This is a genomic window from Psychrobacter sp. CoH-33_TS_01 (genome assembly GCF_058189395.1).
In genome coordinates, this window is sequence record NZ_JBVGQI010000005.1 from 115344 (window position 1) to 173014 (window position 57671).

At 46.9% G+C, this 57671-nt stretch carries 43 protein-coding genes (2 of these 43 cut by a window edge); 20 read left to right on the top strand and 23 right to left on the bottom strand.

Annotated features, from left to right (window positions below; translation table 11 throughout):
- The 4 genes in view from ACZ2XM_RS09870 to ACZ2XM_RS09885 are tightly spaced (each overlapping or abutting the next) and all read left to right on the top strand, a layout consistent with a single transcriptional unit that may run on beyond the window.
- Positions 1 to 2267 carry the 3' portion of a coiled-coil domain-containing protein gene (locus ACZ2XM_RS09870; protein WP_490588633.1) on the top strand. It extends 844 nt beyond the left edge of the window, so the window shows 2267 of its 3111 coding nt (coding positions 845-3111); its start codon lies beyond the left edge, outside the window; the stop codon is at positions 2265 to 2267.
- Complete coding sequence (locus ACZ2XM_RS09875) at positions 2257 to 3636, top strand: hypothetical protein (protein ID WP_490588634.1); 1380 nt, start codon at positions 2257 to 2259, stop codon at positions 3634 to 3636. Before ACZ2XM_RS09870 ends, ACZ2XM_RS09875 begins: the two co-directional genes overlap by 11 nt.
- Positions 3629 to 4180, top strand: coding sequence for a condensin complex protein MksE (locus ACZ2XM_RS09880; protein ID WP_490588635.1), 552 nt, complete (start codon positions 3629 to 3631; stop codon positions 4178 to 4180). The genes ACZ2XM_RS09875 and ACZ2XM_RS09880 overlap by 8 nt, the downstream gene beginning before the upstream one ends.
- The gene (locus ACZ2XM_RS09885; RefSeq protein ID WP_490588636.1) at positions 4143 to 4454 is read left to right on the top strand and encodes an amidohydrolase family protein; all 312 of its coding nucleotides are present in this window, start codon (positions 4143 to 4145) and stop codon (positions 4452 to 4454) included. Before ACZ2XM_RS09880 ends, ACZ2XM_RS09885 begins: the two co-directional genes overlap by 38 nt.
- A gap of 133 nt (positions 4455 to 4587) precedes the next feature.
- Here the strand turns inward: ACZ2XM_RS09885 and ACZ2XM_RS09890 are convergent, their stop codons facing one another.
- A complete protein-coding gene (locus ACZ2XM_RS09890) occupies positions 4588 to 6393 on the bottom strand; it encodes an anti-phage dCTP deaminase (protein WP_490588637.1) in 1806 nt (601 codons plus the stop codon).
- Positions 6394 to 6727: 334 nt separating this feature from the next.
- Here ACZ2XM_RS09890 and ACZ2XM_RS09895 point away from each other — a divergent pair, with 334 nt between their 5' ends.
- Positions 6728 to 7393, top strand: a complete 666-nt coding sequence (locus ACZ2XM_RS09895; RefSeq protein WP_490588638.1) for a histidine phosphatase family protein — start codon at positions 6728 to 6730, stop codon at positions 7391 to 7393.
- A 49-nt stretch (positions 7394 to 7442) separates the two neighbouring features.
- On the opposite strand, the gene ACZ2XM_RS09900 is transcribed toward ACZ2XM_RS09895, so the two are convergent.
- From ACZ2XM_RS09900 to ACZ2XM_RS09920, 5 genes are all read right to left on the bottom strand, one after another.
- The gene (locus ACZ2XM_RS09900; RefSeq protein WP_490588639.1) at positions 7443 to 8135 is read right to left on the bottom strand and encodes a nucleotidyltransferase family protein; all 693 of its coding nucleotides are present in this window, start codon (positions 8133 to 8135) and stop codon (positions 7443 to 7445) included.
- Between the two features lie 128 nt (positions 8136 to 8263).
- Positions 8264 to 9646 (bottom strand): XdhC family protein, encoded by a 1383-nt coding sequence (locus tag ACZ2XM_RS09905; RefSeq protein ID WP_490588640.1) that lies wholly within the window; start codon positions 9644 to 9646, stop codon positions 8264 to 8266.
- Positions 9643 to 12138 carry a xanthine dehydrogenase family protein molybdopterin-binding subunit gene (locus ACZ2XM_RS09910; protein WP_490588641.1) on the bottom strand — a complete coding sequence of 832 codons (2496 nt, stop codon included), beginning with the start codon at positions 12136 to 12138 and terminating at the stop codon, positions 9643 to 9645. The genes ACZ2XM_RS09905 and ACZ2XM_RS09910 overlap by 4 nt, the downstream gene beginning before the upstream one ends.
- A 2-nt stretch (positions 12139 to 12140) precedes the next feature.
- Positions 12141 to 13166, bottom strand: coding sequence for an FAD binding domain-containing protein (locus tag ACZ2XM_RS09915; RefSeq protein ID WP_490588642.1), 1026 nt, complete (start codon positions 13164 to 13166; stop codon positions 12141 to 12143).
- A complete protein-coding gene (locus ACZ2XM_RS09920; protein WP_490588643.1) occupies positions 13163 to 13885 on the bottom strand; it encodes a 2Fe-2S iron-sulfur cluster-binding protein in 723 nt (240 codons plus the stop codon). Before ACZ2XM_RS09920 ends, ACZ2XM_RS09915 begins: the two co-directional genes overlap by 4 nt.
- Before the next feature lie 678 nt (positions 13886 to 14563).
- On the opposite strand from ACZ2XM_RS09920, the gene ACZ2XM_RS09925 reads away from it, so the two are divergent.
- Complete coding sequence (locus ACZ2XM_RS09925; RefSeq protein ID WP_490588644.1) at positions 14564 to 15766, top strand: energy transducer TonB; 1203 nt, start codon at positions 14564 to 14566, stop codon at positions 15764 to 15766.
- A gap of 110 nt (positions 15767 to 15876) precedes the next feature.
- Here the strand turns inward: ACZ2XM_RS09925 and ACZ2XM_RS09930 are convergent, their stop codons facing one another.
- Entirely contained in the window at positions 15877 to 16896 is a 1020-nt protein-coding gene (locus ACZ2XM_RS09930) for a TonB family protein (protein WP_490588645.1), read from the bottom strand.
- Between the two features lie 337 nt (positions 16897 to 17233).
- On the bottom strand, positions 17234 to 19462 hold the full coding sequence (locus ACZ2XM_RS09935) for a TonB-dependent siderophore receptor (protein WP_490588646.1): 2229 nt from the start codon (positions 19460 to 19462) through the stop codon (positions 17234 to 17236).
- 391 nt (positions 19463 to 19853) lie between these two features.
- On the opposite strand from ACZ2XM_RS09935, the gene ACZ2XM_RS09940 reads away from it, so the two are divergent.
- From ACZ2XM_RS09940 to ACZ2XM_RS09980, 9 genes are all read left to right on the top strand, one after another.
- Entirely contained in the window at positions 19854 to 20831 is a 978-nt protein-coding gene (locus ACZ2XM_RS09940) for a LysR substrate-binding domain-containing protein (RefSeq protein ID WP_490588647.1), read from the top strand.
- A gap of 320 nt (positions 20832 to 21151) precedes the next feature.
- Entirely contained in the window at positions 21152 to 22423 is a 1272-nt protein-coding gene (locus ACZ2XM_RS09945; RefSeq protein WP_490588648.1) for a 2-aminoadipate transaminase, read from the top strand.
- Between the two features lie 232 nt (positions 22424 to 22655).
- Positions 22656 to 24038, top strand: a complete 1383-nt coding sequence (gene hglS / locus ACZ2XM_RS09950) for a 2-oxoadipate dioxygenase/decarboxylase HglS (RefSeq protein WP_490588803.1) — start codon at positions 22656 to 22658, stop codon at positions 24036 to 24038.
- Positions 24039 to 24207: 169 nt separating this feature from the next.
- The gene (gene amaB, locus ACZ2XM_RS09955; RefSeq protein WP_490588649.1) at positions 24208 to 25698 is read left to right on the top strand and encodes an L-piperidine-6-carboxylate dehydrogenase; all 1491 of its coding nucleotides are present in this window, start codon (positions 24208 to 24210) and stop codon (positions 25696 to 25698) included.
- Positions 25699 to 26083: 385 nt separating this feature from the next.
- Complete coding sequence (gene nhaC / locus ACZ2XM_RS09960) at positions 26084 to 27553, top strand: Na+/H+ antiporter NhaC (protein ID WP_490588650.1); 1470 nt, start codon at positions 26084 to 26086, stop codon at positions 27551 to 27553.
- A 17-nt stretch (positions 27554 to 27570) separates the two neighbouring features.
- On the top strand, positions 27571 to 28857 hold the full coding sequence (gene amaA / locus ACZ2XM_RS09965; protein ID WP_490588651.1) for an L-pipecolate oxidase: 1287 nt from the start codon (positions 27571 to 27573) through the stop codon (positions 28855 to 28857).
- 301 nt (positions 28858 to 29158) lie between these two features.
- Positions 29159 to 30580 (top strand): FAD-binding oxidoreductase, encoded by a 1422-nt coding sequence (locus ACZ2XM_RS09970; RefSeq protein WP_490588804.1) that lies wholly within the window; start codon positions 29159 to 29161, stop codon positions 30578 to 30580.
- 309 nt (positions 30581 to 30889) lie between these two features.
- Positions 30890 to 31912 (top strand): ornithine cyclodeaminase family protein, encoded by a 1023-nt coding sequence (locus tag ACZ2XM_RS09975; RefSeq protein ID WP_490588652.1) that lies wholly within the window; start codon positions 30890 to 30892, stop codon positions 31910 to 31912.
- 87 nt (positions 31913 to 31999) lie between these two features.
- Entirely contained in the window at positions 32000 to 33244 is a 1245-nt protein-coding gene (locus tag ACZ2XM_RS09980) for an NAD(P)/FAD-dependent oxidoreductase (protein WP_490588653.1), read from the top strand.
- An 86-nt stretch (positions 33245 to 33330) separates the two neighbouring features.
- On the opposite strand, the gene ACZ2XM_RS09985 is transcribed toward ACZ2XM_RS09980, so the two are convergent.
- From ACZ2XM_RS09985 to ACZ2XM_RS10055, 15 genes are all read right to left on the bottom strand, one after another.
- Positions 33331 to 33795, bottom strand: coding sequence for a hemerythrin domain-containing protein (locus ACZ2XM_RS09985; RefSeq protein WP_490588654.1), 465 nt, complete (start codon positions 33793 to 33795; stop codon positions 33331 to 33333).
- Between the two features lie 42 nt (positions 33796 to 33837).
- Complete coding sequence (locus ACZ2XM_RS09990) at positions 33838 to 34302, bottom strand: molybdopterin synthase catalytic subunit (protein WP_227676815.1); 465 nt, start codon at positions 34300 to 34302, stop codon at positions 33838 to 33840.
- 203 nt (positions 34303 to 34505) lie between these two features.
- Positions 34506 to 34754 (bottom strand): molybdopterin converting factor subunit 1, encoded by a 249-nt coding sequence (gene moaD / locus ACZ2XM_RS09995; RefSeq protein WP_490588655.1) that lies wholly within the window; start codon positions 34752 to 34754, stop codon positions 34506 to 34508.
- Between the two features lie 66 nt (positions 34755 to 34820).
- Entirely contained in the window at positions 34821 to 35357 is a 537-nt protein-coding gene (gene moaC, locus ACZ2XM_RS10000) for a cyclic pyranopterin monophosphate synthase MoaC (protein ID WP_490588656.1), read from the bottom strand.
- 63 nt (positions 35358 to 35420) lie between these two features.
- On the bottom strand, positions 35421 to 36158 hold the full coding sequence (mobA, locus tag ACZ2XM_RS10005; RefSeq protein ID WP_490588657.1) for a molybdenum cofactor guanylyltransferase: 738 nt from the start codon (positions 36156 to 36158) through the stop codon (positions 35421 to 35423).
- A 60-nt stretch (positions 36159 to 36218) separates the two neighbouring features.
- Complete coding sequence (moaB, locus tag ACZ2XM_RS10010; RefSeq protein WP_201498901.1) at positions 36219 to 36746, bottom strand: molybdenum cofactor biosynthesis protein B; 528 nt, start codon at positions 36744 to 36746, stop codon at positions 36219 to 36221.
- A 126-nt stretch (positions 36747 to 36872) separates the two neighbouring features.
- Positions 36873 to 38030: a GTP 3',8-cyclase MoaA gene (gene moaA, locus ACZ2XM_RS10015; protein ID WP_490588658.1), complete on the bottom strand. Its 1158-nt coding sequence runs from the start codon at positions 38028 to 38030 to the stop codon at positions 36873 to 36875.
- 548 nt (positions 38031 to 38578) lie between these two features.
- A complete protein-coding gene (locus ACZ2XM_RS10020) occupies positions 38579 to 39874 on the bottom strand; it encodes a molybdopterin molybdotransferase MoeA (protein ID WP_490588659.1) in 1296 nt (431 codons plus the stop codon).
- Between the two features lie 206 nt (positions 39875 to 40080).
- The gene (locus ACZ2XM_RS10025) at positions 40081 to 40980 is read right to left on the bottom strand and encodes a peptidylprolyl isomerase (protein ID WP_490588805.1); all 900 of its coding nucleotides are present in this window, start codon (positions 40978 to 40980) and stop codon (positions 40081 to 40083) included.
- A 281-nt stretch (positions 40981 to 41261) separates the two neighbouring features.
- Positions 41262 to 42449, bottom strand: a complete 1188-nt coding sequence (locus ACZ2XM_RS10030; RefSeq protein WP_490588660.1) for a globin domain-containing protein — start codon at positions 42447 to 42449, stop codon at positions 41262 to 41264.
- A 271-nt stretch (positions 42450 to 42720) separates the two neighbouring features.
- Complete coding sequence (narI, locus tag ACZ2XM_RS10035; RefSeq protein ID WP_490588661.1) at positions 42721 to 43446, bottom strand: respiratory nitrate reductase subunit gamma; 726 nt, start codon at positions 43444 to 43446, stop codon at positions 42721 to 42723.
- Between the two features lie 11 nt (positions 43447 to 43457).
- Positions 43458 to 44261 (bottom strand): nitrate reductase molybdenum cofactor assembly chaperone, encoded by an 804-nt coding sequence (narJ, locus tag ACZ2XM_RS10040; RefSeq protein WP_490588806.1) that lies wholly within the window; start codon positions 44259 to 44261, stop codon positions 43458 to 43460.
- Between the two features lie 45 nt (positions 44262 to 44306).
- On the bottom strand, positions 44307 to 45845 hold the full coding sequence (narH, locus tag ACZ2XM_RS10045) for a nitrate reductase subunit beta (protein ID WP_490588662.1): 1539 nt from the start codon (positions 45843 to 45845) through the stop codon (positions 44307 to 44309).
- Between the two features lie 61 nt (positions 45846 to 45906).
- Positions 45907 to 49683, bottom strand: coding sequence for a nitrate reductase subunit alpha (locus ACZ2XM_RS10050; RefSeq protein ID WP_490588663.1), 3777 nt, complete (start codon positions 49681 to 49683; stop codon positions 45907 to 45909).
- 320 nt (positions 49684 to 50003) lie between these two features.
- Positions 50004 to 51383, bottom strand: a complete 1380-nt coding sequence (locus ACZ2XM_RS10055) for a NarK family nitrate/nitrite MFS transporter (protein WP_490588664.1) — start codon at positions 51381 to 51383, stop codon at positions 50004 to 50006.
- A 409-nt stretch (positions 51384 to 51792) separates the two neighbouring features.
- Between ACZ2XM_RS10055 and ACZ2XM_RS10060 the strand changes: the two genes are divergently transcribed.
- The 5 genes from ACZ2XM_RS10060 to ACZ2XM_RS10080 form a co-directional block, all read left to right on the top strand.
- Positions 51793 to 53811, top strand: coding sequence for a type IV pili methyl-accepting chemotaxis transducer N-terminal domain-containing protein (locus ACZ2XM_RS10060; protein ID WP_490588665.1), 2019 nt, complete (start codon positions 51793 to 51795; stop codon positions 53809 to 53811).
- A 154-nt stretch (positions 53812 to 53965) separates the two neighbouring features.
- Positions 53966 to 54628 carry a two-component system response regulator NarL gene (gene narL / locus ACZ2XM_RS10065; protein WP_201498911.1) on the top strand — a complete coding sequence of 221 codons (663 nt, stop codon included), beginning with the start codon at positions 53966 to 53968 and terminating at the stop codon, positions 54626 to 54628.
- Between the two features lie 284 nt (positions 54629 to 54912).
- A complete protein-coding gene (locus ACZ2XM_RS10070; RefSeq protein ID WP_490588666.1) occupies positions 54913 to 55518 on the top strand; it encodes a PepSY domain-containing protein in 606 nt (201 codons plus the stop codon).
- 210 nt (positions 55519 to 55728) lie between these two features.
- A complete protein-coding gene (locus ACZ2XM_RS10075; RefSeq protein ID WP_490588667.1) occupies positions 55729 to 56388 on the top strand; it encodes a response regulator in 660 nt (219 codons plus the stop codon).
- A 302-nt stretch (positions 56389 to 56690) separates the two neighbouring features.
- A protein-coding gene (locus ACZ2XM_RS10080; RefSeq protein WP_490588668.1) for a sensor histidine kinase crosses the window boundary here: on the top strand, positions 56691 to 57671 show its 5' portion. 693 nt of this gene lie beyond the right edge of the window; the window shows 981 of its 1674 coding nt (coding positions 1-981); its start codon is at positions 56691 to 56693; the stop codon falls past the right edge of the window.

Here is a 57671-nt window from a genome sequence, read left to right on the forward strand (position 1 = left end):
AAAGCGAGCAGCTGGGCAAGTGCTATGCTATTTTGTCGCATCAGCTGACTGAGCAAAAAAGCAGCTATAGTAGTCAGCACCGCAAAGCTAGTGAAGCGTTCGCAGAGGCGCAGCGTGAGCATAAGCGTTTAAGCGCTCAATATGACGGGTTAAAAGCTCAGCAAAATAAACTTGAAGGTATTATCACAGGGCTGAAAGAGACCATTGATGACACCCATCAGCAAATTCTGACCGCCAAGCAGGTCATGTCAGAGCATAATTATACGGATGCAGATGAGCTGCGCCCCAACTTAGCTGAGACTTTAGCGGAGCTCAAGCAGGAGCAAAGTGCGTTAAGTGATGCAGAAAAGACCGCGCACATGCTGACTGAACTTTTTAGGGTTCATAATCAAAATAAGGCGCAGCTAGCAGCCAATCAGGCAAAATTAGACAATATTGATAGCTTATTACTTAGCCAACTGCCGGCGCAAACAGCGGATATCTTGCTAAGCATAAATCAGGATTTTGGAGATATTGCCGTTGATATTAGCGCTGAGCAACAGCGCACTTTGCAAGCTTTTGCCGATATGTTCACTATCGATAATCAGCAGCTGATATTTCTACAAGCGCTACTACCCACAACGCCGGTCAAGGCTTATAACGCTGAGCAGCAGGCGCAGCAATTGCGGCTACAAAGTGACGGACTCAAGGATAAAATAGCCAAAGCTAAGCAGCAGATTAAAGCGATCAATGTCACCATTACGGATAGCAGCGGCGAGTCACGACGTCAGCGACTTGACGTTATTAACGCTCAAATTGCGACCCTGACTGATCAGATTAATGCGCTAAAACGCTATGACATTGCTCAGGAGGATATAGACAAACATACGCTCAAGCGCGCTGAGCAAACCTCAGCGCAGCAAGATATCATAGATCAGCTGGCGGCTCTTGAAGAGCAAAAGCAGCAAGCCGGTCAACGCCTGCAGATGACGCGGGCGCAAAAAGAGCAGCTAGAGGAGCGCAGCAGTAAGTTTGAGCTTTATGAGACAAATCTTAACAGAATCGCCAAAGCCACTGGCAAGACTTATCACAGTGAGGAGGATATCGTTAAGCTAGCGGCAGAGTATGAGGCTGAAAATGCGGGCGCGAGCTTAAGGCTTGATGACGCCATCATCAATGAGCTAACCCAGCAGGCGGACAGTCTCATTATTGAGCGTACGGATATTAAGGGTCTTATAGAAAGCTTTATTAAAGAGGTGCCTAATGAGCGTATCGATGCCTTTGAGGTGATTCAAAACTTAGCGCAGATGGGCGAGATAGTGGAAGCCTACAATACCAGCTTTAGCACCCTGGACTATCAACAAAATATGCAAATTAAGCAAATCGCTGAGCACAATAATATCATCAGCAATCAACTTAAAGAAATCGCGGATGCGCATCAGCTATTGACTGACAGCATCGCCACTATTAACAAAGAAATCAACGCGCATAAAATATCGAACCTCGATCAAGTGCGCCTAAAGCTGCACCGACATGCTGACTTTAATCATGTGTATAAGCTTTACCAAAGCTATGATGTCACCCAAACCCAGCTGATGGGACGCGAGTTTTATCAATCGCTCATCAGCTACGTCGATAAGCATGCCAATAAGCGCACTGGCCTGCTGAAGATGCGCGATATCATTAGTAAAATTAGCTTTGAGTATCAAAAGCCTGATGGCACGACGACGGACAAATCGCAGTCAGGGGGCACGACCAGTACCATCACCGCTTCTATCATTGCTATCTTACTGGGGCGCATCTTTATGCCTAATAGCTCTTTTAAGATGCCCATTATTATCGATGAGATCGGTGACCTCGATGACAGTAATACTAAGACCATCATTGACTGTATTGGTCAGCATGGCTTCTCGGCATTTTGTGCCACGCCCACCCAGCGTACCTCAGTCTGTCAATCGGTCAAGCGCTGGGTGCATGTCGACTACAATGTCTTGGAGCATGCGCCACAAGTGGCTGACTGTGTGCTTAATATTATGCCTGAGGCCATTAATTACTGGGGCGTGCAGCCGGATATAGAGAGTGAAATTACTATTTCTAATGAGACCGTTGTTAATGACAATGTTGGCAATGACAATGTTGGCAATGATCCTGCTGATAATGAGACAGCTGCTAAAGATACTGATGCTAAAGAAACAGGAGCCAATGAGACCGATAAGACGACTGTAGACAATAAGGACGACGATGAGCTTGGTAATGATGGGCTTATGAGGCAAGCCGATGTTGATTAATCGTGACGTCTTAATTGGAGCGGTACTAAAATTCAAAAATGACTTTTTTAAATTTATTGACTATATCAATAGCCAAGGCGGCGCTCTAGAATTCCCCGAAGCTCATTATGTGCGCTTTTATAATCAGAAAGTCTTAAGCCAAGACGATGCATCTCTTAAGACGATACTGAGCTTGCAAAGCCTACTTGATGGCGGCATATTCTCCCACCGCGATAAACTCAAAGGCACCTTGGTGCTGTCAAAAGTCGTCTACGATTTGCTGATATTTTTAGACGTGTCCCGCAATAAAGAATTGAGCCTCGCTAAGTTTGAGTCCTTGCGATCGCAAATGCTAGATATCACCAATAACATTGGCAGTAGTGAGACCGGCTCAGAGCCTTATCAGGAGCATTTGCAGCTATTTTGGGAGCTCATAAGCCAAGTATTAACCACCATCAAAGAGAATATCAGAGTCCTACATCACAAGGTCGATGAGGTCGCCAAGCAGTATCAGCTCTTAGACAGTGGCGAGCGTAAGCAGAATGTTGATGAGCTGTATCAGTTGGCACAAAAGCTTCACGAGCGCTATGTGCAGCCTTGCTTAGAGTTTATTAATCCTGACCTGCAACTGGTCAACAGTTTAAACTTCGTGCAAGCGGTCGATCACTTGATCAATTATTGCCGTGATGATGGCAACGAGGCGCTAGCTATCTCAATCCAGTATAAGCTGACAGCGATTACCTCGTATTATAAAGATATCCGTGAACTCTCCGATCGTCTGCTGGCGTATTTATACAGTCTCTCTGAGGAGCGGCGCTACTTTATGGCGATTGAGCAGCGCTTTAATGAGCTGATGGAGACTTTTGTGGCTTTCCGTCATGGTGGTCGCAAACATTTGTACTTGACGCCAGAATTAGAAGATATCGCTATGATGCGCTGCTTCGATGGGCTAGGAGCGCATAAGCAAAGCTTCTCGGCGCGCTTTAATCGGCATCCTGATAAGAGTCTGTTACAGTTTAAAAACTACTATGAGCAAATCTGGCGCCAACCGCTTAAGCCAAAAGTAGATATCTCCCAAGCGCCTGAAGTGCCCGATAATGAGCGCAAGCAGCGTAAGAATAAAATTATGCAATTGACCACTTGCTTGCCCAATCGTGAGCATATTGAGGATATTCATGAGTTAATCGACAGCCATTTAAGAACCGCGTTGCCAGATTATTCGCTACTAGACACCTTATACGGATTGGAGTTTTATTTGCCACTGCTGGATAAAAACAGCATTACTCAGAGCCGGCAGCGAGCGCGTTTAGAAGATGAGACGTATTACTTAGAGTATCGAAAATTACAATACCAGCAGGCGGCAGCGGAAAAGGGTAAGCATCATGGTTGATATGCAAAAAAGCGTCGAGATATACAATCATTTAATGAATGGGCGCATCATTAATCGTCAGCGGCTGGGTTCGCATGGCGAGTTTGAGTCTGAGCCTCTATTCTCCGAAATGATGGATAATTTAGGCGACTACAAAAATCAATATGCGATGAGTGGCTTTAGTCTAATCGCTAATGCTGACTATGTGTATATTATTAAGGGTCAGGCGCATGACATCAGCAAAACAGACATTGCTATGAAGGCATATTGTCTGCTGTTATTAATAGGTAAATACCTGACCACGCACAACTATCGATTGGAGAAGTTAAGCACTAGCAGTGGCGGGCTGAGCCAAGCCGAATTTAATAAAATACAGAGCATGCCACAGACCAAAGAGATATTAGAGCGTGCCAATATGGGAGAGGACTTATTTAAAAGTGTGAAGTCGATTTTGATAGAGCGGCATATCATGTTTGAAAATCCCATTACAGGGCATTTCATCTTATCAGATGCTGGGCGAGCGTTTTATGATGAGCTTATGGCGGGGTTTTCTGCTGAGATTTGAGCAGAATAAGCTTGGAGCGCTTTATGAAGCGACTGTAGAAAAATATCCTGTCACGCATCAAGGGCTGTATCAAATTACTCTGGGTAACGCGCAGTCGCTATTATTGGACGAAAAACTGGGTAACTTTACGCCGGGTAAAGAAGCGGACTTCGTGATTATCGATACGGCAGCGACGCCCTTATTAGAGCGGCGCATGGCTAATACGAAGACGTTGGAGGAGCGCTTGTTTGTGCTGATGATGTTGGAGAGTATGGTATGGGTGGAGTCGGAATAAAGTTAAAGGCTTAAAATTATTAGATAAAGAGTATTAACCTTCTCCGTCTGGAGTGCAGTTGTGGTCTTATAATTAGATTACCATTTATGTTCAGAAGTATTGATTTCAAAAATCACAAAACTGCTCTAAAGTATTAAGAGTGATCGTTCCAAATTTGTATGGCATCATTTTCTATCTCTAAATAAGATTTGTTTAGTAGAGGAGTGCGGATAGATGAATCTCCTAACCTCCATTCTAGAGCATAGCCGTCTTTATCCTTTCTTTTTAATTTTGCTCCTCTACCTAAGCTCATTGAAAACAAGTCTAAGAAGCGTCTTGAACCTACACCAATAAACGGTTCGAATATAACCTTTTCAGTTGATTTTTTACTATCTAGTTTTTTTAACTCTATGGAGTCACTATGAAACTCTATTGCTTTACTTTTAGGATATGGTTCTACATAAACAACCCTTTTAATACCACTAGCAATAATATGTTTTGCACAGTTATGACAAGGGAAAGTAGTGCAATACAGCGTTGAATCTAGAGTAGATATACCTTCTCTACCACAAGACAAAATTGCTTCCATTTCAGCATGAACGACTCGACCGAATTCAGTAAGATCGCCTATTTTACTAGACTTTAAAATATTTTTGAGGGCTTTCTCTTGATCACCACTTAACTGAAGAATATCTCCATCAATAATATTTTCTAAAATTTCATCAACTATCTCGCTTTGCATTCTTTTATTAGAGTCTTCGCCAAGTTTACAATCTTTACCATTATCATCATCAATAATTTCACCTGAGCTTATATCTTCCTTTGCCCAATATAAACCACCCCCTGATCTCGGCACATCATTAGCTCCTGTTGCTAGTATTTGTTTATTCCTACTTAAGACTGCACCCACTTGCCGTGATAAGTCGCCAGAACGAACAGAGCTATTAAATGCCATGAACATAGCAAATTCATCAAAAGTTGGGTGCTTGTGTGGATGGGAAAAAATTAATTCTAAGAATCTTTGGATAGTATTTTTGACTTGATCATCATTTTTACCGAGATTTAAAAAGAAGTCTGCTAGATGAAAAGTATCTCTAGTTTTTTGCCCATGTTTTATACTCTCGTTTTCGTCCGTCTTAATTAGCTCTAATGCTAGGATACTATCACACAACATATCCTTAGTGAGGTAATTGAGACGCCTGTCTTCATCAGCATGAATACCAAATAAATAAAAACCATCTCCGTAAACTTTACGCAGCATTTCGACTTCATCTGGGTGTTTTAAAGAATCTATAATATAAGCACGTCTTTGTTCGTTATTATCGCGAATTTCAGTAATTTCTTTAATAGCACCTGCTGCCAAAATTGCATTGTTTTGGCTCTCTTTTCTACGTTTGTCACCCAACTGCATATATCTTTTTATTCTTTCTTCTTCACTGTCAAAAGAGTCCTGACAATCTAGTAGGGCCGAGACTTTAATGACCTGAACAGAGTAACCAAAACCTCTTAATCTATCCTTTAAAGGATTTATTACTCTTTTAGACTCAGTGCCGACAGCACTTACAATACCGATGATGAGCTCACTATCATCAATGCCACCGTTGGGCATAAGATAGTTATTAGGTTTTTTAGTCTTATTAGGTAGTTGGTGTGGCTTAGAACATTTAATAGAAGCATTATCACTTTCATGAGAGTCTTTATTTAATAGTGAAGTGGATTTAGAGTTATTCAGCTGTATTTCTGAAGCTGATCTCTTTATATTTCCATTCGAATCTCTCCATTCATTCGGAATAAAGCTAACTTCGAGATCGGTTCTTAAATCTTCCATACTTAGATTAATAAGGTCATGAGCTTTGAAAGAATAATCAGCATCTAAAGCATTCTCACTATCGTGTTTAATATACCCCCATTTTTTATCTTGAGAAATTACTTTTACTACACTAATAATTCGTCCAGTCATTTTATTATCCTTATTAAAAATTACTAATTAGAGACTACTACTGCATAATAACTTGTGTCAATAGGATTAAGTTATTTCCCTTAACTTAGTTTAATTAGTAAGTTCTCAACGAGCCACCACCAAATTCCTAACCGGAGTGGTATAACAAAAGAGAAGCGTGTTCGATGTAATATATCTATCGCAGGACAATTCTCTCAAGCGTCATTACAACATGGCTTTTACAGCATATTCAGCCGTAAAGTTTTCCAAGGAGAGGTTACTCTTACCCACACGTTTACGGTATGCTAACCCGTGATGTATTTCGCTAAATCCATAAAATAAAAAAAGGGTCACCATGAAGCAAATATACCTCGTTAGACATGGTCAGAGCACTTCTAATGCCGGTGGCAAGGCGCAACCTAATGCTCAGATAGAGCTCACCGAACTGGGCCAACAGCAAGTGGCGGAAGTAGCCGAGTGGTTGGAAGAAACATTGGGCGATAGCGTCGATGAGGTGCACTTCTCCAGATTTATCCGGACGCAACAGACGGCTCAGCCTTATATCGATAAGGTGGGTCTTGAGCCTAAAGTCATTGAAGGGCTGCAGGAATTTGATTATCTAAGCTTTAAAAAGACCAATGGGACGACTTTCGCCACACGTTTGCAGATGGCGGATGAGTACTGGCTAAGACAAGATCCGCGTCAGGCCGATGGTGAAGATGCTGAGAGCTATCATGACTTTTGTGAGCGCGTGGCGGGCGTGCTTGAGCACTTTAAGACGCTGCCGGATGGTAATCATGTGGTCTTCACCCATGGCTTGTGGATGAGTATGCTGATTTGGCAGCTGCTAGGTCAGCCGTGTGAAGATAATGGTCACCTGCAGAAGTTTCGCCAGTTTGAGCTTTCGATTCGTCCGCGTAACTGTGAGGTGTTTTTATTGACGCTATGTGAGGGACATCCGCCAGCTATTACTAAGGTGCGAACTTGCGCGCCTACGTCTTCGGATGTGCATGCGACTTAGGATTTAGGTTAAAACCTCGTCATATTAATACTATAATTTAACCCGATAGTCAGTCTAACCAACCTTGCTGGCGCGCCGCTTTATATTGCTCAGGGGTATCGATATCATGGGCAAGTTCGGGAAAATCGATGGTCGAATAAGACGATTCTGGTAAGGCTCGGATTAATTTGCGTAGGCCTTTATCACCCGTTAATTGCGGTTGCCAAGCTAACAATTGAGACCAACGAATAACTAATGGCAGACCAATAATATCATCGTATTGACTGGCGGTGACTAGCGTATTATCGCAAGCTTGGTATTGGGTTAATAAGTGTTGTAGATGTGCACTCGTCAACCGAATTTGATCCACTCCCATGATAAAGACTGCGGGGTCTGGCGACAAAGCTGCAGAAGTGTTTGTCAGCTTATCTTTCATAGCGTCAATAGCTAGGCTAAGGCTTAAAGCCATGCCGGTCTCTGGAGTAGGGTTTGGGACTAAATCAATGGCTAAACCGTCTACAGATTGACCAATATCAGGATAGGTTTGTGGAACGACAACACTGACATTTGCAGGAGTAGTCGCTAGGGCGAGCTGTGCCATATGGCGCAGTAATGGCTGACCTTGAATCTTAAGCAGTTGTTTGGGTTGACCGAGACGGCGACTTTGCCCTGCTGCTAAGATGATAACGTAATGTTGTGTGTGCATGGGGTCAGAATGATTTGGATGAGGAATTGATTGGTAGGGCTGAGTAAGCGTAGTCATGGATTTGAGTCTCAGCGGCAAGTCGTTATTAACTAATGGGTTTTATTCTACTGACAAATCCCACCCCAACCCTCCCTTTACTAAAGGGAGGGAGTTATTCTTTTAAATGAGTTATTAAAGCCAATAACTTAAGCCGTTACCGATAAAATATCAGTTATTGCGGCCGTGTCTTTCAGTGGCGTTTGCTGATACATCACCGCACTGATTTGCGCAATGATGCCTAAGGCTAACGCTTCAGGACCATCACCGCCCAGTTTATAGCCAATGGGATAATGCAATTGCTCGATACCGGCTTGCAGAATTTTAGGATCATCTAGCATCTGCGCAATTTCTGTCAGTAAGCGCTCGGTACGATAATTTGGACCTAATTGCCCCAGATAGCGCCAAGCTATTTTAGGCTGCGTTAACAGCTCTTTTAGGCGGGCACGGTCTTGAGTTAAGCTATGCGACATCAAAGCTACGGCAGTATTTTGACTAAGTTCATTTAGGGTTTGCGTATCTTCTAACGGTACGACTTGCACCAAATCTGCCGTCATAAACCGTGCCCGCGTCGCATAATGCGCGCGACTATCAATCACGCTGACGCGCCAATCGAGCATCTTGGCCAGTTGCACTAACGGCATAGCATCATTACCCGCACCGCAAATGAGTAGATGAATGGGGGGCAAAAGATATTGCACTAACCACTCATAACAGTAGTGATCATCCTCAAAATAGACATGCTGCCAACGGCCTTTAGCGCCAGACTGTTGGCTTAACGTCGTCACTGCTGCTTGTAATTGCTCACCAATAGGCGCCGCTAAATCAGATAAAGCGTTACCATTATCAAGGTTTATATTTGTGTTTGCTTCTGCAACAGGGATTATAAATCGAGTACCACAGGCGAGGTAAGACTTAGCCAATAAATTACAGTTACGAGATTCTAGCGGCGTGGCTTTAAGTAAAGTAGCTACTCCTAACCCTTGCTGCGATTGCCGCACTTGAGCAATGGTATCGAGTAAGGGTAGAGCATCACTTAAACGCTCAAATAGCACATGCACACTACCATGACAGCCGAGCCCAAAGTTCATACTATCTGCGTCAAACTCATCCTCTAGTTCTGCATAATCCTCGAAGCCCGTTTTATTTATAGAGCTATAAGAATGTGTGGATGCCTCTATATCACTATCATTAACACTTATATCACTAGCGCTAGGCGCATCTAAAAAAAGCGCTTGCAAAGGGTCTGGATTATTTTGCTGACTAATCTTTCTATCATCAGCGCTGCCTGTTTGATAGACCTGCACGCAAGCGCCATCACGAGTCAGCCAAAAAGCGCGTTGAATCAAATGGCGTTCAAGGCAACCGCCACTGACCATACCGACGGAACGACCATCGGCACAGATCAGCATCATCGCCCCAGGTCGTCGATAAGCCGAACCCTCAGTTTTTACCACCGTCGCTAGCACAGCATCGATATTTTGCGACTGAGCTTGCTGAGCTAGGGCTAGGATATCACTGACTTGGTTCATGCCAAATTTGCCCCAGTATTACCAGGCGTACCCGTTGAGCCCACAACTACCGGCTCAATATCAGTCAACTCTGGCAATTGCTCGATGAGTTTATCCAACTTGATAGGGAAGTCGTAAATACGCACGCCGGTCGCGTTATAGACCGCATTGGCAATCGCCGCTGCCGCGCCAGAGATAGCTGTCTCACCAATACCTTTGATATGAATTGGGTTAGTATATTTATCATCTTCATCTAACAACACCACGTCTAATTGCGGCACGTCAGCATTCACAGGTAAATGATATTCGGCTAAGTCATGATTGCATAAACGACCCGTACGTTTATCATGGACAATCTCTTCGGTCAGCGCTGAACCAATACCGAACACCATACCGCCATAACACTGCGAAGTCGCGGTTTTATGATTCAGGATACGCCCTGCGGTAAACACACCCGTCATACGGCGCACGCGAATCTCACCGGTATAAGCATGCACACCGACTTCTACAAAGTTTGCGCCATAGCAAGCTTGACGGTAATCTTTTTGCGTCTTGCCCGGTTTGATTTCACCCAAGGCTTTTAGCTGATCGTCCTGACAGTGAGCTAGGACGCGGTGTAAGGGGCGCTGTTCACCTTTGTCAAACTTAGCCATATCACGATGCTGGATATTCAATCCCGCTTTCTTCGCGACTTTTTCAACCATGTCATTAGCAGCAGATTTTACTTTTTCTTCCACCGTATGCTTAAAGCCTTCAAAGGCACTCATGGCTTCGGTATGGCTGTCTTTTTGCAGTACGATGCCGTTGTCGAGCTGTACAGTATCCGCAGTTAAGCCAACTTGCTCAGCAATCAGTTCGCGCAACTTTTCACAAGCTAAATAGACACTACTGCCTGAGCTGGCCGCACCGAAACTACCACCAGACCCCGCGGCAGCAGGCAAGTCCGTATCGCCTAGATTAACTTGGATATGATCGACAGGTAGGCCTAACATATCGGCAGCAATCTGCGCCAAAACAGTATAAGAGCCGGTACCAATATCGGTCATATCCGTTTCAATCAGAGCCTCGACACCTAATAATTTGGCGTCATTCAATTTTAAGGTAACACGAGCTTGAGAGGGCTGTAAGTTGTTGACCCGGCAAGCAACCGCCATACCCATACCGACCAACCATTCGCCATCACGGACACTGGCAGGACGCGGACGTCGTTTATTCCATCCAAACTCCTCAGCGCCTTTTTTCATACAAGCAACCAGTTGGCGAGTAGAGAAAGGAATCTTTTTGCTGGGGTCTTGCTCAGGCTCATTTAAGATACGCAGCTCGATAGGGTCAATACCGACCTTTTCGGCTAACTCATCCATAGCGCATTCTATGGCAATTTGACCAACGGCTTCACCAGGGGCGCGCATAGAACCGGCTAAGACTTGGTTCATCCGCACCATCTTATATTTAATCTGACGGTTTTCTCCGGCATATAAAAACGGCGTAGACTCGGCAGTAGGCTCAAAAAAGGCTTCTTTAGGTAAATTGGTAATGACACTATCGTGAATAATAGTATGGATTTTACCGTTTTTATCTGCCCCTAAACCAATGCGTTGCAAGGTATTAGAGCGGCGTACCGTAGTTTCCATCACTTGTGGTCGCGACATAACTACTTTGACAGGTGCGCCTAGTTTTTTAGAGGCAACCGCAGCAGCGACTGACTCAGGAGAGATGCCTAGCTTACTGCCGAAACCACCACCGACAAATTTAGAAATCAGTCTTACTTTATCGGGTTTCAACCCTAGAGCGTCCGCCATTTGCTGTTTGCCAGAAGCGAGCATTTGATGCGCAGTATAGATGGTGAGCACATCGTCTTTCCAAGTCGCTAACGAGGCATGCGGCTCAATAGGGGAGTTGCTTTGGCTGGGCGTATGATAGGTTTTATCCACGCTTACGGCGGCATCGGCTAAGGTGTTTTCAGGGTCGCCTTGTTTGGCAATAGGCACGCCATCCATTATCACAGCATTGTCTTGTTCGACCACAAAATCAAAAGCGCCATGGTCACTTTCGTCTTTATAGCGTACTTGGACCGCTTTAGCCGCTTCGGTCGCCGCTTCAAAAGTTTTAGCTACGGCTAGAGCAATAGGCTGACCTAGATAAGTGATTTTATCCGTCCCTTGAGCGGGTGCGGTCTTGCCCCCACCTTGCTGTGGATTGCGAATAAAAGTAGCAAAATCAATCACGATATCGACGACATCTTTCGACTTTAACGCCGCTTTAGTATCAATATCGATGACCTTACCCTTACCAATCGTCGAGCAGATCAAGACGCCATAGAGCTGTCCTTCTAATTGATATTCAGCACTAAAAGTCGCTTGCCCACTGACTTTAAGGTCGCCATGGAGACGACTGATCGGTTGGCCAACCAATTTACTGGCGGTATGGTCTAATAAAGTCGGGGTCGCCTTGTCCATCTTCAATTTATTATGCGGCTCAAGGGTTAAATCAGTAAAAGCAGATAGGGTAGACATGATTATTTATCCTTTGCAGCAAAAGAAGGGGACTGCGGGTCTTGCGCCGCTTTGATAGCACGCTGAATCACTTGAGTGACTAGACGCCGAGTTAGCGTAAGTTTAAAAGCATTTTTTGGGTGCGGATTGGCTTTGATTAACAGTTTGTCTACGGCTTGTTGAATAGCCGCCATCTCACCATGACTGCTCATGAGTAAGGCCTCAACTGCTGTATCGCGCCATGGTCTCGCACCAATACCGCCAAAAGCTAGACGCACGGTATTTAATTTTCCACTGGCATCGACATCGATAATCGCAGCACAAGACACTAGGGCAAACGCATAAGAGGCGCGGTCGCGGACTTTATCGTAAGTCTGCATGCCGGCTAGTGGGGGCGGTAAAATCACATGAGTGATGATTTCACCTTCTTCAAGGTTGGTCTCAATATGCGGGGTCGCGCGTGGTAAGCAATAGAGCTCATCTAAGGTTAAACGGCGCGATTCACCTGTCGGCAATAAGGTCTCAACTTCCGCATCAAGTAAGCGCATCGCTACAGCCATGTCTGAGGGATGCTGCGCGATGCAGGCTTCACTAGTACCCAAAATAGCCAACTCACGATGCTCACCACCAATCGCCGGACACCCTGACCCTGGTTCACGTTTATTACACGGGCTATCAGGCTGATAAAAATAATAACAACGGGTACGCTGTAGGAAATTACCACCAGTAGAGGCTTTATTACGCAGCTGTCCTGAAGCGCCGGCTAAGATAGCGCGGGCGAGTACAGGGTAGTGCTGACGAATCTCAGGATGAGCAGCTAAATCACTATTGCTGACCATAGCGCCAATACGCAAACCACCTTCAGCGGTCGGCTCAATATCGACTAAGTCTAGACGGCTGATATCCACCAAACTAAGGGGCGTTTCTATTTCAAACTTCATCAAATCTAACAGGTTGGTACCGCCCGCAATAAACTTAGTGTTATCCGCTTGGCCCAAACTAGCCGCTTGCGCAGGGGTTGCTGCACGTTCATAAGCAAATGGTTTCATTGGGCATCTCCTACTGAGCTAGGGGCAGTATTGGTAGAATTATTATTAGAATTGCTATTAGAGTTTTGAGCAGCAGGATGATGGATATTGCTCGGCGGTGGTGACCAAATTTGTGGCGTCGACTTATCAATTTGCGCCGTGGTATTAGCTGCAGCGCCCGTCTTAGCGGCTATTTTAGCATCGCCTTGACTCGCTAGTGTATTGCTAAGACCACGACTGTCCATGACTTGTTGAATGGCTTTGATGATATTCGGGTAGGCGGAACAGCGACAAATATTGCCACTCATGCGTTCAGCAATCTCTTGCACGTCAACCAGTTCAGGGTCGGTCAGATTGGTACTAACATGGCTCGGCCAACGCTGCTCAATTTCGTCAAACAGGGCGGTGGCTGAGCAGATTTGACCTGGGGTGCAATAGCCACATTGAAAGGCGTCATTGTCCACAAAGGCTTGTTGAATATCAGATAATGACGACGGCTCACCGATACCTTCGATAGTAGTAATCTCATCGCCTTCGTGCATAATCGCTAGCGATAGGCAGGAATTAATACGGCGACCATTCACAATCATAGTGCAGGCACCGCACTGGCCGTGGTCACAGCCTTTTTTAGATCCGGTTAGGTTAAGGTGATGACGGCAAACGTCTAACAGACTGGTGCGCGCGTCAAGGTCGGTCAGCGTATAGGACTGCTGATTAATAGATAAAGTAATATTTGGCATGCTGGCGGCTCGCTGGCAAGTGGAAAGAATAGGGGCTAACCATAAAAGAAAAATAAAGGTTTAACTAAAATAAGGTTATGTTTTTAATAAGGTTGGTTTTTGTTAGGCAGTAAGAGTGATGTTTAGTTTGATTCTCAACAAGACTTTTAATCCTTTAAAAGCCGTCAATAATCCGAAAAAGACTTTTCTAAAATAGAAAATACTACTAAAAATCCTAAAATTATTAACAAGTGATTTTTTCAGTATAGAGATACAGTCTGTGTAAAACGATAAGCAAATCACAGTAAAAACGTAACAAACGTTAAGCCATTCTCATTAACAGACTGCCAGCTAATCGCTTAACTGTATTTTAAAAACAGTTTAAAATTCTAGAGCTTAAGCCATCATGCGTAATGTTTAAATATTTCATTTTTGCGAGAATAGTAATTAATAGAGCGGATGCTAAAAGGATAGCGGTGTACCAAGAAAGTAGCAGGAAGAATGAGCAGACTAGAGAGTTCCAAAGGTAGCAGCAGATAAAATAGCGGTGAGTCAGTTAACGCTAAAGTCAGTAGCATGAGCTCAATTAAAGGCGGATAGTCAGGCATCTGCCCCCTATTTGACCCCTAATTATGCTATCTTAACGGTCAATATTTTGGCGCAATTAAGCTGAAATTACCCACTAATATTTTGGTTGTTATGCCCTCTAGTGCTTCTAAAAAACGCCCACTAAACCGTGTTTTGTGGCTGGTGGTTATTGCGGTTTTCATCCTACATGGTCTTGCCACGTGGGCTTTGTTGCATCTGCAGATGCCAGACCCCAAGCCTATTGTGCTTAAACCTACGGCCCCTATTGAGATTGAGTTGATAACGCTACCGTCATCATTAATAGCTAGCAATGAGACGGCTAGGACTGAATCAGGGGCAACAGCAGACGCGCAGCCAGCCACTAGCAGCTCAATGTCCGCCGCTAATAACCTTAGTCAAAATCATAGCAGTCAGAATAATAGCAAATCGCCGCAACCACGGCCATCTTCTGCGCAATCAACACGCTCGTCTGTACCATCGGTTACTACGGCGACTAAGCCTTCCTCTAGTCGTTCGCAAACTGAGGCTACTAGCAGTCAAAAGACTAACGCCTCAAATAAAGCAACGGCAACTCCAGCAACGTCCTCCAAGCCGACGGTTACGACCCAACGGGCAACGAACCGCACGACTAAGCCCTCAGCAACTGCCAATACTAAGTCCAGCACCAATACTAAGCCAACCTCCTCATCCCAAGCCACAAGCCAGGCGGCCAATAGCGCCAGTCAGTCCACTGCTGCGGCTACCGCAAAAGTAGAAACCCAAACGAAAATAGTCGCCAAGCCTACGACGAGTAAGCAAGCAACCGACAGTTCGGTTAGTAATAAATCCCCTAGTGGTAAAGCGGCGACTGCTCAAGCAGCTGTGGCGCAAGACGGTCTGGGGCAGCAAGGTGGGCAAACGGCTGCCAACACTGCACAGACGACAGGGCTGAGTGATACCAATAAAGGTAACGGAGCAGGGGCAGACAATAATAGTGCTAAGTCAGATGCAGCAGCCATAAGTGCGGTCGTTACCGGTCCCTTTGTCTTTGCAGAATCTGAGGCGCAGTGGCGCAAAGAGCCCAATTTAAACTCGTTTAAACAAAATTTATTTCGTGAGCACGATGAGCCAACTATTCGCGTTCGCGTCAGTATTGAAGTCAATGAAAAGGGACGACCCACCAAAGTACAGGTAGAATCGGGTCCGCTCAAAGCTAGACTTGCCAACCAACTAAAACGCGACTTACTTAGCGGCGAGTTCGTCCCATTTACTCGGGGTGGTAGAGCGGTTGCCGGCACCGTCAAGTTGCCGCTGCGGTTCGTGCGTGCAGGTTAAAACGCCTGCTAAAAAAACTTGCTCAAAAAAGCCTGCCCTTAATGAAAGGCAGGCTGTAGTTAGAACATAGGCGGTTTTATTGTACGCTAGTGCTCTTTGTGTCGCTTAAGCTAACGACCAGGAATGATGTACTCTACGGGTAAGGTTATGGTGCCAATGACGGGGCTGCCATTTTGAGTAAAGGGATTGAGTTTACTGGCCTTCACTGCTCTGATTACCCCACCATCAATAGCGGCATTGCCCGAAGAGTTGTTTTTAGCCACATTGGTCACATTGCCTTGTTTGTCCACCGTCAAGGTCACCACCACCGTCAACACATCTCCCGGCTTGCCGCCATGTTTTAACCGCTCTAAAGAACGGAAGTTAGGAGCACGTCGCCAACTGGCTTGGCCTGCAGAGAATTTGACTGGGGTATTGCTAGCGGCTTCTTTTTGTTTATCGAGCTCAGCTTGGCGCTGTTTATCTAAATCCGCCTGCCGCTGTCTGTCTAAATCTGCCTGCCGTTGTTTATCGAGCTCTGCTTGACGCTGCTTCTCCAAATCCGCCTGCCGTTGTTTGTCTATATTGGCCTGTCTTTGTTTGTCTAATTCAGCTTTACGTTGTTGGTCGAGCTCAGCTTGACGCTGTTTATTCAGTTCAATCTGGCGCTGTTTTTCTAACTCTACTTGCCGTTGTTGTTCTAAAGCAAAGCTATTATCGGTGACCGTACTAGTGTCTTGAACGACTTTGGGTTTTGGTTTCGGTTTAGGGGTAGGCTTTGGCTCTACTACCGGCTTTGGTTTCGGTTTTGGCGCAGGTTTGGGCTCTACTACTGGCTTTGGTTTTGGCTCAGGTTTGGGTTCTACTACTGGCTTTGGTTTGGGAGCTACCACCGGTTTGGGTTCGGGCATGCTTTTGATCGGAGTCGGCTCGACCTTTTCAATCTCCACGACTTCCGGCGGCTTTTCTTCCATTGGCGTCACTAATTGAATTTCGATGGGCTTTATATCATCGATTTTAGGGACTGGGAAATCAGGGCTGGCCACATTGGCTAACCCCCAAGTTGCCAAGCCATGCAAGGCTAATACACCCAGTACAGCTGCTATATTGGTTAGAGAAAATTTAGAACGAGGCAGGTCATTTACAGGCATGATGAGTACTTATAACGGCAGCAGTTAAAAAAGGAGTCAATAGACCAAGGGGATAGTCGTAATAAGCGGATAGCATAATTTATATGAATGTAAAAGTAAATGATAACTATTATTATTAATGTGATTCGGCACAGCGATAATGCTAAGAGAATAGGCTAAATAGGGGAATGTGCAGGCTTTACTCTGCACGCTTTGCAACGTTTATAGTCTGCATAGGAGCAATAGCTGGCTTTAATTAAACCAGCTATTGACTAAGATAAATAAAGCTTAGAGACAGACACAGCTATGGCTATGAGCATAGGTATTCATAACCCTAGACATCGCTAAAGGCTGACCCTTAAAAATTAGCTTTTACACTTACACTCATTTGCCGCTCTGGGCTCATCCAGCAATTGTTGGTGTCGTAGCAACTGCCCACATAGGTTTTATCAAACAGATTGCTCACGCTAGCACCGACCGATAGTAGCGGGTTGATTTGGTAATCTGCGCCGATATCGACCAAGGTGGCACTGGGCAGCTCATCCGAATTTTGCTTATCGATTTGCATACCCCCTTCATAACGTACCCCAGCATTTAACGTTATTTTATCGGTAGGATAGAAGTCGGCCCACAGCGTTGCCTTATGCTTAGCCGTCTGAGCAGGAGTGTTGCCAATCACATCAGGGTTAAATTGGTCTTGGGTAATTTCGGCATCGGTATAGCTGTAGCCCGCCGCCACATCCATCCAATCATTGAGCTTATGGTTTGCAGAGACTTCTAACCCTTTAGAGGTGATTTCACCCGTCTGCGTCTGATCTCTATAGCTGACTTCATCGGCGACGACAACGTTTTGTTTGCTGATATCAAACAAAGAGAAGGTGGCTTTAGTAGCCCGGTCAGGGGAGAGGTATTTGACCCCAACCTCATATTGGTCGGCAGTGGTAGGTTTAAATGCCTCGCCCGTAATAAAGTTACTGCCCACTTCAGGTTGGAAAGACTGCGAGTAGCTGGCATAAGGCGAGAAACCATTACTTAGGTCATAAATTGCGGCCAATCGACCACTGGTCTTTGAAGCAGTATTATCAATAATTTTATCGCTATACACCGCACCTTGAGAGGCTTTGGTCTGCTTGGTTTTACTATCAAAATTATCGTGGCGTAGACCCGCTACTACCGTTAAATCCTGCCACTGCATCTCATCTTGCACATAGAAACCCAGCTGGCTTTGTTCAATATCCTCATCCTGACGGTAGTTGTCTAAAGGCAAGGTAGCGCCATTAATTTGACTAAAATCTGGATTGGCGAGATCTAAGTTTGGGGTGCCGTCCGCCGTCGCATCAAAATAAGTTGCGCTACTGTCTGTGGTCTGATATTCCACGCCAAATAATAAGTTATGGTCAGTATTTTCCGTAGCAAATTTATACGCCAACTGGTTATCAGTAATCCAGTTTTGCATTTTTTCGTCCGTCGTATAAGCCACCCGGTTTAATAGTCTATCACTGCCTGCGACCAAGCCACTATTGTACATATTGCGTTGATTGGCTTCGGCATCAGTGTAGCGCAGCGCATGCTTAAAGCTTAGGGCGTCATTGATATTCCAATTGACGGTCAAACTTGGCATAAACACTTCTTTATTAAAGTGATTCCATTTATCACCGGCATAAACGTCACTGCCTAATTTGCCATAACTGGCGTTATAAACCGTGCCTGCAGCAGGTAGTGGGGTAGAGGGCACCATCTCTGGGTCGTCCTGATAATAGATATTGGCCAGCACCGAGACATCGGCATTAGGATGCCATTCTAAAGAAGGGTTGATGAGCAAGCGCTCCTCTTCTGTGGTCTGCATCTGGCCGTCTTTTTGGCGTTTAAGCGCTACAAAACGATAGTTTAAATCTTCTGTTAATGGACCTGTGGAATCCACCCCCACTTCTTTTAAATTTTGATTACCGACGCGCAGTTGCACCTCATGGGCAGGGGTGCTTTGCGGGCTCTTGGAGATTTGATTCACCAGACCGCCCGGTGCGGCATAGCCATACAGCGAGGAGGCTGGGCCCTTGACCACTTCGACCGCTTCGGTGGCATAAATGTCGACTTGTGGCATTAAGTTCCAGGCGCCATCATAAGGTAGGCGCAGGCCATCATAAAAGTTAGAGTAGGTCTTAAACCCGCGAATATTATATTCATCAAAGATAGACACTGTGCCGCGACTCTCGGCACTGACACTCGGCTCATAGCGTAAGGCGGCATTGACGCTGCCGGCTTGGCGCTTTTGCAGTAAATCTTGCTCAATACGCGTGTAGCTCATAGGCGCATCATCAGGGTCGAGTGCGGTCTTAGTACCGGTACTGCGGTAGCTGTCCGCATAGATTTTAATGGTGTCTAAGGTCGCCGAAGGGGTGGTGGTCTGCAGTTGCGCCGAGTCAGTCAGGGTATCTGCGGCATAAGCGCTAGGGATGATAGTGCCCACACTCATCAATAGCCCCCATTGAATGGCTACAGTCAGGGGTTTGCGTTGGCGGCGTCCTGAAGTTTTAGAGGAAGGTTGGGCAGTACGGGAGGCATTAACAGACGGAGCGACAAACGACATGAGCAATCCTTAGGAAATATAGGTCTATCAAGAAAGTGATTTTCAAGGAATAAGCTATGGCTATAGATACCGATAGCTACCAATAGTTACATGGCCACACATTATAATAGACTTATGAGAGAATAGTAATGCAAATGATAACGATTATTGATTAAATAATAAAGTAAGCTTTTAAATCAGCGTGGATTTTGGCTATTGGCTGCTTTTTATAGCCTCAGTTGCAACCGTCAGCACGCTAATAGCTGCTAATCCAGAATAGTGCAAGAATTCTTGGTAAATTAAGCGCAAATTAGCGCCTTTTAGTGCCTTAATCACCCTGCGCCCCTAGAGTTATCGCAACCCTTTCAACTACAATAGAGCCACCTTAGCCGCCAGTTATGTTAGTAGCCTTATGCAACCAGACAATCCCAACCCTCTGTCCTTCCGTAAATACCCCTCAACCACCGCTATGCAGTGCTTTGAGACGGCCGCGCGCCATCTAAGTTTTACCAATGCGGCGCTCGAGCTGCACATGACCCAAAGTGCCGTGAGTAAGCAAGTGGCGCAGTTAGAAGAAATGCTCAATATCTCTTTGTTTTATCGCACCTCACAGCGCATATCCTTGACCCCAGCGGGCAAAGATTACTACGTCGATGTGCTGAACATTCTCAAAGATATTGAGACGGCCACGACCAAACTGATGTCGCACAGTAGCAATGTTGAAGTACTAAAAATGGTCTCGCACCCGACTTTTTGTGCGCGTTGGCTGATCCCAGCGCTACAAGGGTTTAGTCAGGTGAATCCGTTAATTAGGCTGGATATCAAGGAGCAGGTAGGGCCGTTTTTCTCCGAAGAGCACGATATCGATATCGCTTTTTTATATGGAGAGGGGACTTGGTCGGGGATGCAGACCGTCAAGTTGTTTGATGAGTACTGTGTGGCGGTTTGCCACCCTGATTATTTACAGGGACAGCCGTTACAGCCGCAGCAGTCCGACAGCTACGTGTTGCTCCAACTGAGCTCACGACCGAGCGCTTGGTATGAGTACTTTAAGCAGCAGCTGATTGGTCTCGATGGCACCTTCGTAGGCCCGCGTTTTGATACTTTTCATGCCTGTATCTCGGCGGCCTTAGCGGGTTATGGGGTAGCACTAGTGCCGCTACGTCTGGTGGCGCCCGAGCTAAAATCGGGTCAGTTGGTCACTGCGTGGAATTACGCAGCGAAGGGCAGGGGCGCTTACTATATGTCGTTCCCGCTATCGCTTGGCAATTCGCATAAAACCAAGGTGATGCAAGCTTGGATTGCCAATTATCTGCAGACCTCGAGCCAGAGCCAGATTGAATTGGCAGCTTCGCTAGGGATGACTTTTAACAGCGTTAGTCATGAATAGCATTAATAAAAAATAGCTTCAGTCACCAATAGCATCAGCCACGAATAATGGGTTTTAGAATAAGGCTAAAAAAGGGTAGGAGAAGGCTGTAGCAGCTTGCCACATGGCTATATTATGAAGGTTTATCATGCTATAGCGGCTGTATTTTGACTGTTTTCTGACTGTATTTTGGCTATGTTTTGGCCGTCATAACTAAGAGATAAATTAGCAAATGAATGAGCAATGACAAAAAGGAATGCCCGCCCAACTATTATTCGTTTGCCCAAATCCTGTGGTTTTGTTGAAATGAGCGTCTAACTCAAGGAAGGTGAGAGACGTTCATGGATTCGTTATATAACGTTACCGATGCATTCACAATGGTGCATCAAGTGACCCTTAGCAAAGGCAAAAATGCACACGTTTGGAATACCGAAGGCAAGCGCTATATCGATTTCGTCGGCGGTATCGGCGTATTAAATTTTGGCCATTGTCATCCGAAAATCGTCAACGCTATTGTTGAGCAGTCACGAAATCTTATCCACTACGCCTATAATGCGGCTGGACACGTCCCTTACCAAACCCTCATGCCCAGACTCTGCGATTTGATTCCTATCGCAGGCGAGCTGGCAGGCATGCTGACCAACTGCGGTGCAGAAGCCACTGAAAACGCGATTAAAGTCGCACGTATGAAGACTGGCCGGGTCGGTGTCATCGCTTTTGATGGCGGCTTTCATGGCCGTACCTTGGCTGCCGTCAACCTCAACGGTAAAGTCGCCCCGTATAAGCGCGGTCTGGGCCCTTTAGCAGGCAGTGTTTATCATATTCCATTCCCTAGCCCTGACAATGGCATCAGTGACCAACAGGCCATTGACGCTTTGCTGCGCCTATTCGAAGTCGAAACCGATATTAATAATATTGGCGCTATCATCATGGAGCCGGTGCAAGGCGAGGGCGGGTTTCAATTAATGTCGCCAGCCTTTGCGCAGTATCTACGTCAATTCTGTGATGACAACGGCATCTTGATGATTATGGATGAGATTCAATCGGGCTTTGGCCGTACCGGTACCCCGTTCGCTTTTAGTCATCTGGGTATCGAGCCCGATATGATTCTACTGGGAAAAAGTATTGCCGGTGGTCTGCCATTGGGTGCAGTGATTGGGAAGGCTAGCGTGATGAACGGCCTACCTAAAGGCAGCTTGGGCGGCACTTATTCGGGCAATCCAGTGGCTTGTGCGGCCGCGAATGCGACCCTCGATATCATGTCGGAGGACGCCGTTTGGGACTCTGCCAAACACTACCAAGAGACAATTGCAGCGACGGTTGAGCAGTGGCAACAAGAGGGTTTGAGCCCTTGGCTATATGGCCTAACGGGTGTCGGCGCTATGCGTGGTATCGAGCTGCGCCATCCTTCGCACGGGACAAACCCGCATGTGATGACTTATATCTTAGCAGAAGGTCGCAGACAAGGCTTGCTGTTGATGCCGAGTGGCAAATACCGCCATATTATTCGTCTCTTGCCACCATTGACGATTGAGCCTGAGACTTTGCAAGAAGGCCTCGATATCTTAAAAAATATTTTGGCATCTATCCCTAACGAGCTGCCGATTCAGTAACGTTTTTTGCCCCGTGCTCCCAATTTTGGCTACGTAAAGTAGCCCTAATTTTTAGCCTAGCATCTATTTATACGTCCATTTTATATCCATATTTTAAAAACAGTATTTTAAAGACGGTACTTTTACAACAGTACTTTTAAAACAGTACTTTGCCGTCAAAACCAGTTGAAGGGGAATAATTGTGAGTTTAAATCAGTTGAATTCAGAGCAACCAAGTTCAAACCAAGACTTTATGAGCAGTGATGCTATCCGTCATAGCTTTTCACTAGCCATGTCCAAGATGTACCAAAAAGAAGTGCCGCTTTACACCGATTTGATGGATTTAGTGGCTGAAGTCAATGACGAGGTATTGGCCAAACACCCTGAGATAGCTGAGCAGCTGAAGCATACGGGTGAAATGGATAGACTGAGCATGGAGCGTCATGGCGCCATTCGTCTAGGGACTGCGGCAGAGCTAGCGATGATGCGTCGTTTATTCGCAGTCATGGGCATGCAGCCAGTCGGTTACTATGACCTAGCCCCTGCAGGCGTACCGGTGCATTCTACAGCCTTTCGTGCGGTGGATACGGCATCACTAAATAACAGTCCTTTTCGGGTATTCACCTCGCTATTGCGCTTAGATTTGATCGCTGATGAGAACCTTAGACAACAAGCTCAAGCGGCCTTAGATGCCCGTAATATCTTTACCTATGGCGTGGTCAAGCTGATTGAAACTTATGAGCAAGTGGGCGGTCTAACTCAAGAGCAGGGCGAGCAATTCGTCCAAGAAGCGTTAGAGACTTTCCGCTGGCATGAGCAATCGCCTATTGCCAAAGATATCTACGAGCAGTTGGCCGGTCAGCATCAATTGATTGCTGATGTGGTCGGGTTTAAAGGGCCGCATATCAACCATTTAACCCCACGGACGCTAGATATTGATGCGGTACAGCAAGGCATGCAGAGCCGCGGTATTCCGCCAAAAGCTATCATCGAAGGGCCACCACGCCGTGATTGCCCTATCCTGTTGCGCCAGACCAGCTTTAAGGCTTTGGTAGAGCCGGTGAGCTTTAAAGGTCATGATGGTCAATACGAAGCCGGCCAACATACCGCTCGCTTTGGTGAGATTGAGCAGCGCGGGGTGGCGTTAACGCCGAAAGGCCGAGCTTTGTACGATCAATTGCTGAATGAGGCGCGTGACAAGTTAGGGGTGACGCCAAATGAAAGCAATGCTGAACAGTATTATGAATTGCTAAGCGAGTCTTTTGCTGCCTTCCCAGACGACTATCAAGCGCTGCACGAGCAAGAGCTGGCTTATTTCCACTATCAACCTAGCGAGGCCCATTCTGCACAAGCAACAGGTTTGGATATTTCTACGGATAATTTACAGCAGCTTATCGAACAAGGGGTTATTCGTATCGAGCCGATTGTTTATGAAGACTTTTTGCCTGTAAGTGCTGCCGGTATCTTCCAATCCAATCTACATAGTGATACGGCAAACAGCTATGATGGTCAATCGAACCAGCAAGAGTTTGAGCAGGCCTTAGGGGCGAGCGTGCAGGATGAGCTGGCCCTTTATGCGCAGAGACAAGATGAAAGCCTACAGGCCTGTCTGGCGGCGCTGCAACAGGCGGCATAGCTAAAGGCTACTTAAGACTATAATTAATGAGCATTTAATACCCTAAGTTTAATGTGCCATTCCAAAAACGAATGACAGCAAGAAATTTATTATTTTGCAACTTACGCGGCAGCAGGGTACTTTAGTAGGTCTGCAAGGACGTAATGAAATACTATACAAAGGAGTCAGTATGATTAAGCAATATATGTCGGCCATGGGCGTCGATGAGAGCCAGTATCAAGCGGGCGATTTCGCAGTCCACAGCCCTATCGATGGTGAAGTCATCGGTAAGGTCGCTTTGCATCAAGTAAGCGATGTCGACACACAAATACAAAATGCTAAAAAAGCCTTCAAAGAATGGCGTACAGTGCCCGCTCCTAAGCGTGGCGAATTGGTCCGTATTTTGGGCGAAGTGCTCCGTGAGCATAAAGAAGATCTAGGCGCTCTAGTCTCTCTAGAGGCCGGTAAAATCAAAGAAGAAGGTCTGGGTGAAGTCCAAGAGATGATCGATATCTGTGACTTTGCAGTAGGTCTATCTCGTCAGCTTTATGGTCTAACTATCGCCTCAGAGCGTCCGGGGCACCACATGCGTGAAACTTGGCAGCCTCTAGGTGTCATCGCAGTCATTTCAGCCTTCAACTTCCCAGTCGCCGTTTGGTCATGGAATACTGCACTAGCTTTAGTCTGTGGTAACCCAGTGATTTGGAAACCTTCAGAAAAAACTCCGCTAACCGCCGTTGCTTGCCAAGCCCTGTTTGAAAAAGCATTGGCTAAATTTGGCGATGCTCCTGCGAACCTATCGCAAATCCTATTGGGCGAAGCCGATGTCGGTAACGCTTTGGTTGAGCATAAAGATGTGGCGCTAGTCAGTGCGACAGGCAGCACCCGTATGGGCAGAATCGTAGGGCCTAAAGTGGCTGAGCGCTTTGGTAAATCATTGCTTGAGCTCGGTGGCAACAACGCCATGATTCTAACGCCAAGCGCCGATTTAGACCTAGCCTTACGCGGTATTCTATTCTCAGCAGTAGGCACAGCTGGTCAGCGTTGCACCACGCTACGCCGTCTATTCGTCCATGAATCTGTCAAAGACGACATCTTGCCACGCGTAAAAGCTGCTTACTCGACCGTGAGCATCGGCCATCCGCTAGAAGGCAACTTGGTCGGCCCGCTAATTGACGAAGACAGCTTCAATAACATGCAAGACGCTTTGACTAAAGCCCGTGCAGCCGGCGGTAAAGTCACCGGTGGCGAGCGTGTCCTACAAGATAAATATCCTAATGCTTACTACGTGACCCCAGCTATCGTTGAGATGGCTGAGCAAAACGACGTGGTCCGCCATGAGACTTTCGCGCCTATCTTATACGTCATGACGTACACCGAGTTTGACGAAGCCTTAGAGCTGCAAAACGACGTACCACAAGGTTTATCATCTTGTGTCTTTACCAATGACTTGCGTGAAGCTGAGCTGTTCTTAAGCGCGCGCGGTAGTGATTGTGGTATTGCCAACGTCAACATCGGTACCAGTGGTGCTGAGATTGGTGGCGCATTCGGCGGCGAAAAAGAAACCGGCGGTGGTCGTGAGTCTGGCTCTGATGCGTGGAAAAACTATATGCGTCGTCAGACCAACACGGTCAACTACTCAACTGAGCTACCTTTAGCGCAGGGCATTAACTTCGGTTAATTGCTAGTTGCTCTAGCTCTATTTACACCAGCGCAAAATGTCTTTTTAGTCGGTTAAGCGCGCATTATGTGCGCTTAATTGCCCTTAGCCTTACTGATTTGATGGTCATTCATTTTAATTTTTAAGCGCTGTGCTTAATTTTAAGTCTTTATTCTTACTCTTCATTTATTTTTAATTTTACGAGTTTTTTACGTCGATTTTTGATGGCAATACTCTGTTGTCTATTCGAATTATTAACTAATTGTTTTAATTAGGATTTCAGGTTAGTCCATTTGGAGATGTGACCTTGGTCACGGGTCAGTTTTTCGCTGACGAATAAGTAACACCGCACTATGAAAATATACCAATGGATTTGGTTTTAACTACTAGGATAGGTAGATATATCATGAATACAGAAACCCCGCACCAGTCACCAAACCCAGATATCGAAGGTTATGACCCTTCTTCTAGCTTCCTGCTAGACATTGCCCCGCTAATCTTAACGGCCATTATTCTAATGGTGCAATTCTTTGTCTTTAAAGACTTTACCCCGCATATCCCGCTAGCATGTGGCATCTTGATCACCGGCCTATTCATGAAGTTGCGCGGCCGCAGTTGGGATGGCATGGAAGAGCGCTTTTTAAAGGTCGTAAAAATCGGTCTGCCCGCCATGATTATCTTGATGGGTGTAGGGATGCTGATCGGGGCTTGGATTATCGCCGGTACCGTGCCGACCATTTTATATTACGGTTTTAGCGTCTTTTCTCCGTCTTCCTTCTTAGTCTCTGTTTGTATTATTTGTGCCATTATTTCTGTGGCAACGGGTACCTCGTGGGGCACGGTGGGTACGGTCGGTCTGGCTATGATGGGTATTGGCTTAGGATTAGGTATTCCACCGTCACTCACGGGTGGCGCTATTGTCTCTGGCGCTTTCTTTGGCGACAAAATGTCTCCACTATCCGATACCACCAACTTAACCCCAGCGGCTGCCGGTGTTGATCTTTGGGAACATATCCGCGGTATGTTGCCCACCACTGTACCCGCCATGATTACCGCTATCATCATATACGCTTGGATTGGTATGGGTTATGGGGCAGAAAACGTCGATTTAACGTCTATTAAAGACATTCAAACCTCACTAGCCGCTAACTATAACCTCAGCATTATTACTTTATTACCAGCCGTGGTCGTGGTTATCGCTGCCGTTATGAAAATGCCGGCCATTCCTACCGTCCTATCAGGTGTCGTCGTTGCCGGCCTAGTCGCGTTCTTTTTGCAAGGCGTAGGGGTGCATGACATCTTTAACGTCCTACAAAATGGCTTTGTCAGTGAAACCGGTTTTGCTGTTGTCGATCAGTTGCTGTCTAAAGGCGGCGTGATGTCGATGACTTGGGTCGTGACCTTGACCATCTTTGCCTTAGCCTTCGTCGGCTCCATCGAGCATTACGGCACGCTAAAAGCCATCATGGCCAAAATCAACAATATGGTGAAGTCAAGATTCGGTCTAGTGATTACCACTTATGCCAGCACTATCGGTGTCGGTACGCTGATCGGTGACGTCTATACCACCCTCGTATTGCCAGGTCGTCTGCTCAAAGACAAGTATCAAGAGATGGGCTACAAGCGCACCACGCTGACCCGCTCTATTGAAGATACCGGTACGCTATTGTCGCCACTAATTCCTTGGAACATGGGAGGTAGCTTTGTCGCTGCAACCCTAGGTATCGCCACGCTAACGTATGCGCCATTCGCCTTTGCCTGCTGGTTATCGCCATTATTCGGCTTGCTATGGGTAGTCTTAAATAAATTTATTCCTCGCGAAGAACCTACTGTTATCAATAACACCAGCACGATCTCTACCGTAGACAACGTGTAATTTAGAAGGAACCTGAGATGTTGCAAGAGCAATGTTTGTGGAGCGTCACGGCGCCCAAAACTCACCACTACGAGTCGCTTACCAGCGAAACACAAACCCGAGTCTGCATTATTGGCGGAGGTTATACCGGACTGTCTGCAGCCATTCATCTGGCAGAGCAAGGCGTGGCGGTGGTGTTATTAGAGAGCAAGATTATCGGTAGCGGTGGCTCAGGGCGTAATGTCGGTCTGGTCAACCCAGGCACTTGGGCCCGTCCCGATGACCTCAACCTCATTATGGGTGAGGAGGCGGGTGAGCGTTTAGGTACTGCGCTAGGCGATGCCCCAAGCCTCGTGTTCGACCTTATCGATCGCTACAATATCGCGGCGCAAGATACCCGCACCGGCAATATCCATATGGCTCACAATGCCAAGGGTGAAGCCGATGTGGACGTTCGCTACGAGCAGTTAACGCGTCGCGGTGTCCATGCTGAGGTGTTAACCGGCGCGCGCTGCCACGAATATTGCGGTACTACCAGCATTAATAAAGCCTTGCTCGATCATAGAGCAGGGACTATCAACCCATCGGCTTACGTCAATGGCTTGGCGGATGCAGCGACAAAATTGGGCGTGCGTATCTATGAAAACTCCGCCGTAACCTCGGTGGAAAAATCAGGTAACGATTGGTATGTGCGTACGGCTGATGCCGCGGTAAAAGCTGAAAAAGTTATCATTGCGACCAATGCTTATACGGAAGGCGAGTGGACGGAAGTTAAAAAAACCTTCTACTTAGTGGATTACTATCAGATTGCCTCAGAGCCATTAACCGGTGAAGCAGCAGATAGAATACTCCCTTATAAAACCGGCTCTTGGGACACGCGTCTGGCACTATCGAGTATTCGCCGTGATAAAGACGGTCGACTGCTATTGGGCACAGTCGGTGGTAAGGCGATGAAGTCCAAAGCTTTTTATAAAAATTGGGCGAATATCGTGCAAAAAAGCTATTTTCCAGATCTGCCTAAGTTTAATTGGCAGTATGAGTGGTACGGTCACTTTGGCTTTACCCAAGACCATATCATGCGTATCTTTGAGCCTGAAGACGGTATTTTAGCTGCCACCGCCTTTAATGGTCGCGGGATTACCACCGGTACTATGATTGGCAAGAGCTTTGCCGATTATATTATCTCAGGTGACAAGGCAGTATTGCCGCTACCGTTTAAGACCATTAAAGAAGCTAAAGTCGGTATGTCGGGTTTTAAATCGGGCTATACCGAACTGGGACTGACCTTGTATCATATGGGCCAGTGTCTAAAGATTATTGCTTAGTGAGTTAGCTGGTAGTTTAGTTAGTCAGCAGCTTGGTTTAGTGGCCAGTAGCGGCCTAATATTTTAATGCAGTGTGTGGTGTTTATTTATTTCATCCTTCAGGTACGTGGATAGGGTAAGTGAACGGCGCACGCTGCTTTTATTTATCGATTTAGTATTATATTCAGTCGTCTTTTTATCCTTCTCTTTATCTGACTTCTTATTTCATCTGGCGACTTATCTTAAATGCCTTTATTGCTTTGGAGCGTGTACCGTGACTGCTGTTTCAGCCCTGCCTACTTTAGAATCGACTACTTCTGCAATGAACCTAGCCACCACGGTAGCAATGACTGAGCAAGTGCTATCTGACTTGCAAGCACAGCATGGCTATGACGCGACTCAGATCAAGACCGATGCAGCGAGCCTAGAGCATTGGGGTAAAGACTGGACCAAACACTTTGCACCAGCTCCATCGGCTATCGTATTTCCAAAGTCTACCGAGCAAGTGCAAGCGTTGGTGAAATTAGCTAATGACTACAACCTTGTCATCACCCCAAGTGGCGGTCGTACGGGATTGTCGGCAGGTGCGGTCGCTAGCAATGGTGAGATTGTCGTCAGCCTTGATAAGATGAATAAAATTGGTCAATTCTATCCAGCAGATCGGTTGGTAGAAGTGCAAGCGGGCGTGATTACCGAGCAGTTGCAACAGTTTGCCGAATCCCAAGGCCTATATTATCCAGTAGATTTCGCTTCAGCGGGTTCAAGCCAAATTGGCGGTAATATCGGTACTAATGCCGGTGGTATTAAAGTGATTCGCTATGGCATGACCCGTCAATGGGTACTGGGCTTAACTGTAGTAACTGGCAAAGGCGATATTCTAAAACTGAATCGCGGCATGATAAAAAATGCTACCGGCTATGATCTACGCCAATTGTTTATTGGTGCAGAGGGTACTTTGGGTATCGTCACCGAAGCGCAGATTAAGTTGGATCGGCCACCGCATGATTTGACCGTGATGGTCCTCGGTATGGATGAGTTTGACCATGTGATGAATGTTTTATCCGCGTTCCAAGCCCAGATTGATTTGACCGCATTTGAATTTTTTGATGATGTGGCAATTGAGAAGTTAATGGCGATCGGGCATGTGCAAGAGCCCTTTGAGGCGCGCACCAAATACTATGCTTTATTAGAATTTGAAGCGCCGTATGAGCCGATTATGGACAAGGCAATGGCCATCTTCGAAGAGTGCATGGAAAATGGTTGGGTCGTCGATGGGGTGATGAGCCAAAGTATTGCACAGGCGATGGACTTATGGAAATTGCGCGAGTATATCTCTGAGACTATCTCAGTCTTTACCCCGTATAAAAATGATGTGTCGGTTTTAATTACCCATGTGCCAAGCTTTATCCACGATATTGAAGCCGTCGTAAATGCTAGATATCCCGACTTTGAAATCTGCTGGTTTGGGCATATCGGCGATGGCAATTTACACCTGAATATTCTGAAACCAGAAAACCTATCGAAAGATGAGTTTTTTGCGAAATGCCAGAGCGTAAATGACTCTATTTTTGCAATTGTGCAGCAGTATGGCGGCTCAGTCTCAGCAGAACATGGTGTGGGTATGACTAAGAAACCGTATCTTCATTATAGCCGTAGCGCAACCGAGATTGACTATCTGCGTGAGGTAAAAAAGGTATTTGATCCTAACGGTATTATGAACCGCGGTAAGATTTTTGATATTTAGGTCAAGGTTATCGTAAGGTTTACGGCAATTTGAACAGTTACCGTAGCTGGTAAAAATTTACTGGCGTGCTGGCCGTCTACGACTTGCCAGAGGCTGCATAAATTTCTCCCAACTACTCGTATTAAGTACGAAATGAATTTTGCTATCTAGCTAAAGGTTATCATGAGGTTATCACCTTGATAAAATCGTTGTAGGCTGGCGCTTTAGCCCAGCTTATCAGAGAGCTTCTATAAGATTGCTGGGCTAAAGCACCAGCCTACGCCAAGCAAATTAAACCCCTTTTATTAATAAAAATGACAAGGAAATCCCATGCAAATTTTAGACAGAAAAACCGTAAAAGACCAACTCACTATGGTCATGGCTATCGACGCCATTGAGCGCTTATTAACCCTACAAGCCGAGCATCCAGAGTGGGTAAAATGTCCTGAGCGTTTGGTGATTCCAACCTTTACTGCTAGTGATAAAAATAGTGGCTCGCATTTGTCGATGCCATCAGTATTGTTTGATGGCAAGGAAGAGTTTGCTATCGTAAAGTTGGTCACGATTTGTCCGGATAACCCGAAGCGTGATTTACCCACGACGACTGCGGTAGTGACGGTCTCCAATAACGACACTGGTGAAATTCTCGCCTTTATGGATGGCGTCTATGTGACCCAAGTCCGCACGGCAGCACTATCTGGTATTGCTAGCAAATATTTAGCGAAGCCGGACAGCAAGCAGGTGGCGGTAATCGGCTGTGGTGGTATGGCGTATGAGCAGCTGAATGCGGTATTAACCGTATGCCCTAATATAAAAACTGTGACGCTTTGGAATAGAACCACTGAGGGCGCCAATACTTTTAAGACCAAGTTTGCCGAGCAATATCCCGAGTGGCCAGTGACGTTTACAGTTTGCGAAGACATCACTAGTGCGGTAAAAGACGCGGATGTGATTAACTTAGCAACTCGTGCTACCGAAGGTTTGTTTGAGCTCAATGAAATCAAAGCCGATGCGCATATTAATGCCGTAGGAGCTTACCAACCCGAGATGAAAGAAGTTAGCGACTCTGTGATCGAAGCTTGCTCGCATGTGGTGATTGATGATGCTCCCGGTGGCCGTCATGAAGCTGGCGATTTAATTCAAGCGGACGCAGCCGAAGATTGCGACTGGACTTGGGACGATTTGACCGGTGATTTAGCCGATTTGGTCACGCAAAAAATCACTATAGACCACGATAAAAAAGGCGTCACATTATTTAAGTCGGTCGGAGCAGCGAGCTTTGATGCGGCAGTCGCTTTGGAAGTGGCGCAAAAAGCCAAACAAGAAGGACTAGGCGAGCGTATGGCGTTATAAAGCCTAATAGGCGGTTAATTGCTAAAAGAATAGCCAAAAAAAGTCCCTTAAAGGATTAGTGTCAGCTAATAATTTGCGAGTATAAACATGCGCTATGACGTGATTGTAATAGGGGCAGGGATAGTAGGCACGTCTATCGCCTGGCATCTGCAAAAAAACCATTCTCAAGTGCTTTTGCTCGACAGCAAGCCACCCGGAGAAGCAACTTCCTACGGCAATGCCGGTATTATCACCAGAGAGGCGGTGACGACTAAGCCGTTTCCCAGAAGCTTTAAAGAGTTGGCTAGGGTAGTGCCCAATACCAGTACGGATATTCGCTATCGGTGGTCTGCGCTCTACGGCATGCACCAGCCTCTATTCCAGTATTGGCAGAATTCTAGCCCCAAAAATCTTGCCGCCATCGATGCAGAGTGGGCAACACTAATTGAGCATTGCACTGACGAGCATGAGCCTATGATTAAGGCGTCAGGCGCTGAAAATTTGGTGAATAAAATAGGTTGGCTTGAGCTGCATCGTAACTCAGATAGCTTTGAGCAAGCCATTAGCAAAGCGGTAAAGGCAGCGGATAAAGGCGTGGTGTATCAAGTGCTATCGCCAGCAGAATTACAAAGCCTAGAGCCCAATGTGAACTTTACAGACTATGTCGGTGGCATACATTGGCAAAACTCTTGGCAGGTAAAAAATCCTGGCGCTCTGGTAAAAGCCTATGCTAAAAACTTTGAGGCAATGGCAGGCTCCATAAAGCAATCTACCGTAAAAAGTATCATGCAAACAGAAGACGGATGGCAGGTGGTTAGCGAAAACGAAACTTACTTATGTCAGAATTTAGTGATTGCGGCCGGCCCTTGGTCAGCAGATATTATTAAGCCGTTAGGTTATAAAATCCCTCTATTTCCTATGCGCGGCTATCATCAGCACTTTAAAATGACTGATGAAAACGCATTTTCTCACAGTTTATATGATGCGGAAAAAGGCTTTGTGATGGGCGCTATGGAGCAAGGTGTCCGGATTACTACTGGGGCTGAAATGGCCCAGTTGGACGCGCCAAAAAACTTTGCTCAGTTAGAAGCCGTGTTAAGTTGTGCTAGAAAAGTGCTGCCGCTTAAGGACGCCGCGGAGCCTGAAGCGTGGTGTGGGACTAGACCATGCTTGCCGGATATGAAGCCCATTATTGGACCGGCATCTAAACACGATAATTTGTGGTTGGCTTTTGGCCATGCTCATCAAGGTCTAACCTTGGGTCCTGTGACAGGTCGTCTCATTGCAGAGATGATTCATGGTAAGCCGTTGTTTATCGATGCCCAACCGTTTAGTATGCGGCGCTTTGAGTGATAATTAAAAAAGCCAGTACTCTAATAGAGCGCTGGCTTTTTATTCTAGGTGCATAAGTTTTTAACGCCATTTATTAACGCCGCTTGTTAACGGCCTTCTGCCGGACGTTTAACATTGTCCGCACTGGCCGCATAAATCGCATCGAGCTCATCAGTAGAGAGATATTTTTCAGCCGTAGGAAACAGCTCGCGCTCTTCAAAACGCACATGATCGTATAAGGCAGTGGCCAGCTTTCTGACTTGTTCAGCCGTTGGACTCTCGCCGTCTTTTAATTGGCTCAGCTGCTCTAGCTCCAGATGTTGCTCTTCGAGTTTTTGCAGGGCACTAGTGACTTCTGGCTCGGACTCGCGGTACGGGGCGAGGGCAGTCAATAAAACATCATCCTCAACCTGGAAATGCTGGGTCATGTCTTTATTAATATAGTCGGTCAGGCCCTGCCAGTGCTCTTGAATTTGCTCGGCGTCTTCTGGGCACTCACGAGCATGACGAGACACGTGGAGCCCATAGTGGTGCTCACGCGATAGCGGTTGTAATTGTTTGGCACGTTTCATAAAAATCCCTCTTATAAGTTTTAGCCAGTTACCTTTATTCAGTTAACCATTATTACTGAGCCATTTAGACGACTCATGCTCATAGTATTCCTGCTTCCAGACCGGAATCTCAGCTTTAATGGTATCCAAAATCCAGCGGCACGCATCAAAAGCCGGATAGCGGTGTGCTGAGACCACGCCAATCCAAACCGCCATATCGCCAATATCTAAAGCGCCAATACGATGAATAGCTACCGCATGAGTAATCTCAAAGCGACGTTTGGCCTCTGCGATGATTTCGCGACCTTGATTAATCGCTAGATTCTCATAACCGTAATAGGTTAAACGCTCGACTTCGCTAGCGTTATTATGGTTGCGCACCCAACCTTCAAAGGTGGCTAAAGCACCGCAACTGTCATCGCGAAGAGCTTGCTTTAAACGCTGCTCATCAATTGCCACATCTAATAAGGCAAAACCATCTTGTATGGCAATAGCATAGGCATCGTCGGCACTGCGTTGAATCTGCATCGAGCGACCATGAACATCATCAACGTCATTGCCGTTAATATCACTGCTATTATCTAAGCTTGAGGTTGCCTTATCGTTGGCTGCTGAAGTCATACGGTATCCGTTATCTTATTAAGGCAACTCTTATGCGCTTGCCTTTAAAAATGGTTAACTATTAAAAATAGTTGGCTTTCACACAGTAAAAATTTACTGAATTAGGTGGATTAACCGCCTGCAACAGGAGGAATAAACGCCACCTTATCACCATCGCATAACCTGACTTCCCAATTGGCAAAATTATCATTTAAGGCGACCCGCAGTTGCGATTGTGATCGGCTAAAATTATGCTTTTCATTCAGCTGAGCAAAAAGTTCTGGTAGCGTGATGGGCGCCGCCACCGTGACCGTTTCTTGATCGCAGCCAGCTTCATCCGCCAAACTGGCAAAATATAAAATGTTTAGGGTTATCGTCATTGTTAAGTCCTTTTGCGCAGTCATGGCGCAATACAATATTTAATACTATTCGGTTTAAATCTCAGTTTAAGCCGTAGTTGCTGTATGTTGGTAATCCGATTTGCCGCCGGTTTTGGTGACCAAGCGAATATCTTCAATCACAATATCGTGTGATAGCGCTTTGGTCATGTCATATAAAGTCAGGCAAGCGACGCTAACCGCCGTCAGGGCTTCCATTTCCACACCCGTTTTATGGGTGACTTTCACAGTAGCAATGACGGTAATGGCGTCTAACTCATCGCTATAAGTAAAGCTTAGACCAATCTTATCGAGTGGTAGCGGATGGCATAACGGGATTAAATCGTGGGTGCGTTTTGCCGCCATGATACCGGCAATATGAGCCGTCTGAATAATGCTGCCTTTTTTAGTCATACCATCAACCGCTTTGATTTCCTTATAAATATCTTTAGGAAAGCGCACGCGACCAGTAGCATGGGCTTCTCGAGTCGTGGCTGTTTTACCGCTAACATCGACCATATGAATATCGCCGTCGCTGTCTAAATGCGATAATGATTTTGCGGTTTTTAGTGCAGAGTCAGTCATGGTATCAGGGTCAGTGGTCATAGGTGAGGTCATAGTTAATAGTTATAAGAAATGCTGAGAGTAACAGAGTCGCCACGGTTAAATTTACGCCCGCCATAACCGAGCGCAAGCAATTTTAAAATCATCTGGCGTATTTAAATTGGTCAGCTGACGCCACTCGTTGGGCAACAAAACAGGCTGTGCAATCGGCTTAATAAACTCAATGACGCGGCGCTGACCGCTATCTAAATAAGCACATAACTTAGCCGCAAGCTCTAGCCGATACAACGCCAACAAGGGGTAGGGGTAGGCGTCATCCGTTAGACAAACTACTGAATTATTGGCAATGGTATCGTTCGTTTCAGTTTCAACTTTAGTTTCAGTGCCGTGCGAATCGCAGTAGGGCGATAACGCCTGCCAAAGCTCAGGAGCAGTAATTAAACTATCGCAACTCACTACCATTAAGTAAGAGGAGTCTTCAACATCCACTAACGCTTGCATTGCCCCCGCTATCGCCGCTAAAGCCCCTGCGGTTTCCGTACTGCCTTCTATAGTGGCAGGGCGATAATCTTCTGTATGCAATAAGGGAATAGCATTAATGGTAAGTTGTTCTAATAGAGTTTCTGCAACCGTAAAACCACGCTCATTATCCGCAATGATAATAGGCACGCCCAGTTGGCTGGCATGGCGCACATGGTAATCAAGCAGGCGCTCATTCGACGGTAAACTTAGCTGTGCTTTAGGAAAGCCCATCCGCCGCGATTGACCGCCAGCTAAAATGACGACTCCTGCCAAGTTAGCGGTGGTGTGCTGTCTCTGCGCTGTGTCCGCCTTTTGCGTCATAGTTATCCTAGTCGTTGCCAATTTATCCTTAAACCGTTGTTAATCATGCTACGCGTACTATCAATGACCTGGGTTGGTATGCATAAAATGCGGGACAAAGTTACACGGACGCGTGCGGCTATCGAGTTGGTCTTTAAGGATATCTTCCCAACCCGTACGACAAGCACCGGAAGAGCCTGGCAGACAGAAAATACCGGTGCCATTCGCCATCCCGGCTACCGCGCGCGACTGAATGGTCGACATACCAATATCATCTTTAGAAATCAGACGGAACATCTCGCCAAAGCCATCCACGGTCTTATCAAATAAGACGCTAGCCGCTTCTGGCATACTGTCACGAACGTAAAACCCTGTACCACCTGTCGTAATCACCGCATGCACTTGGGGGTCCGCAATCCAACGGCTTAGCACCGCACGAATCTGATAGATATCATCAGTAATCAGTTCGCGATCCGCTAAGTTATGCCCAGCAGCCGTCAATTGGTCGACCAAATATTGGCCTGAAGTATCTTCGGCTAAAGTACGGCTGTCAGAGACGGTCAAAATAGCAATGTTTAACGGGATAAACGCCGCTGCAGGCTTAGACATAAAACTTCCTTAAATAGAATTTAAAATTAGAATAAAAAATAGCTGTATGAAACTTAGATTGGTTGAACTGGGAATAACTTGTATAGCAAGCGTACTAGTACACAATTCCGTTACCTAGCAAGCGCATTAACCCCCAATCATAGAAAGATTGTTCATCATACCGCTATCCGATTCGTGCAAATGATGGTGCTCGGGTTTAATCGGCATAAAGCTCTGTAGCGTCTCAACCAAGCCGGCGACATCGTCTGTCAGCAGGTATTGGCGAATATCGTAATTGCCTTGATCAAATAAACACAGATGCACTCTGCCTTGGCTGCTGACCCGTAGGCGGTTACAGCTGTCACAGAAATGGGCAGCATAGGGGGCAATCATACCAATTCGGCCAACATAATCAGGATGGCTATATTCTATCGCAGGGCCATCGGTGCTGCCACGAACGTGGGTTTGCCAACCGTGTTGTAGCAAATAATTAGTGATAATCGTCGATTGAGCGTGTTGGGCGAAAAAGAGGTCGCTGTTATCACTAGTCTGCATAAATTCGATAAAGCGGTAGGTGATTGGACGCTCTTTGATATACGCCATCGCTGCCATCAAATTATCAAACGCGGTCTGCTCCATTAGGATGCTGTTCATTTTCAACTTGATATTGGTGGTCTCGAGCAGGGTATCCATGTCTCTAAGCAACTGCGGCAAGGTGTCAAAACCGGTCATCTTATGAAAAGTCGCGGGATCAAAGCTGTCTACGCTAATATTCAACTGATTCAGCCCGGCATTCTGCCAATTAGCAAGGTGCTTGCCCAATTTATAGCCATTACTGGTCATCGCTACAGTTTCAATGCCGCCAGTCTGTTTAATCGTATCGATAATCTCGACCACATCGCGACGAATCGACGGCTCACCACCGGTGATACGCACCTTACGGGTACCGACTTGCGCAAAACCGCGAATCAAAGTCGCAATTTCACTAACGCTTAATTCATCGTCAGGACGTTTGCCTTGGTAGCCATTGGGCAGGCAATATTCGCAGCGAAAATTACAGAAGTCGGTGATAGATAGGCGCAAATAAGTCAGACGGCGCGAAAAGCTATCTGTTAATAAAGGCGAGTCAGCCGAGTGCAACTGCACAGGATTTGCAGTCGTATTAGGCGCAGAATGCTTGAGTGTGACATGCTCGCCGGTAGTGGCGGGAGCACTGGGCAATAGGGGGGCAAGAGCAGGGGACTCGTATCCAGCGGGCGGTGAATACAGCTGTGCATTACCGATGGCGCGGGCTTGATAGGTCATAGTTTGGTACCGGTTGTATCCTGAATCCAGGAGTCGTATTTCAAATGCTGTACTTTTAGGCGTTGCCTCAGGTTGTTAGTAGAATGGGTCAAAATAGGGGTGTTAATGAGAGCTAATGGTCAGCCAATTGCAAATTTTTTAACGTAGTCTGTGGCTTTAGCCCAGCAATTATGCAAAACCTGTTTTACTAGCTGGGCTAAAGCCACAGGCTACAGAGCTTGTTGTTAAATTTAGAATAACGTATATAGCTACTAAAAGTGATAAACCTACGGTAATAGCACTATTATGGCAAATTCACCCCAGTTAGCAATTAACCCAATTGATACTACGCTACCACTTTAGTAGTAGTGGCGTCTATAAAAGTGCTTACGCTAACCAGTGTTGTATATGTTTTACGCCTTATAGGCTACTAACCACTATATATAATTGCTAAGAGCATGGCTGTTGATAATTAGGGCAATTTTCCATGAAATATGTAAATAGTACCTAGGTTAATGGGTCATTTATTCACAGTTATTTATTACTAGGCATTTTTTACTAGCTAGTTATTAACGCGACAGCCAAGGGAAAGGTTCTACAGTCACGGTTGACCCTGCAGCAACATTACCACTGTCTTGCTCGAGGACGACAAAGCAATTGGCTTGGCTTAGCTGTTTAATCCGGTGCGACTGCTGGCTGGTAAAGCAATGCACTTGATAGCTGCCGTCATCTGCTTGCGTTAATACGGCGCGTTGATAGTCTTTTCTGCCGGGTGATTTACGGATATCATTGGTCACGGTAGCGGATAGGGTTAAGCGCATCGGTTGTTCCTCAGTGCGTACGCCTGCCATTTGCCATAGTGCCGGAATCACAAACTGTAGGCCGCCGACCACGGTAGAGAGGGGATTGCCCGGCAAGCCAAAGTAGAGCACCGGCTTGGCCAAATCTTGTGTCAGCTCACCAAATACGAAAGGCTTACCCGGCTTCATGGCGACTTTATAATGGTTAATCTTGCCCAGTTGCTCAATCACTGTGGTTAAAAAGTCATAATCGCCTACCGACACGCCAGCCGTAGAAATCAACACGTCACACTCTTGCATAGCGGCATGCACGCGCTCGGTGGTAGCGTCTAACTGATCGGGAATAATGCCGTAATCTTTAATAACGATGGGCAGGTCTGCTAACAGGCTTTTTAGGGTCGGGGTATTAGAATTATAAATCTGCGCGAGACTGTGTAGCTCGCCGCCTAAAGCTACTAGCTCATCTCCGGTTGCGAGCACCCCTACCGTCAAGGGGGTATAGATTTTAACTTCAGCCACCCCTAGATTGGCCAGTAAGCTAATATCAGCCGGGTTTAAGCGTTTGCCGCGGCTTAATACTTGTTCGCCTTGCTCAATCTCTTCGCCTTGCTTGCGGATATTGTCATCGGCGCGCGCGTCTTGACTGAGGATAATCGGATAAGGTTGGGATTTATCGATGCTGTCTCTAATCGACGCAAAGTTAGTATTCTCTTGCATAATCACGGTATTACAAGCGTCAGGGACGACCGCGCCGGTAAAAATACGCACGCCTTGACCTGCTTGTAGACGGCCTACAAAAGGGGAGCCCGCTTGTGATTCGCCAATGATCTCGATACTACTGTCTTGCTTTAAAGTGCTGCCTGTAGCGATAGCATAACCATCCATCGCCGAGACGTTTTGACGCGGCACAGCAAAGGGGGAGGTGACCTCTTCAGCGAGTACCTGATTACGGCTGTCTAATAAGCTGCGGGTCTCAGATGCCCGTTGGCTTACGGGGCAGTCCGTTTGGTTATAGTGCTCGATACGTTGGGTGATCGCGGCTTGTAAGTCTGCAACAGTAATCATAATGCGCCCGTTATTCCTAATTATTCTAAAATAGTCTGGTTGTTCTGGTTGTTTTTATGAGATAGGGAAATAAAAAAGCCGTCCGCATTAAGCATAACACGAGACGGCAAAAGACATTAGTAGAAAGCATGTTAACGAGGATTGCTGCAGGTAGCTGCTAAAAAGTCCCCCGTTATTGGGTTACTAGCCTCATTGGGTTAATAGCCTTAGCCTCTAAAGACGTTTTCCTGAGCTAGTGCCATCTCAATGCCTTCGATATTGGCTTCCTCAGCTAGCGTATAGAGGTAGTCGCATAGGGCATGATGGAAGGCTTGTTGGCTCAATTTATTGGCGATAGCTGGCCGTGCTTGCAAATACTCGAGCTGCTGACCGGCTTGCTTATCCAGCACATCGACGATATGAAAGCCGTAGCGGGTCTCTACTGGGCTTGGTGCTAGACCCGGCTCTAAAGCAAATACCACGCTCTCAAATTCAGGCACAGTTTGCCCTTGCGATAAGATACCTAAATCACCGCCTTGCTCTTTGGAAGGACAAGCTGAATGTTGCTGGGCTAATAAAATAAAATCGGCTTCAGGGTTAGTATTGTTCTGAATCTGCTCGATAAACTCATAAGCCGTCTTTTTCAATTTCAGACGAGCGTCGCCATCTTCTGGCAGGCAGGCGAGCAGGATATGCCGTACTGACATCACTGGTGCGGTCATAAAGCTATTTTTATTTTGCTCATAATAGCGCTCACAAGTGGCATCGTCCGGGGTGGTAGCCTGCACGTTTTTGCTAATCAGGGTTGAGATAGCCTGCTCTTCGTCTTGTTGCCAAGCGGTAGCACCCAACTCGTCATCAGCATGCACGGCCAACTTTAACAGCTCGCGTACGACTAAAGCTTGGGTTGCTAAAAATACGGCGTCTTCTTTGGTGGGGGCCGGATGATACTGTAACTCTTGTGCAATAGCGGTCTTATCGATTTGCTCACCATTAACTGAAACAGTCGGCAGCTCATCACGGCTAGAGGCGATTAAATTGCTGTGGTTGCTGCGCTCTTCTGCCATCGCCTTTTCGATAAATTCTTGATCCGAGTGTTTCTTTTTTAGATCCTGAGTGGTCGGCATAATGCGGATAATTTCACCATCATTACCGGCAGGGCTATGAGCATGCTGGTGCGAATGGTCATGTGTATGTTCAGGCGACTGATCGTGCGAGTGCTGGTGTGAATGGTTGTGCGACTTTTTGCTACCGCAGCCACAACCACCACCGTGGCTATGCGAAGCAGACTCTGAGGTACCCGTCGCTGGGTTATAAGTAGTGACTGTCATAGTGGCGCTCCACTTGAGAACTGAATCAACAGTTCAATAAATACTAAATAAATAAGGGGCTAAGCAGGCTATGCTGATTAGGCGGTCTTTAGGCTCATCTTCGGACCAAAAGGTTCGTAATGCACGGTATCTTCGCCATGTTTTAACGCCAACAAGCCATCAATCATACTGTCCATAAACGCCATCGAGCCACACACATACACATCGGCGGGCTGCGGTAATTCTTTTAACCAAGTCTCATCTAGCAATTGGCCTTCTTCGAAATAGAAGCAATGTTTTTCAACTTGTTGGGCGTCATTTAATAACGCATCGACCCGCTCGGCAAAGGCATGATAATCGCCATTTTGACAAGCGTAAGCCCAAATAATAGGACGCGCTGGATTGGCTTGAATTTGCGCCTCTAACATAGCTAATACTGGCGTCACGCCCACCCCAGCACTAATCAATACAAGCGGCACTTCGTTTTGTTCGATTAATTCTGGCGTTAACACAAAATCACCCGCTGGTGCTGACAGTAAAATGGTATCGCCCACTTCAACATGGTCGTGCAAATGGTTGGACACCAAGCCATGATGGCCATTGCGATTGTCACGGCGGACAGCAAATTGAATGCCTTTATCAGTGCTGGCAGAACACAAGGAATAATGGCGTAAGGCTAAATGCGCGGTATCTTCAGGGTCAGTTTTCACCGTAATATATTGGCCTGCACTCAAGCTCATGGTGCTTAAATCGATAGCTTGTTCAGCATCGGCAGGCTCGACGGTAAAGGCTGCAATATCGGTGCCCGTGATGGTCTTATCGGTCACTTTAAAAGTCGCAAACCCAGACCACATGGCTTTGGCGTACATGTCTTCTTCCACATGAATAAAGACGCCTGCGATATCGTCGTAAGCTTCCGCCCAAGCATTAATAACGTCATCGTTTGCCGCATCACCTAACACTTCTTTAATCGCGCCCAAGATATGCTTGCCTACGATAGGATAGTGCTCAGGAAGAATTTGTAAGGCTCTGTGTTTATGCGCAATTTGCGTGACTTCAGGTAACAGTACTGCCAGTTTCTCTAAATGTTTTGCCGCGGCTAAAACGGTAGACGCTAGCGCAGATTGTTGGCGGCCAAGTTTCTGATTGGTCTCGTTAAAGATATCCAACAGTTCCGGATGCTCAGCAAACATATTCTGATAAAAAATTTCAGTGATTTGATTGCCATGTTCTTCTAGGAAAGGAACGGTAGATTTGACGATTTCAATAGTACGTGGACTGGCCATGGTTTGCCCTTATGGTGAATAGTAAGTGGTTTAATGGAAATTTATAGCTCGGTAACAATGGTTTGTTGAAACCTTATAGCTTGGCGAAAACTTATAGCTTGGTAAAAAAATTAATAACATAATAATTAGGCAAGTCGAGTGCGGTAAAAAAGCGGTTAGGCGGTTGTTGCACTCGGCTGCCGGTTTAGTACCTAGTTAGACGTTTTTACTGATGTTGCCAAGGGTGTTACTGATGGCGTTGCCAATAAATACGGCGCCCTAGGGTCGATAACTACTGCGAAGTTTTCTGTCTAACGATCTGGTAACGGCGACCGAAATACCAGATAGGCGCACTGATGATATGAATCAAGCGTGTAAACGGGAAAATCAGGATTAAGGTAATGCCTAGTGCCATATGCAGCTGATAAATAAGATCGGTTTGCTCAATACGCGCGGCGGCATGCCAAGGGCGTAAAATGGTGATGTCTTGCGCCCAACCGGCAAGGTTCATCATGGTGAGGCCGTCCAAATGATGCATCGAGGTAAAGATAGACATTAAGCCTAGGTTGAGCTGGATAAACAGCAGCACCAAGACTAATTTGTCCGAAAAGCTCGAAGTGTGCGAGATACGATCATCGGTAAAGCGACGCCACAACAGCATGACCAAGCCAATCCAACAAAATACCCCGGCGACGCCACCGACGACCACTGCCATAATTTGTTTATGACCGGCGCTGATAAACGGCTCGTAGATAAAATGTGGCGTAAGCATACCGACCAAATGACCGAGCAAAACCACGATAATACCGACGTGAAATAGATTGCTCGCCCAGCGCATATTTTTGCTACGCAGCATCTGGGAGGAGCCGGTCTTCCACGAGTACTGTGATAAATCGAAGCGTACCCAAGTCCCGACAATCGCAACCACCAAAGCTATGTAGGGGTAGATGCCGAAAGTGAAGATTTGCAGCCAATTGAGGTTGGCCAGGGACTGTACACTAGGGTCTGCAATGTTCATAGCTACGCTCCTTAAGGTTGTTTGGCCGAGAGGGATTGATCAAAGTCGACCCAATGTACGGGGGCCGCCGAAGGGGAGGGTTTATGCTTGCCGGCAGCTGCAGTGGCTGCGCGGTTTTGCGTGCTGGTCTGCGATGGGCAGCGCTCTTCTTGCTGCGCGCCCAAGAAGTCCACGACCTCTTCTTCCCACTCTTTATCCAGTGCTTCCTTGCTGTCATCCCGTTTTTCAGTTTTGATTTGCTCGCGGAACTCGTCGATCACGCTCAACGGTTTGCCGGCTATTTGTAACAGTGCATTAAAGCAACCTTCGTATAAACTGCCGCGGTCTTGCAGGCGAGCGGCCAATAACGCCACGATATGGCTGACATCGGCAATGTCCATACGGATTTGGATATCATCGCCGGTGACGGCTGCTTGATAGGCCAAAAACTCTAAGTACATCGGCAGATAATCGGGCAATTCTTTGACGCCAATCTCGAAGCCGGCTGCTTCGTATTGCCCCATCAAATCGACCATAGCTTGACCGCGGTCTCGCGACTCACCATGCACGTGCTCAAATAACCACAGCGATAGCGAACGGCCGCGCTCAAATAAACCGTCGTAGTGGGCTTGCGCCTCGAGTGAGCCCATCTCTACCAGCTCATCGATTAAGCTAGCGATTTGTTGGCGTACCTCAGGGCTAATTAAAGTCGACTCAAGCACCATTTGCTGACACTGGGCTAAAGTATCGCCGTCGAACAACTCATTAGCCGGGTAGTCGATCAATAGGCTGAGTACTTTAAGCAGTTTGAGGTCAGAGTCGGCAATCGCTGGCATATTTGGTTGCTCATTAATAGCGGGCGTCATCGTTACAGTCGTCATTTAGACCTCCCACTTTTGTACAGTGTCGATAAAGTCGCGACGGTTGGCTTTGCGTTGCCCGAACATATTGCTGTCAGAAGTCCCAGAACAGCCTTCGCCAAAGGTAAAGCCACAGCCATTACGCTCAGCGAAAGCGTCGCTTAAAGCTTCTTCACGGTGCGCGGTTGGGATGACGAAACGGTCTTCGTAGTTGGCAATCGCAAGGTAGCGGTACATCTCTTCCACTTGCAATTTGGTAAGACCGACATCGTCAAGGATGCTTTGCACTTCTTGTTTTTCGACCAACTGCATGCGTTTATAGCTGCGCATCGCTAACAGGCGTTTTAGCGCTAGACGTACTGGGGCTTCGTCACCCGCGGTGAGCATGTTGGCTAAATAACGTAGCGGAATACGCAAGCTATCGACATCAGGGATAAGCCCATCCATACCGACTTTGCCGGCTTCCGCCGCATTTTGAATCGGCGATAGCGGTGGCACATACCACACCATCGGCAAGGTGCGATACTCAGGGTGTAGCGGTAGCGCCAACTGCCAATCCATCGCTAATTTATAGACTGGTGAGCGCTGTGCGGCATCGAGTACCGATTGCGGGATACCGTCGGCAAGGGCTTGCTTGATAACCTCTGGATCGTTCGGGTCTAAGAATAGGTCTAACTGGGCTTGATACAGGTCTTGCTCGTTTGGCGTGCTGGCGGCTTCCGCAATTTTATCGGCGTCATAAAGCAGGACGCCAAGGTAGCGGATACGGCCGACACAAGTCTCTGAACAGACGGTAGGCATACCGGCTTCGATACGTGGGTAGCAGAAAATGCATTTTTCTGATTTGCCAGACTTCCAGTTGTAGTAAATCTTTTTATACGGGCAGCCAGAGATACACATGCGCCAACCGCGGCATTTCTCTTGGTCGATTAGTACGATGCCGTCTTCTTCACGTTTATAGATCGCGCCACTAGGGCAAGAGGCTACGCACGTAGGGTTTAAGCAATGCTCGCACAGACGCGGCAAGTACATCATGAAGGTGTTTTCGTACTCACCGTAGATTTCAGCTTGCACGTTATCGAAGTTTTTATCGCGGCGGCGTTTTTCAAATTCGGAACCGAGAATTTCTTCCCAGTTCGGGCCCCATTCAATCTTTTGCATACGCTTGCCGGTGATGGCAGAGCGCGGGCGGGCGATAGGCTGGTGGTTGCTAATAGGTGCCGTATGTAGATGCTGATAATCGAAATCAAACGGCTCGTAGTAATCGTCAATCTCTGGTAAGTCAGGGTTAGCAAAGATATTCGCCAACACGCGGAACTTGCCGCCGATGCGTGGGTTAATCGTGCCATTGGCGTTGCGAATCCAACCGCCTTTCCATTTATTTTGGTTTTCCCATTCTTTGGGATAGCCGATGCCAGGCTTGGATTCCACGTTATTAAACCAAGCGTATTCCATACCTTCGCGGCTGGTCCAGACGTTTTTACAGGTCACTGAGCAGGTGTGACAACCGATACATTTATCGAGGTTTAGCACCATGCCGACTTGCGAGCGAATTTTCATAGAGTGTGCTCCGAGAGTCATTAAATAGGGGTAGCGTTATCGAGGTCTGACGCAGCAAGGGCTATCTTGCTACGCGCACCTCTTCATCCAAGCTGGTCGGCAAAGGACGCGGTAAGGAATCGTCCGGTTTGTCTTCCAACCAATCAATCTTCGACATCTTGCGGATAACGACAAACTCATCGCGGTTACAGCCGACGGTACCGTAGTAGTTAAAGCCATAAGACTGCTGGGCATAACCCCCAATCATATGGGTAGGCTTTAAGATGGTCCGGGTGACCGAGTTATGGATGCCCCCACGCGTACCGGTCTGCTCAGAGCCTGGGATGTTGACCAGCTTCTCTTGCGCGTGGTACATCATGCACATGCCTTCTTTGACCCGCTGACTGACGATAGAGCGGGCGGTAATCGCGCCGTTTTTATTGAACAGTTCGATCCAGTCGTTGTCTTCGATACCGGCTTTTTGTGCATCGACTTCTGACATCCAAACACAAGGACCACCGCGGCTTAACGTCAGCATCAGCAAGTTTTCTGAATAGGTACTGTGGATGCCCCATTTTTGGTGCGGGGTTAAAAAGTTTAGGACGATTTCAGCATTGCCGTTCGGCTTAGCGTTCTGCATAATCTCCGTGGTTTTGGTATCGATAGGCGGACGGTACTGCTGCATCTGCTCACCAAAAGCTTGCATCCACGGGTGATCTTGGTAAAACTGCTGACGGCCGGTGATGGTGCGCCAAGGAATCAGCTCGTGCACGTTGGTATAACCAGCGTTATAGCTCACTTCATCCGATTCAATACCCGACCACGTTGGGCTCGAGATAATTTTGCGCGGTTGGGCGACGATATCTCTAAAGCGAATCTTTTCGTGCTCGCTAGACTTGGCTAAATGGGTATGGTCGCGACCGGTAAATTTACCCAATGCTGCCCAGCCTTTGACCGCCACATGACCGTTGGTCTCAGGGGCGAGCATCAAGATGGTCTCAGAGGCATCGATACCGGTATCAATACGTGGACGGCCTTCTGAGACGCCAGGTTCGGTGACGCGATAGTTCAAATCACCCAGGTCTTTGACCTCTTTTTTCATGTCCCAATTAAGGCCCTTCGAGCCGTTGCCTAGACTTTCTAGCAAAGGTCCTAGCGAGGTAAATTTGGCATAAGTATTGGGGTAATCACGCTCGACGACTTTAATCATCGGGCAGTTAATTCCGGGCTGCGGACGTACACCTGCAGTTTTCCAATCGGTACCACCAAAAGGCTGCGCTAATTCGCCTGGGCTATCGTGCTGCATCGGTAAAGTCACTACGTCAGTTTCCACGCCAAGGTGACCAACAGAGACGGCAGAGAAGGCTTTGGCAATGCCTTTATAAATTTCCCAATCCGTTTTTGATTCCCAAGCCGGGTCAGTAGCAGCGGTTAGAGGGTGAATAAACGGGTGCATGTCCGAGGTGTTCATATCGTCTTTTTCGTACCATGTTGCCGTCGGTAAAACGATATCGGAATACAGGCAAGTCGAAGACATCCGGAAGTCTAAAGTGACCACCAAATCAATTTTGCCAGTAGGACCTTTTTCGACCCAATCCACTTCTTTAGGTTGCAGACCACCTGCTAGGTTTTCTTCACTAAGCATGCCGTTTTTGGTGCCCAAGAAATAATTGAGCATGTACTCGTGGCCTTTGCCTGACGAGCCTAAAAGGTTCGAGCGCCAGATAAACATGTTGCGCGGGAAGTTGATGGGGTTGTCCGGAGACTCACAAGCAAAGCGTAAATCGCCTTTATGCAACGAGTCGATGACATGCTCTTCGATATCTTTACCGTGCGCTTTCGCCTCGGCGGCAATCGTCAGTGGGTTGCGGCTAAACTGCGGGGCAGAGGGCAACCAACCGGCGCGTTCGGCTTGGATGTTATAGTCGAGCATATGCTCAGGGAAAATATGCTTATTGGCATGCGGCGAGAGGATGTCATGGGCAGAAATAGTCTCATGACGCCACTGCGAGCTATGGCTATAGAAGAAGCTCGTGCCGGCCATTTGGCGTGGTGGACGGTGCCAATCTAGGGCAAAGGCTAAAGGCAACCAACCGGTCTGTGGGCGTAGTTTCTCTTGACCAACATAATGCGCCCAGCCACCGCCAGACTTACCGATACAACCGCATAACATGAGCATGTTGATGACGCCGCGATAGTTCATATCGAGGTGATACCAATGGTTCATACCCGCACCGATGATAATCATCGATTTACCGTGGGTTTTATGAGCGTTTTCAGCAAATTCGCGCCCCACTTGGATGACGCGCTCACGGCTTAAACCCGTAATGACTTCTTGCCAAGCCGGCGTGCCTGGGACGTTAGCATCGTTATAATCGTCAGTGACATGGTCGCCGCCAACGCCATTATCGACGCCTAAATTGGCAACGGTTAAATCGAAGACAGTCGCGACGATAGCCGTAGTACCATCTGCCAATTGTACGGTTTTACAAGGGACATTTTTGATTTGTAAAGCTTCGCCAGGGACCGAGGTGAAGTACGGGTGCTCGGTATGGCCAAAGTAATCGAACGCCACTTGGCTGACTTCACCGCTGTCTTTAAGCGTCAAGGTTAGGTCGATAGCATCACCGGTAGCGCCATCTTTTTGTTCAAGGTTCCAGCGACCATCTTCGCCCCAACGGTAGCCAATTGAGCCTAGCGGTGACACCAACTTGCCGTCATTGTTGAGACCGATGGTTTTCCATTCTGGGTTGTTTTCTTGGCCCAAATCATCGATAAGATCGGAGGCACGTAAATAGCGACCCGGACGGCGCTTGCCTTCTTCACCCTCAAGCATCACTAGGATGGGTAAATCGGTATAACGTTTGGCGTAATCTAAGAAATAGTCGCTCGGCTGCTTAATATAAAACTCTTTGATAATAACGTGACAGAACGCTTGGGCAACGGCGGCATCCGTCCCCTGTTTTGGGTTTAGCCAAAGGTCAGTCAGTTTAGAGATTTCCGCATAATCAGGCGTGATAGAAACGGTCTTAGTGCCTTTGTAGCGGACTTCGGTAAAGAAATGCGCGTCGGGTGTCCGGGTCTGCGGAACGTTCGAGCCCCAAGCAATAATATAGTCGGAGTTATACCAGTCAGCGGATTCTGGGACGTCAGTTTGCTCACCCCAAACCATTGGAGAGGCGGGTGGCAAATCACAATACCAATCGTAGAAGGATAAAGAGACGCCACCAATCAACGATAGATAACGGCTACCGGCAGCATAGCTGACCATCGACATAGCGGGAATTGGTGAGAAGCCGACAATACGATCGGGGCCGTAAGTCTTGGCGGTATAGACGTTACTCGCGGCGATAATTTCATTAACCTCAGCCCATGTGGAGCGGATAAAACCGCCTAGGCCGCGTTTAGATTTATACTGCTCAGCTTTGCTAGGGTCTTCGACAATACTCGCCCAAGCGTGGACCGGGTCGGCATATTGGGCTTTGGCTTCGCGCCATAATTTTAATAGAGGCTTGCGAACTTTGGGATATTTAACCCGGTTGGCCGAGTACATATACCAGCTATAACTGGCGCCACGCGGACAGCCTCTAGGCTCATGGTTCGGTAGGTCAGGACGGGTACGCGGATAGTCGGTCTGCTGAGTTTCCCAAGTGACCAAGCCATTTTTGACATAAATTTTCCACGAGCATGAGCCCGTACAGTTGACCCCGTGGGTGGAGCGGACAATCTTGTCGTACTGCCAGCGGCTGCGATAGACGTTTTCCCAATCGCGGGACTCATCGCGCACTTCGCCATGTCCGTCGGCGAACTCTGCCTGTTTGCGTTTAAAAAAACGAAATTGGTCGAGTAAATGACTCATTTTGCTATCCTTTAATCTTGCCTAATTGATACCTAAGGGGTACTTAGAGCTGGGCGTAGCACGGGTGAAACGGGCCGTCTATGCGTGCAAGCAGTAAATATCATTGCGGTAATCGTAGTTTAGAGAAGGGCTAGCGGGCTGCCTATTGGCTAAGATGGGCAGGTCGCTACCCCTTTAGTAGTACTGAGGTATTGGCTAGAGGCTTATTCATTCAGCAGATATTGATTAAAATTTAGGTAACTAGCTTTAATTAACCAAGCTGGCATTAACCTACATTTATTACGAGCTTTAATTAGCCTGCTGGTATGAACCGGCTTTAATTAACAATGATATTCCGCATCAGCCCGGCTGTAGTACCACCAAGTAAGCGCGATACAGAGCACATAAAAGACAATCAAGGCGATAAAGGTGCCATTGACGCCTAAGCTTGAGCCAAACATTTTGGGTACAAAGAAGGCTCCGTAAGCGGCGATGGCGGAGGTGAACCCCACCACAGCAGCAGACTCTTTACGAATTTCAATGAACAAGTCTTCTTGACCGATTTTTTCAGGGGATAGGCGCTCGTGCATTGATCTGAAAATTACTGGAATCATGCGGAAGGTCGAGCCGTTACCAATACCAGTAGTAATGAACAGCACCATAAAGGAGATGAAATAGCCGATGAAATTGCCTTCATGAGTAGCGCTGGGTAAGAAATACATCACGGCTAATACGGCGAGTACCATCACGATATAGTTCCAAAAGGTCACGCGAGCGCCGCCCAATTTGTCCGCAATCCAACCGCCAAAAGGACGGAATAGCGCGCCGACTAGAGGGCCTAAAAAGGCTACCAATAGGGCATCGATATGCGGGAAGGAGTTTTTGATGAGCATGGGAAAGGCCGCGGAGAAACCAATAAACGAGCCAAAAGTCGCCATGTATAAGATGCACATGATCCAGTTATGCTTGCGCTTAAAGATGATGGCTTGGTCTTTAAAGGAGGCTTTGGCAGAAGAGATATCGTTCATGCCAATCCAAGCTACGATGGAGACGATAATAATGAAAGGCACCCAAATAAAGCCGGCATTTTGTAAATATAAAGCCTTGCCCGCTGCCGTGATTTGCGGCCCACCGGCTAAAGCGCCAAAGACGCCAAATAGGATGACGTTGGGGATGACAAACTGCATTACGGACACGCCTAAGTTGCCCAGACCTGCGTTCAGTCCTAGCGCGGTGCCTTGTTTCGCCTTAGGATAAAAGAAAGAAATATTCGACATCGATGAGGCAAAGTTACCGCCGCCTAAGCCGCAAAGTAGGGCGATGATGACGAAGACGCTATAGGAGGTACTGGCATCCTGAACGGCAAAGCCCATCCATAATGCCGGAATAAGTAGGGTCGCCGTCGAGATAGCGGTCCAGCGGCGTCCGCCAAAAATCGGTACCATAAAGGAGTAGAAAATACGCAGGGTCGCACCCGATAATCCAGGCAGGGCGGCTAACCAAAACAATTGGTTTTGATCAAAGGTAAAGCCGATATCGGGCAAGCGTACAATGACGGTGCTCCAGACCATCCATACCGCAAAAGCGAGGAGGAGCGCAGGGATAGAGATCCACAAGTTGCGATTGGCCGCTTGCTTACCGCCACCGTGCCAAAACTCCTTAATCTCAGGACGCCAGTCGGTGATAATTTTACCTCCCTTAAGACTGTCCTTATACGGCATATCAACCTCTCTTAGTTATTTCAGTGAATGGGGCTAATGGTCAGGTTTACTGCACAGCTCTATAAGGTTGCACCCACTTTTTTAGGGTATTTTTTGCGTGGATTTATAGAGGGGTTTAGATAGGTAGTGCCAGTAAAAGCTGACAATTCACAGTACCGCGTTGCCGGGTTGCTGCCTATTAGTACAAGGGTGTAGCGGAATACGCTGAAGAGGTAGCGGCGGCTACTCATTGCTGACTACTGCTTTAGAGGTATGGTCATGATAAAAAGGTTGGTGATACAGTATAGTAGGAGGCTGTCTCCACAATGTTTTTAAGGGTCAAGGCTGTGCTTTCTACCCTTTATACTTTTATAGATTATCTTATAATTTCTCTTGTAAATGGCTACTGACCACGGGATAACGCGCTGCGATGATCCGAAATATCTTGCCCCATTCTCTACCGATTCGTGCTGGTATTGCTATCGTCGCGATTACCATTTTGTGGCTGACCTCCACCTTTAGTAGTGGGCTCTTAGCTTGGGTATCGGAATCCGACGCCGAGGCTATCAACGTTGCCGGATCGCTGAGGATGGCGACTTATCGCATCAACTATGTGATGCAAGATCAGCAGATAGTCGAGCCAGGAGCCAAGCCGCAAGACGAGGTTAATACTAGGGCAGAGGTTAATAATAAGAGTGAGGTTAATACTGAGAAGCTAGCGGCCTTAGTAGCGGATATGGAGACGCGCCTCGAGACCCTCCGTGACTATCAACAGACTGGCAGTAACCCGCAAGAGGCGATCAATCAGCAGTTGGCACAAATAGAAAAACAATGGCGAGAGTATTTAAAGCCGGCATTGATCACGCAGGATAGCCGAGAGTTTTATCGATCTTCGCTGCAATATATCGATAACGTGGACAACTTCGTCAGTCAGCTGCAATACCGCAATGAAAAACGTCAAAATATGCAGCAGATGATTCAAGTAGTGTCATTGATATTGGCCATCATTATTATGCTCATCGGTATGAGCGAGCTGCGTCGCAACGTGTTGAGACCGGTACAGAAGTTGATTGACGCGAACAAGCGCTTTAAACAGGGGAAGTTGGATACGAGCGTGACAATTCACGGCTACAAAGAATTTCAAGATTTAGGCAGCTCGTTTAATGACATGGCGCGAACGATTGAAACCCACCAGCGCTCGCTAGAGACGGAGGTGCGGGTTAAGACCCAGCATCTGGTCAAGGCCAACCAAGCGTTATCCCTACTATATGACTTTGCCCAACACCTAACGACCAGCCAAGTGAGCCTGCATAAACTCGATAGTTTAATTGCGGATTTCGGGGAGATATTGCCGTACTTGGACTTTACTTTATGTATTCAAAATGAGGTGTTAAGCAACCAAGACTCGATCGCGCTCCATGGTAATGAGATGCAGGAGCTATGCTCTAAGCTGGCTTGCGAGGGCTGCTCTATCAAAAATCACATCTATACCAAATCCTATCCTATCGCCCAACAGAAAACTCAGTTTGGCGAGTTGCGCGTCACGCCAAAACCTAAAGATATGGTCAGTGCAGCGGTGGGCGTGTCCTTGTTTGAGGAAGGGGCATTATCCTCACAACGGATTCAAACAGTGGAATCTAGAGTCAGCGCAGTGATGGAAGAAAACCATGAGCTGATTATCGCTTTGACCAACTTGATTAGCACGGCGCTATCGATGCGCAAACAACGCCAACAAGAGCATCAGCTGATTCTGTTTGAGGAGCGCTCTACGATGGCGCGCGAGCTGCACGATTCGCTAGCGCAGTCGCTGTCTTATCTAAAAATTCAGGTGAGTATGCTCGAGAAACACTTGGGCCAATTGACGGCTGAAGAGTTGACCATCCCTGCCACGCTAAATGCTGCGCCGGTGGATAAGGCACCCGATATTCGCCAAGCTATTGGTCAGATTAAAACTGGGCTAAACGCTGCCTACCAAGAGTTGCGCGAGCTGTTGGTCACCTTTCGCCTCACTATTAATAACGACAGCTTTGATGAAGCCTTGCACGAAGCGGCCAACGAGTTTGCGCTCAGAGGAAGCTTTGCCGTGAGTGTGGATAATAAGGTTATGTCGCTGGGGTTAAGCGCTGCCGAGCAAGTTGATTTGATTCAGATTGCCAGAGAGGCCTTAGCGAATGTCAGCCGGCATGCGCAGGCACAAAATGTCACGGTGAGCTTGGGCTACGATAAGGACCAAACCCAAATTATTATGAGCATCGTTGATGATGGGATTGGCATCCGTGATAGCGGCAGTGTGGACCAGACCCAGCATCATGGCCTGATGATTATGAAAGAGCGCGCGCATAACTTGAGTGGGACTTTTTCGGTGAAACGGAATACGCCGAAGGGGACGCTAGTGACCGTGGTGTTCTGCCCAGACTTCTTTGCAAAAGCTAGCCATAAAGATGCCTAAATAGCTTTGATAAAAATTTAATCAACCCTAACCAGACAGCTTATAGAGCGCATTTATTTGCGACGAGATTTAGCCCTTATTTAAAGAGCAGCTAGGATAAGTAGGGTCGCTAGGGCTTAGTTAATTATTTTTGATATTAATCAGTGAGAGTATTATGAGTATCAGCGTATATACCAGCGCCTCGCCCGCCAAACTATTATTGGTGGATGATCACCCGATGTTGCGCCGCGGTATGGCGGATTTGCTAAATCTAGAGTCGGATGTGTGCGTGGTAGCACAAGCGGGCGATGGGCAAGAGGCGCTCGATTACTTGCGAGACCATGAGGTCGATTTGGTGGTGCTCGATCACCATATGCCGGTCCTCACCGGGATTGAAACCTTAAAAGAAATCAAAGCGCGTGATATTGATGCCAAAATTCTGCTATTTACCGTATCGGATAGCGGTGACGATGTGCAAGAGGCGCTTAAATTAGGGGTCGATGGCTATTTGCTAAAAGACATGGAGCCGGAGCAAATCATCGTGGATATTCGCAAAATATTACGTGGAGAATTGGTGATTAGTCCCAGTCTAGCGCCCATCTTAGCGCGGGCATTGCGGACGCCTAGCATCGATGATATCGCGGGAAATCTGACCGAGCGTGAGCTGCAAGTGATTCAGATGATTGCTGAAGGCTTTAGTAATAAAATGATAGGCAATAAATTGGGCATTGCTGAGTCAACGGTCAAAGTCCACGTCAAACATATCTTAAATAAAACTGGCTTACGTACGCGCGTAGAGGCCGCGGTATGGACTGTGAACCATCTAACCCATAAATAGGATGTTGCTTATCAGCTAGTATTTGCCACCCTGTTAGTTGTTCCCAAGCCGTTTATTCTTATTAATAGAATAAGCGGTTTTTTATGGCCTATAGAAAGATTAGTGTGAAGACGTCTGTGCAAAAGCGGTTAGCCGCTAGCAATGATAATGCGCCACTAGCAATTATTGTCAATATTACACTTGCTAACTTATTGCTAAATCTACGCTAAGGTTCTCCTATGTTTCGAGTTGTATGATAGCTACATACCCAAAATATTATTCGATACACCCTTAGGAGTCCTACCATGAAAAAGTTATCTAAATTAAGCAAATCCGCTATCATCGCCCTTAGCCTCGTTGGTATAAGCATGGCTGGTGTTGGTACCGCCGCCGTTGCTGCTGGCCAAGCTGGAAATACTACTGCTCCACTAAGTGTAATTAAACAAGACCATAAAGTCAGTGATGCAGTGGCTATTGCCCAAAGTAAACTAACCTTAGCGCAGGCTATTGCTATTGCACAAAAAACGGTTAAAGGTAATGTGGTTAGCGCCGAATTCGACCAAGAAGACCATGGGGCTAGCAGCGAGTTTGAGGTCAAACTGGTCAAAGGCGATACTGAGTATGAGATCAAAATTGATGCCAGTACGGGTAAAGTAACTAAGGCTGAGCAAGAGCGTATGGATGCTGATGACTTAGCAGACTATAAAACCATGCAACAGGCGAAGGTCAGCTTAAATCAAGCTATGCAAATCGCTACGCAAAAGTATCCTGGCAAACTGTTAGAGGCCGAGTTTGATATGGAAAAGGGACAGGCGGTTTACAAGATTAGGATAGCCCAAGGCATACAAGTACAAAAAGTGGTGATTGATGCTAATACCGGCAAAATCATCGCTACCAAAACGAAGTCTTAAGCTGTAATGATGGTTTTAATGGCTACCTTGTCGCTTAGTAGTTAAAGCTAGCATGACTTAGAATTAACCTAGCCAGCCGATACTATAGTGTCGGTTGGCTGCACGACTTTATTAATAAAATCAGAGATTTTTAAGCAAAATATAAAATGAATCATAAGCGGCTTATTAAATTAAAATAAACTCAACCTATAATTATAATAAGGACAAGCTATGCGCGTACTGGTAGTAGAAGACGACTTAATGATTGGCGAAAGCTTGAGCGAGGCGCTGCAAGACGAAGCCTATACCGTCGATTGGGTGAAAGATGGTCGCCAAGCCATCCTTACGTTACGCGTGCAACCTTACGATATTATCTTATTAGATTTGGGCTTGCCTGAGATTGATGGTATGGGCGTATTGACAGCTATGCGTGCTGCCAAAATTACCACACCAGTATTAATTTTGACCGCCCGTGATGAGGTAAAAGACCGTATTGCTGGGCTAGATTCAGGGGCGGATGATTATGTAGTCAAACCTTTTGAGTTGGGCGAAGTGTTTGCGCGGATGCGGGTGTTGATCCGTCGGGCACAGGGCAAAGCGGACAACCATATCGTCGTGGGCAATCTAAGTTTGGATACGGCTCAGAAACGGGTCATGATGGCGGAGCAGCCGGTCGATTTGACTGCCAAAGAATATATGCTGCTGACCACCTTTATGCTCGCGCCAGAAAAAGTGATGTCTAAGTCTGAGTTGGAAGACTCGCTATACGGTTGGGGCGGGGAAGTGGAGAGTAATGCGATTGAATTTCTCATCCATAGCCTGCGTAAAAAGGTCGGGCAAGAGCGGATTAAAAACGTGCGCGGGCTTGGCTGGTATATTAGTCAGGCTTGATGATGGCTTGCGCTATTTTTTGGTTGCTTCTTCATTAGGTTAATTCCTTCTACTAAGCTAAGCGTCCTTATTACCACTGCTTATAGTCAAGCCTGCTTAAAACTGGCACATAGCGAGTCACTGATATAAGTTTTCTGGCTAGAAGTCATAAGATGACTGAGGCAGGCGCAAACTTATACCAGTGACTCTGTACCCAATCTTGAGTGGACTACCTATATCAGGTGTTGGATTTGTTTTTAAATCACCTTCACATTATTTCTAATCGTTGCTAATTGCTCCATTACCCTTAATAGACCGTCACTATGATTAAGACCCGCCCCGTATTTAAGTCACTACAGTTTCAGCTGATTTTTTGGTCACTGTTACCGTTACTGCTCTTGGCAGTAGCGGCGGGTGGCTATGGGTTCTGGTATAACTATAATGAGGTCAATGACTTTCAAGACGACAACCTAAAAAGTGTGGCGAAGGTATTGGTACAGACGTTAGAGGCGCAAGGAGAGGGCCAAATAGCTAGCGCTGATGTTTTTCGAGACAGACATTTTAATACCGACGATGATGATGGCGATATCAGTGTCGATATTATTGCGCTGACGGATACAGCACCAATGGTTGGCTTCGTCAATCAAGAGTCAGGTGAGGGGGTTAAGGCAAATAGGGACAGCCATCATGGTAAGGAAGAGGAGGAGGCTAAGATTACGTTAGCGTCACTGGCAAGCATTCCCAAAGGTATCAGCACCCAGCGTATAGACGACCATACTTGGCGGGTATATCGACTTAATAGCTTGGATGTTAATGACGATATTGACCGCGCTATTATCGTAAGACAACGCACTGAATTTCGCGATGACTTGGCGCAGTCGAGTGCTTGGCAGTCCTTTTTACCACTGACCTTGGCTATGGCGTTATTAACCCTACTATTGCCCTTTATCATGTGGCGGATGTTTAAGCCGGTACGACAATTACACCAAGAGATTAATGCACGGCAAGAGAGTGATTTAGCGCCTTTAGCGAGCGATAACCTACCGACCGAATTGCTACCGTTAGTGGCATCGCTCAATCGACTGTTAGCGTTGGCAAAAACCCATATTGAGCGGCAACAGCGCTTTATTGCGGATGCAGCACACGAGTTACGCTCACCGCTGACAGCGACGTCCTTACAATTACAACGCCTGCAACGGCTACCGCAGGATGAGACCATGGCAGCAGGTTTAGACAAGCTGGCGCTGCGGTTAAAACGCAACCAACAACTGGTCGAACAACTGCTAACTTTAGCGCGGGCAGGC

Bases quoted from the DNA above. Each gene is read 5' to 3' on its own strand.
- ACZ2XM_RS09875 (WP_490588634.1), top strand. From the start codon at position 2,257: ATGTTGATTAATCGTGACGTCTTAATTGGAGCGGTACTAAAATTCAAA.
- ACZ2XM_RS09880 (WP_490588635.1), top strand. From the start codon at position 3,629: ATGGTTGATATGCAAAAAAGCGTCGAGATATACAATCATTTAATGAAT.
- ACZ2XM_RS09885 (WP_490588636.1), top strand. From the start codon at position 4,143: ATGATGAGCTTATGGCGGGGTTTTCTGCTGAGATTTGAGCAGAATAAG.
- ACZ2XM_RS09890 (WP_490588637.1), bottom strand. From the start codon at position 6,393: ATGACTGGACGAATTATTAGTGTAGTAAAAGTAATTTCTCAAGATAAA.
- ACZ2XM_RS09895 (WP_490588638.1), top strand. From the start codon at position 6,728: ATGAAGCAAATATACCTCGTTAGACATGGTCAGAGCACTTCTAATGCC.
- ACZ2XM_RS09900 (WP_490588639.1), bottom strand. From the start codon at position 8,135: ATGACTACGCTTACTCAGCCCTACCAATCAATTCCTCATCCAAATCAT.
- ACZ2XM_RS09905 (WP_490588640.1), bottom strand. From the start codon at position 9,646: ATGAACCAAGTCAGTGATATCCTAGCCCTAGCTCAGCAAGCTCAGTCG.
- ACZ2XM_RS09910 (WP_490588641.1), bottom strand. From the start codon at position 12,138: ATGTCTACCCTATCTGCTTTTACTGATTTAACCCTTGAGCCGCATAAT.
- ACZ2XM_RS09915 (WP_490588642.1), bottom strand. From the start codon at position 13,166: ATGAAACCATTTGCTTATGAACGTGCAGCAACCCCTGCGCAAGCGGCT.
- ACZ2XM_RS09920 (WP_490588643.1), bottom strand. From the start codon at position 13,885: ATGCCAAATATTACTTTATCTATTAATCAGCAGTCCTATACGCTGACC.
- ACZ2XM_RS09925 (WP_490588644.1), top strand. From the start codon at position 14,564: ATGCCCTCTAGTGCTTCTAAAAAACGCCCACTAAACCGTGTTTTGTGG.
- ACZ2XM_RS09930 (WP_490588645.1), bottom strand. From the start codon at position 16,896: ATGCCTGTAAATGACCTGCCTCGTTCTAAATTTTCTCTAACCAATATA.
- ACZ2XM_RS09935 (WP_490588646.1), bottom strand. From the start codon at position 19,462: ATGTCGTTTGTCGCTCCGTCTGTTAATGCCTCCCGTACTGCCCAACCT.
- ACZ2XM_RS09940 (WP_490588647.1), top strand. From the start codon at position 19,854: ATGCAACCAGACAATCCCAACCCTCTGTCCTTCCGTAAATACCCCTCA.
- ACZ2XM_RS09945 (WP_490588648.1), top strand. From the start codon at position 21,152: ATGGATTCGTTATATAACGTTACCGATGCATTCACAATGGTGCATCAA.
- hglS (WP_490588803.1), top strand. From the start codon at position 22,656: ATGAGCAGTGATGCTATCCGTCATAGCTTTTCACTAGCCATGTCCAAG.
- amaB (WP_490588649.1), top strand. From the start codon at position 24,208: ATGATTAAGCAATATATGTCGGCCATGGGCGTCGATGAGAGCCAGTAT.
- nhaC (WP_490588650.1), top strand. From the start codon at position 26,084: ATGAATACAGAAACCCCGCACCAGTCACCAAACCCAGATATCGAAGGT.
- amaA (WP_490588651.1), top strand. From the start codon at position 27,571: ATGTTGCAAGAGCAATGTTTGTGGAGCGTCACGGCGCCCAAAACTCAC.
- ACZ2XM_RS09970 (WP_490588804.1), top strand. From the start codon at position 29,159: ATGAACCTAGCCACCACGGTAGCAATGACTGAGCAAGTGCTATCTGAC.
- ACZ2XM_RS09975 (WP_490588652.1), top strand. From the start codon at position 30,890: ATGCAAATTTTAGACAGAAAAACCGTAAAAGACCAACTCACTATGGTC.
- ACZ2XM_RS09980 (WP_490588653.1), top strand. From the start codon at position 32,000: ATGCGCTATGACGTGATTGTAATAGGGGCAGGGATAGTAGGCACGTCT.
- ACZ2XM_RS09985 (WP_490588654.1), bottom strand. From the start codon at position 33,795: ATGAAACGTGCCAAACAATTACAACCGCTATCGCGTGAGCACCACTAT.
- ACZ2XM_RS09990 (WP_227676815.1), bottom strand. From the start codon at position 34,302: ATGCAGATTCAACGCAGTGCCGACGATGCCTATGCTATTGCCATACAA.
- moaD (WP_490588655.1), bottom strand. From the start codon at position 34,754: ATGACGATAACCCTAAACATTTTATATTTTGCCAGTTTGGCGGATGAA.
- moaC (WP_490588656.1), bottom strand. From the start codon at position 35,357: ATGACCACTGACCCTGATACCATGACTGACTCTGCACTAAAAACCGCA.
- mobA (WP_490588657.1), bottom strand. From the start codon at position 36,158: ATGACGCAAAAGGCGGACACAGCGCAGAGACAGCACACCACCGCTAAC.
- moaB (WP_201498901.1), bottom strand. From the start codon at position 36,746: ATGTCTAAGCCTGCAGCGGCGTTTATCCCGTTAAACATTGCTATTTTG.
- moaA (WP_490588658.1), bottom strand. From the start codon at position 38,030: ATGACCTATCAAGCCCGCGCCATCGGTAATGCACAGCTGTATTCACCG.
- ACZ2XM_RS10020 (WP_490588659.1), bottom strand. From the start codon at position 39,874: ATGATTACTGTTGCAGACTTACAAGCCGCGATCACCCAACGTATCGAG.
- ACZ2XM_RS10025 (WP_490588805.1), bottom strand. From the start codon at position 40,980: ATGCCGACCACTCAGGATCTAAAAAAGAAACACTCGGATCAAGAATTT.
- ACZ2XM_RS10030 (WP_490588660.1), bottom strand. From the start codon at position 42,449: ATGGCCAGTCCACGTACTATTGAAATCGTCAAATCTACCGTTCCTTTC.
- narI (WP_490588661.1), bottom strand. From the start codon at position 43,446: ATGAACATTGCAGACCCTAGTGTACAGTCCCTGGCCAACCTCAATTGG.
- narJ (WP_490588806.1), bottom strand. From the start codon at position 44,261: ATGCCAGCGATTGCCGACTCTGACCTCAAACTGCTTAAAGTACTCAGC.
- narH (WP_490588662.1), bottom strand. From the start codon at position 45,845: ATGAAAATTCGCTCGCAAGTCGGCATGGTGCTAAACCTCGATAAATGT.
- ACZ2XM_RS10050 (WP_490588663.1), bottom strand. From the start codon at position 49,683: ATGAGTCATTTACTCGACCAATTTCGTTTTTTTAAACGCAAACAGGCA.
- ACZ2XM_RS10055 (WP_490588664.1), bottom strand. From the start codon at position 51,383: ATGCCGTATAAGGACAGTCTTAAGGGAGGTAAAATTATCACCGACTGG.
- ACZ2XM_RS10060 (WP_490588665.1), top strand. From the start codon at position 51,793: ATGATCCGAAATATCTTGCCCCATTCTCTACCGATTCGTGCTGGTATT.
- narL (WP_201498911.1), top strand. From the start codon at position 53,966: ATGAGTATCAGCGTATATACCAGCGCCTCGCCCGCCAAACTATTATTG.
- ACZ2XM_RS10070 (WP_490588666.1), top strand. From the start codon at position 54,913: ATGAAAAAGTTATCTAAATTAAGCAAATCCGCTATCATCGCCCTTAGC.
- ACZ2XM_RS10075 (WP_490588667.1), top strand. From the start codon at position 55,729: ATGCGCGTACTGGTAGTAGAAGACGACTTAATGATTGGCGAAAGCTTG.